Source organism: Nocardia abscessus NBRC 100374 (assembly GCF_000308455.1).
Classification (GTDB): Bacteria; Actinomycetota; Actinomycetes; order Mycobacteriales; family Mycobacteriaceae; genus Nocardia; species Nocardia abscessus.
The window spans coordinates 115,343-173,013 of the sequence record NZ_BAFP01000274.1 but is presented as its reverse complement, the minus strand read 5'-3'; the positions used below and the strand labels follow the sequence as shown (position 1 = coordinate 173,013).

48 protein-coding genes (1 of these 48 cut by a window edge) are annotated in these 57,671 nt (G+C 67.8%); 13 read left to right on the top strand and 35 right to left on the bottom strand.

Translation table 11 applies throughout. The features are described 5' to 3' along the window. Positions 1–90: 90 nt before the first annotated feature. From ON19_RS37505 to ON19_RS37475, 7 genes are all read right to left on the bottom strand, one after another. A complete protein-coding gene (locus ON19_RS37505; RefSeq protein WP_043704230.1) occupies positions 91–1,383 on the bottom strand; it encodes a cytochrome P450 in 1,293 nt (430 codons plus the stop codon). 292 nt (positions 1,384–1,675) lie between these two features. Continuing rightward, positions 1,676–2,905: a cytochrome P450 family protein gene (locus ON19_RS37500; protein WP_043704226.1), complete on the bottom strand. Its 1,230-nt coding sequence runs from the start codon at positions 2,903–2,905 to the stop codon at positions 1,676–1,678. Positions 2,906–2,918: 13 nt separating this feature from the next. Further along, a complete protein-coding gene (locus ON19_RS37495) occupies positions 2,919–4,190 on the bottom strand; it encodes a cytochrome P450 (protein ID WP_043704222.1) in 1,272 nt (423 codons plus the stop codon). Beyond that, the gene (locus ON19_RS37490) at positions 4,187–4,792 is read right to left on the bottom strand and encodes a GTP-binding protein (RefSeq protein ID WP_043704219.1); all 606 of its coding nucleotides are present in this window, start codon (positions 4,790–4,792) and stop codon (positions 4,187–4,189) included. Before ON19_RS37490 ends, ON19_RS37495 begins: the two co-directional genes overlap by 4 nt. Next, on the bottom strand, positions 4,767–5,117 hold the full coding sequence (locus ON19_RS37485) for a DUF742 domain-containing protein (protein WP_039805398.1): 351 nt from the start codon (positions 5,115–5,117) through the stop codon (positions 4,767–4,769). Before ON19_RS37485 ends, ON19_RS37490 begins: the two co-directional genes overlap by 26 nt. A gap of 73 nt (positions 5,118–5,190) precedes the next feature. After that, positions 5,191–5,616 (bottom strand): roadblock/LC7 domain-containing protein, encoded by a 426-nt coding sequence (locus ON19_RS37480; protein ID WP_043704215.1) that lies wholly within the window; start codon positions 5,614–5,616, stop codon positions 5,191–5,193. Then, positions 5,616–6,986, bottom strand: a complete 1,371-nt coding sequence (locus ON19_RS37475; protein WP_043704212.1) for an ATP-binding protein — start codon at positions 6,984–6,986, stop codon at positions 5,616–5,618. Before ON19_RS37475 ends, ON19_RS37480 begins: the two co-directional genes overlap by 1 nt. Before the next feature lie 431 nt (positions 6,987–7,417). Between ON19_RS37475 and ON19_RS37470 the strand changes: the two genes are divergently transcribed. Next, entirely contained in the window at positions 7,418–7,849 is a 432-nt protein-coding gene (locus ON19_RS37470; protein ID WP_043704210.1) for a type II toxin-antitoxin system Rv0910 family toxin, read from the top strand. A 9-nt stretch (positions 7,850–7,858) separates the two neighbouring features. Here ON19_RS37470 and ON19_RS37465 read toward each other — a convergent pair whose 3' ends face one another. Next, complete coding sequence (locus tag ON19_RS37465; RefSeq protein WP_043704207.1) at positions 7,859–8,575, bottom strand: SDR family NAD(P)-dependent oxidoreductase; 717 nt, start codon at positions 8,573–8,575, stop codon at positions 7,859–7,861. An 84-nt stretch (positions 8,576–8,659) separates the two neighbouring features. Here ON19_RS37465 and ON19_RS37460 point away from each other — a divergent pair, with 84 nt between their 5' ends. Continuing rightward, entirely contained in the window at positions 8,660–9,214 is a 555-nt protein-coding gene (locus ON19_RS37460) for a TetR/AcrR family transcriptional regulator (RefSeq protein WP_043704204.1), read from the top strand. A gap of 131 nt (positions 9,215–9,345) precedes the next feature. Here ON19_RS37460 and ON19_RS37455 read toward each other — a convergent pair whose 3' ends face one another. Continuing rightward, on the bottom strand, positions 9,346–10,884 hold the full coding sequence (locus ON19_RS37455) for a DHA2 family efflux MFS transporter permease subunit (protein ID WP_043704202.1): 1,539 nt from the start codon (positions 10,882–10,884) through the stop codon (positions 9,346–9,348). Beyond that, positions 10,881–11,816: a 4-hydroxy-tetrahydrodipicolinate synthase gene (gene dapA, locus ON19_RS37450; RefSeq protein WP_051169756.1), complete on the bottom strand. Its 936-nt coding sequence runs from the start codon at positions 11,814–11,816 to the stop codon at positions 10,881–10,883. The genes ON19_RS37455 and dapA overlap by 4 nt, the downstream gene beginning before the upstream one ends. A 71-nt stretch (positions 11,817–11,887) precedes the next feature. On the opposite strand from dapA, the gene ON19_RS37445 reads away from it, so the two are divergent. Continuing rightward, on the top strand, positions 11,888–12,766 hold the full coding sequence (locus ON19_RS37445; RefSeq protein WP_043704199.1) for a LysR family transcriptional regulator: 879 nt from the start codon (positions 11,888–11,890) through the stop codon (positions 12,764–12,766). A 4-nt stretch (positions 12,767–12,770) separates the two neighbouring features. Here the strand turns inward: ON19_RS37445 and ON19_RS37440 are convergent, their stop codons facing one another. Next, positions 12,771–13,427 (bottom strand): EthD domain-containing protein, encoded by a 657-nt coding sequence (locus ON19_RS37440; protein WP_043704195.1) that lies wholly within the window; start codon positions 13,425–13,427, stop codon positions 12,771–12,773. Positions 13,428–13,540: 113 nt separating this feature from the next. Here ON19_RS37440 and ON19_RS37435 point away from each other — a divergent pair, with 113 nt between their 5' ends. Continuing rightward, complete coding sequence (locus ON19_RS37435; RefSeq protein WP_043704191.1) at positions 13,541–15,013, top strand: MFS transporter; 1,473 nt, start codon at positions 13,541–13,543, stop codon at positions 15,011–15,013. Here ON19_RS37435 and ON19_RS37430 read toward each other — a convergent pair. Then, the gene (locus ON19_RS37430; protein WP_043704189.1) at positions 14,995–17,712 is read right to left on the bottom strand and encodes a hypothetical protein; all 2,718 of its coding nucleotides are present in this window, start codon (positions 17,710–17,712) and stop codon (positions 14,995–14,997) included. The two genes, ON19_RS37435 and ON19_RS37430, sit on opposite strands and share 19 nt — an antisense overlap. Before the next feature lie 445 nt (positions 17,713–18,157). Next, the gene (locus ON19_RS37425; RefSeq protein WP_157230073.1) at positions 18,158–18,316 is read right to left on the bottom strand and encodes a hypothetical protein; all 159 of its coding nucleotides are present in this window, start codon (positions 18,314–18,316) and stop codon (positions 18,158–18,160) included. Between the two features lie 744 nt (positions 18,317–19,060). Here ON19_RS37425 and ON19_RS37420 point away from each other — a divergent pair. Next, positions 19,061–20,134, top strand: coding sequence for a baeRF2 domain-containing protein (locus tag ON19_RS37420; RefSeq protein ID WP_043704183.1), 1,074 nt, complete (start codon positions 19,061–19,063; stop codon positions 20,132–20,134). Here ON19_RS37420 and ON19_RS37415 read toward each other — a convergent pair. The 4 genes from ON19_RS37415 to ON19_RS39610 form a co-directional block, all read right to left on the bottom strand. Beyond that, a complete protein-coding gene (locus tag ON19_RS37415; RefSeq protein ID WP_051169755.1) occupies positions 20,131–20,847 on the bottom strand; it encodes a PAS and ANTAR domain-containing protein in 717 nt (238 codons plus the stop codon). The two genes, ON19_RS37420 and ON19_RS37415, sit on opposite strands and share 4 nt — an antisense overlap. Before the next feature lie 186 nt (positions 20,848–21,033). Next, positions 21,034–22,038, bottom strand: coding sequence for a glycosyltransferase (locus ON19_RS37410; RefSeq protein WP_043704181.1), 1,005 nt, complete (start codon positions 22,036–22,038; stop codon positions 21,034–21,036). Between the two features lie 428 nt (positions 22,039–22,466). Further along, positions 22,467–22,721 carry a S1 RNA-binding domain-containing protein gene (locus ON19_RS37405; protein WP_043704178.1) on the bottom strand — a complete coding sequence of 85 codons (255 nt, stop codon included), beginning with the start codon at positions 22,719–22,721 and terminating at the stop codon, positions 22,467–22,469. A 232-nt stretch (positions 22,722–22,953) separates the two neighbouring features. Continuing rightward, positions 22,954–25,431, bottom strand: coding sequence for a 2Fe-2S iron-sulfur cluster-binding protein (locus tag ON19_RS39610; RefSeq protein WP_051169754.1), 2,478 nt, complete (start codon positions 25,429–25,431; stop codon positions 22,954–22,956). Positions 25,432–25,577: 146 nt separating this feature from the next. On the opposite strand from ON19_RS39610, the gene ON19_RS37395 reads away from it, so the two are divergent. After that, a complete protein-coding gene (locus ON19_RS37395) occupies positions 25,578–26,144 on the top strand; it encodes a TetR/AcrR family transcriptional regulator (protein WP_227954888.1) in 567 nt (188 codons plus the stop codon). 122 nt (positions 26,145–26,266) lie between these two features. Here the strand turns inward: ON19_RS37395 and ON19_RS37390 are convergent, their stop codons facing one another. The 4 genes from ON19_RS37390 to ON19_RS37375 all read right to left on the bottom strand — a co-directional run bounded on the left by ON19_RS37390 (position 26,267) and on the right by ON19_RS37375 (position 34,615). After that, positions 26,267–27,874, bottom strand: coding sequence for a carboxylesterase/lipase family protein (locus tag ON19_RS37390; protein WP_051169753.1), 1,608 nt, complete (start codon positions 27,872–27,874; stop codon positions 26,267–26,269). Positions 27,875–28,382: 508 nt separating this feature from the next. Then, entirely contained in the window at positions 28,383–32,678 is a 4,296-nt protein-coding gene (locus tag ON19_RS37385) for a type I polyketide synthase (protein ID WP_043704175.1), read from the bottom strand. After that, on the bottom strand, positions 32,675–32,941 hold the full coding sequence (locus tag ON19_RS37380) for an acyl carrier protein (protein WP_043704173.1): 267 nt from the start codon (positions 32,939–32,941) through the stop codon (positions 32,675–32,677). Before ON19_RS37380 ends, ON19_RS37385 begins: the two co-directional genes overlap by 4 nt. Before the next feature lie 30 nt (positions 32,942–32,971). Beyond that, positions 32,972–34,615 (bottom strand): fatty acyl-AMP ligase, encoded by a 1,644-nt coding sequence (locus tag ON19_RS37375; protein WP_227954889.1) that lies wholly within the window; start codon positions 34,613–34,615, stop codon positions 32,972–32,974. A 317-nt stretch (positions 34,616–34,932) separates the two neighbouring features. Here ON19_RS37375 and ON19_RS37370 point away from each other — a divergent pair, with 317 nt between their 5' ends. Continuing rightward, on the top strand, positions 34,933–35,430 hold the full coding sequence (locus ON19_RS37370) for a MarR family winged helix-turn-helix transcriptional regulator (RefSeq protein WP_043704167.1): 498 nt from the start codon (positions 34,933–34,935) through the stop codon (positions 35,428–35,430). After that, positions 35,423–37,027: an MDR family MFS transporter gene (locus ON19_RS37365; protein ID WP_043704165.1), complete on the top strand. Its 1,605-nt coding sequence runs from the start codon at positions 35,423–35,425 to the stop codon at positions 37,025–37,027. The genes ON19_RS37370 and ON19_RS37365 overlap by 8 nt, the downstream gene beginning before the upstream one ends. 72 nt (positions 37,028–37,099) lie before the next feature. Here the strand turns inward: ON19_RS37365 and ON19_RS37360 are convergent, their stop codons facing one another. From ON19_RS37360 to ON19_RS37315, 10 genes are all read right to left on the bottom strand, one after another. Further along, positions 37,100–37,450, bottom strand: coding sequence for a hypothetical protein (locus ON19_RS37360; protein ID WP_043704163.1), 351 nt, complete (start codon positions 37,448–37,450; stop codon positions 37,100–37,102). Between the two features lie 89 nt (positions 37,451–37,539). Continuing rightward, positions 37,540–37,947 (bottom strand): PIN domain-containing protein, encoded by a 408-nt coding sequence (locus ON19_RS37355; RefSeq protein WP_043704159.1) that lies wholly within the window; start codon positions 37,945–37,947, stop codon positions 37,540–37,542. 4 nt (positions 37,948–37,951) lie between these two features. Next, on the bottom strand, positions 37,952–39,628 hold the full coding sequence (locus tag ON19_RS37350) for a S8 family peptidase (RefSeq protein ID WP_051169752.1): 1,677 nt from the start codon (positions 39,626–39,628) through the stop codon (positions 37,952–37,954). A gap of 275 nt (positions 39,629–39,903) precedes the next feature. Continuing rightward, on the bottom strand, positions 39,904–40,845 hold the full coding sequence (locus ON19_RS37345) for a GlxA family transcriptional regulator (RefSeq protein ID WP_043704155.1): 942 nt from the start codon (positions 40,843–40,845) through the stop codon (positions 39,904–39,906). A 9-nt stretch (positions 40,846–40,854) separates the two neighbouring features. Further along, on the bottom strand, positions 40,855–42,651 hold the full coding sequence (locus tag ON19_RS37340) for an NAD(P)/FAD-dependent oxidoreductase (protein ID WP_051169751.1): 1,797 nt from the start codon (positions 42,649–42,651) through the stop codon (positions 40,855–40,857). Positions 42,652–42,678: 27 nt separating this feature from the next. After that, the gene (locus ON19_RS37335) at positions 42,679–43,482 is read right to left on the bottom strand and encodes a TauD/TfdA dioxygenase family protein (RefSeq protein WP_043704150.1); all 804 of its coding nucleotides are present in this window, start codon (positions 43,480–43,482) and stop codon (positions 42,679–42,681) included. 8 nt (positions 43,483–43,490) lie between these two features. Then, positions 43,491–44,525: an L-tyrosine/L-tryptophan isonitrile synthase family protein gene (locus tag ON19_RS37330; RefSeq protein WP_051169750.1), complete on the bottom strand. Its 1,035-nt coding sequence runs from the start codon at positions 44,523–44,525 to the stop codon at positions 43,491–43,493. 389 nt (positions 44,526–44,914) lie between these two features. Then, complete coding sequence (locus ON19_RS37325; protein ID WP_043704146.1) at positions 44,915–46,060, bottom strand: acyltransferase family protein; 1,146 nt, start codon at positions 46,058–46,060, stop codon at positions 44,915–44,917. Positions 46,061–46,066: 6 nt separating this feature from the next. Next, positions 46,067–47,245: an acyl-CoA dehydrogenase family protein gene (locus tag ON19_RS37320; protein ID WP_043704142.1), complete on the bottom strand. Its 1,179-nt coding sequence runs from the start codon at positions 47,243–47,245 to the stop codon at positions 46,067–46,069. A gap of 11 nt (positions 47,246–47,256) precedes the next feature. Continuing rightward, a complete protein-coding gene (locus ON19_RS37315; RefSeq protein WP_051169749.1) occupies positions 47,257–48,072 on the bottom strand; it encodes an SDR family oxidoreductase in 816 nt (271 codons plus the stop codon). A 311-nt stretch (positions 48,073–48,383) separates the two neighbouring features. Here ON19_RS37315 and ON19_RS37310 point away from each other — a divergent pair, with 311 nt between their 5' ends. Then, positions 48,384–49,652 (top strand): cation:proton antiporter, encoded by a 1,269-nt coding sequence (locus ON19_RS37310; protein ID WP_083899973.1) that lies wholly within the window; start codon positions 48,384–48,386, stop codon positions 49,650–49,652. Beyond that, on the top strand, positions 49,649–50,365 hold the full coding sequence (locus ON19_RS37305) for an HAD family hydrolase (RefSeq protein ID WP_051169747.1): 717 nt from the start codon (positions 49,649–49,651) through the stop codon (positions 50,363–50,365). Before ON19_RS37310 ends, ON19_RS37305 begins: the two co-directional genes overlap by 4 nt. 12 nt (positions 50,366–50,377) lie before the next feature. Here ON19_RS37305 and ON19_RS37300 read toward each other — a convergent pair whose 3' ends face one another. Next, positions 50,378–51,328, bottom strand: coding sequence for a GlxA family transcriptional regulator (locus ON19_RS37300; protein ID WP_043704138.1), 951 nt, complete (start codon positions 51,326–51,328; stop codon positions 50,378–50,380). A 106-nt stretch (positions 51,329–51,434) separates the two neighbouring features. On the opposite strand from ON19_RS37300, the gene ON19_RS37295 reads away from it, so the two are divergent. Next, positions 51,435–52,694 (top strand): KasA/KasB family beta-ketoacyl-ACP synthase, encoded by a 1,260-nt coding sequence (locus ON19_RS37295; protein WP_043704134.1) that lies wholly within the window; start codon positions 51,435–51,437, stop codon positions 52,692–52,694. Positions 52,695–52,725: 31 nt separating this feature from the next. Here the strand turns inward: ON19_RS37295 and ON19_RS37290 are convergent, their stop codons facing one another. From ON19_RS37290 to ON19_RS37280, 3 genes are all read right to left on the bottom strand, one after another. Continuing rightward, the gene (locus ON19_RS37290; protein ID WP_043704130.1) at positions 52,726–53,133 is read right to left on the bottom strand and encodes an ArsR/SmtB family transcription factor; all 408 of its coding nucleotides are present in this window, start codon (positions 53,131–53,133) and stop codon (positions 52,726–52,728) included. Beyond that, complete coding sequence (locus tag ON19_RS37285; RefSeq protein ID WP_043704126.1) at positions 53,133–53,789, bottom strand: SRPBCC family protein; 657 nt, start codon at positions 53,787–53,789, stop codon at positions 53,133–53,135. Before ON19_RS37285 ends, ON19_RS37290 begins: the two co-directional genes overlap by 1 nt. A gap of 116 nt (positions 53,790–53,905) precedes the next feature. Then, the gene (locus ON19_RS37280; RefSeq protein ID WP_043704123.1) at positions 53,906–54,448 is read right to left on the bottom strand and encodes a TetR/AcrR family transcriptional regulator; all 543 of its coding nucleotides are present in this window, start codon (positions 54,446–54,448) and stop codon (positions 53,906–53,908) included. A 166-nt stretch (positions 54,449–54,614) separates the two neighbouring features. On the opposite strand from ON19_RS37280, the gene ON19_RS37275 reads away from it, so the two are divergent. Together ON19_RS37275 and ON19_RS37270 are read left to right on the top strand one after the other, a co-directional pair. Further along, entirely contained in the window at positions 54,615–55,937 is a 1,323-nt protein-coding gene (locus tag ON19_RS37275; RefSeq protein WP_169334259.1) for a lipase family protein, read from the top strand. A gap of 759 nt (positions 55,938–56,696) precedes the next feature. Next, positions 56,697–57,671 carry the 5' portion of an alkane 1-monooxygenase gene (locus tag ON19_RS37270; protein WP_086006793.1) on the top strand. The gene runs 249 nt beyond the window's last position, so only the first 975 of its 1,224 coding nucleotides appear in the window; the start codon lies at positions 56,697–56,699; its stop codon lies beyond the right edge, outside the window.

The following is a 57,671-nucleotide window of genomic DNA, read 5'->3' as shown; positions in this document are numbered from 1 at the left end:
GCACACCCTCATCAGCTGTGTGCACGACGACCTCTGAGCGGCAACCTCCTTCTGGAACGGAATACGACAAGCTTCAGCTCGCCGGACGGGCTAGGACGCCGGGCTCTGCTCCGGCTGGTCGGAGAAGACGAGCATCGGCGGCGATTCCGGGAAGACGACCGGCAGGGCGGCCAGCGAGCGATGGAACGGACCCGGCCGCCAGGTCAGCTGCTCGGCGGGGACGGCCAGCCGCATCTCGGGCAACGCGTCGAGCAGCTGATCAATGGCATCCTGGGCGATCAGATAGGCCACCGACCGGGCCGGACAGGTGTGCGGCCCGACACTCCACGCGAGATGAGCCCGGTTGTCGGTGTATTGCCCCGTGTTGATCGCCGGGTCGTTGTTGCATCCGGCCATGCTGATGACCACCGGCTGGTGCGCGGGTAGCCAGACGCCGTCGATCAGGATCGGCTGGCGCGGGAACGTGACGCAGTAATTCGACAGCGGCGGATCGGTGAACAACACCTCGTCCAGCGCGTCCCGTGTCGAGAGGCTGCCGCCGAGAATGCCGCCCGCGAACCGCTGGTCGGTGAGCATCAGCCGCAGCGTGTTGATGATCAGGTTCTGCTGCGGTTCGATGCCCGCGCCGTACAGCATCAGCACCTGCTGCACCATCTCCGCGTCATCGAAATCGACGGGGTGGCGCAAGATGCGGGTGACGATGTCGTCGCCGGGCTGCGACCGCTTGAGCGCTACCAGGTCCGCCATCGCGTCGTTGAACATCGCGTTGCCCTGCTCGGCCTCCACGCCTTCGAACATCGCCGCGAGTCCCATCGCCGCCCGCTGCCCGATGTCCGACGGGCACCCGAGCATGGCATTGATCACCGCGAACGACAGCGGGAACGCGTATTGCGCGATCAGGTCGGCCGAGCCATCCCCGCAGAAGCTGTTGATCAGCGGAACGGCGATCCGCTCCACTGTGGTGCGCAGTGCGAACTGGTCGATCTCCTCGATGCCCGCGACCGTGGCCTGCCGGTATCTGGCATGCTCCAGGCCGGAATTGCGGATCGCGGCGGGACGCCACTCGAGCAGGGGCAGCACCGGGCAGTCACTGGGCACGGTCCGCTGCCACGTCCGCGAATCGGCCGGGAAGTGGTCGGGATCGTTCAGGATGCGCAGCGCGGTGTGATATCCGATCACGAGCGTCGCGGGCACGCCGGGGGACAGTTCCACCGGAACGAGCGAACCGTACCGTCTGCGCATTTCCCGATAGGCACTGTGCGGGTCCGCCGCGAAATCCTCCGAGTACAGCGCGACCCGTGGGCCGTCCGCGCCGACCGGTGAACCGTGCCGGACCGGGCAGCCGCTGGAGGTGGACGCGGACGAGGACTGTGGGTGGGTCAAAACGTGACTCCAAAGTCGGAACGTTCGACGAGCAGGGTGGGCACATACGACACCCGTGCCCCGGTGCTCGGGATACGAATTGCCGTGTGGGCGTGGCGATTTCGACTTTACGCCGAATTCCGCCGGGGCAGAGCATATCTCGTGCGCCAGATCGACGCGATCGGGACGGGTCCGCGTACACCCCCATGCGGCGAAACACCTCTGCCCGCGTATCCGCAACGGATACGCGGGCGGCCGGGTCCGGATACGGGACTGCCGAGCCCCGATGCCGGGCAGGTGTGATCGAGATGTCCTACTCCGCCGCCTCCAGTAGGACCGGCAGCTCGGAGTGGCCGTTGGAGATGAAGCTGAGCACCGTGCCCAGCTCGGACGGGTCGACCGCGAGGCGCATATCGGGGAAGCGACGGAAGATGGCCGGAAGGGCGATCTCGGCTTCCATCCGGGCCAGCGGCGCGCCCAGGCAGTGATGCGCCCCGTACCCGAAAGCCAGGTGGTCCTTGACCGACCGGCGCACGTCGAACTCGTCCGCGGTCACACCGTGCACCTTCGGATCGCGGTTGGCGGCCACATAGGAGGCCAGGATCGCCTCGCCTTTGGGGATGCGGACGCCGGCGATGTCGATGTCCTCGACCGCGTAGCGCAGCGGCAGGTGCGCGACCGGCGCCTCGAAGCGCAGCGACTCCTCCACCACGTCCGACCAGGCGAGCCGGCCCTCCACCACGTCGGCACGCTGGTCCGCGCGGGTGAGCAACGCGAAGATGGCCTGATCGAGCAGGTTCACCGTCGTCTCGTGCCCGGCGTTGATGACCAGCATCAGGGTGTCGACGAGTTCCTTCTCGGTCAGCTGCGAGCCGTCCTCCTCGTCCCGGCTGGCGATCAGCACGCTCGTGATGTCGTCGCCGGGGGTCTCCCGCCGGTACGCCACGAGTTCGCTGATGAGCCGGTACATCTCGAGATAGTTGGCCTGGGCCTCCTCCGGCCCGAACGAGGTGTCGAAAAAGCCGTCGACACATTTCCGCACACCGGGGCCCAAGTCCTCGGGCACACCCATCAGCTCGGTGATGACCTGGATCGGCACCGGATAGGCGTAACCCTCGCGCAGATCGACGGCCGTACCGCGCGGGGTCGCCGCGAGCTGGTCGAGCAGGCCGGCGGTGATCGCTTCGATGCGCGGTCGAAGCGCCACGGTGCGGCGATGCGTGAACGCGGGCGCGACCAGCTTGCGCAGCCGCCGATGTTCGGAACCGTAGGCGGTGAACATATTGTCGACCGCCACCCAGGGGTGCAGCGGCCACTCCTGGGTGATCTCGCCGTTCATGAACGCCGCCCAGTGCTGCCGGGGATCCTTCGACACGCGCGGATCGGCCAACAGGCTCTTGAGCACGACGGCATCGGTGATCGACCACGCGGGCACCCCGCCGGGCAGCTCCACCAGGGCCACCGGCCCACGCTCGCGCAGCCGCGCGGCCTCGCCTTGGATATCGGAACCGGTCAGATCCAAGACTATCGGCTCTTGCGACATCGGACGCTTCTCCTTACACCACGTTCAACGGAGGGGACTTGGGGAAGACGACCGGCAAGGCCGCCAACGCCCGGTGGAATGGGCCGGGCCGCCAGACCACTTCATCCACCGGCACGGCCAATTGCATCTCGGGGAGAGCGTCGAGCAGCTGATCGATGGCTTCTTGAACGACCACGGACGCCACGGATTTCGCCGGGCAGGCGTGCGGTCCGACGGCCCACGCCAGATGCGAGCGGTTACCTGCGCGGTCACCGCCGCGGATCGCCGGGTCGTTGTTGCAGGCAGCGAGGCTGACCAGCACCGGCTGGTGCGCGGGCAACCAGGTGTTGTCGATCAGGATGGGCTGGCGCGGGTAGGTGATGCAGAAGTTCGCCATCGGCGGGTCGTTGAACAACACCTCGTCCAGCGCGTCGCGCGTCGACAGGCTGCCGCCGAGGACCTCACCGCCGAAACGGTCGTCGGTGAGCATCAGCAGCAGCGTGTTGGTGATCAGGTTCTGCTGCGGCTCGATTCCCGCGCCGTAGAGGCTGATCAGGTTCGAGAGCATCTCCTCGTCGTTCAGGTTGGCCGAGTGATGGGCCAACCGGGACGTGACGTCTTCGCCCGGCTCCGAGCGACGCTGCTGGATCAGCTCCATCAGGGCCGCGGAGAGCATCTCCATGCCCCTGGCCGCCTCGACGGTGTCGAAGAGCATGGCCATGCCGGTCGCGACCCGCTGCCCCAGTTCGGTGGAACAGCCGACGATCCGGTTGAGCACCTCGAAGACGAGCGGGAACGCGTACTGCGTCACCAGATCGGCGGAGCCTTCCGCGCAGAAGGAGTTGATCAGCGGAATGGCGATGCGCTCGACCATCGAGTGCACCTCGTGCAGGTCGATGGCATCGATGCTGGCGGTATAGGCGCCCCGGTAACGGGCATGCGCGGCGCCGCTGTTGCGCAGCGCGTTCGGGTACCACTCCATCATCGGGCGGATGGGCGAGTCCTCGGGAATGTTCTTCTGCCAGGTGCGGGGATCGGCCGGAAAGTGCTCCGGATCGTTGAGGATCCGCACGGCCTCCTGGTAACCGATCACCAGCGTGGCGGGAACTCCGGGCGACAGTTCGATCGGGACCAGTGAACCGTGGCGCCTGCGCATGTCCCGATAGGTCCCGTGCGGGTCGGCCGCGAATTCCTCCGCGTACAGCGGAATCCTCGGACCGTCGGTATCGATCGGCGATCCGTGTGCGACCGGGCAGGCGCCGCTGGATAGGTTCGTGGGGTAGGTCGAGAACTGTGGCGTGGTCAAATGCGAGACTCCAAACGGTGGAACAAGAATTCGACTAGCGTGATCAGCGAACGCAGGCAGGTGCCCCGGTCGCGCGCGTCCAGCAACGTCAACGGTGTGCCGGGTTCCAGATCGAGGGCATCGCGCACCTCTTCGAGCGGGTAGGGCCGCGCGCCTTCGAACTGGTTGACCGCCACCGAATACGGGACGCCGCGTTCCTCGAGCACCGACAGGACCTCGTCGGACTTCTCGATGCGGCGGGTGTCGACCAGCACGAGCGCGCCGAGCGCACCCCGGGCCAACTCCTCCCACAAGGGGACGAAACGCTGTTGGCCCGGCGTGCCGAACAGGTAGAGCGCCAATTTGGGACTGAGCGTGATGCGGCCGAAGTCCATCGCGACCGTGGTGTGCGACTTGCCCGGCAGCCCGGCCATGTCGTCGACGCCGACGCTGGCTTCGGTGATGGTCTCCTCGGTGCGCAGCGGCTTGATCTCCGAGACACTGCTCACGAAAGTGGTCTTGCCGACACCGAAGTTGCCGGCCACCAGCAGTTTCACCGAGCGGGTCACGGTCTCCGGCACGTAGTCGACAGCGCGATCAGACGGCGAGAGCACGGAGCCCATTGAGTACCTCCTCCAGCAGAGCGATCTCCGGCAGGGACTCGGCCGGGGTGGGGGTGACCAGGTGCCCACCGTCCATGAGATCGGACGCGACGATCTTCACGACGGACGGCGGCAGATCGAGGTACGCCGCGATCTCCGCGATCGACAGCGCACCTCGGCGGCTGCACAGGGCCATGACCCGGCGCGCGTCGGGCGACGCGCCGGGAAGTGGATCTTTGGCGGTCAGGACCAAAGTGACCAGGTCCAGCTCGCGAGTGGGACGCGTACGCCCTCCGGTGCGCACATAAGCCCGGACCAGGTCCGGGTCGCGCCGCGGTTTGCTCATGACGGGACCTCGCCCCAGCTCGGCCCCGTAATGCCCAGCGGCGCAGTACCTTTGACTCGCTCGCCGCGCTCGATCATGGCATTTCGCTGCCGTCTACGCGCCTGCGCGGCTGGCTGCCCAGCTCGCGTCCGACCCGGCCGGCCAGCTCGTTCATCCGGTGCGCGACCAAGCCCACATCGATCTCGTTGGTGGTCGCGACGCCGAGTAACGCGCCCTCCCCCGCCGCGGTGATGAGGATCATTCCCTGGTCGTACTCGGTGATGTTCTGCCGCACTCCGTTGGCGGAGTCGCCACAGAATTCGCCGAGCGCCTTGCCGAGCGAGCGCAGGCCGGAGGCCGCGGCGGCGAAGCGTTCCGCTTCGTCGCGGGCGATCCCCGTGGAGTGCGCGATCCGCAGGCCGTCGTCGGACAGCAACACCGCGAACCGCACACCCGTGATGCTGAGATCTTCGAGTAGCCAGCCCAGTTTGTTGCTGCTGTCGGTCACGGGTGTGGCCATCAGGATGTCATCCCTTCCGTGTCATCAGATGCGGCGGCGCGGCCGCTCTTGGAGCCGGTATGCCAAGCTGCGGCGATCTCGGGGCGAGCGAGGCCCGGTTCGGTGCGCGGCCCGACCGGCGCGAGCGCGACCGTTCGGCGTCGCCGCTTGGGTAACCCGCCGCTGGTGATCTCGCTCAGCGTCAGCGGCTGCTCGTCCTCGCCGGGCTGCTCGCTCGGCGCGTCCTGCGCGGGAACCGTGACCGGCTCCGGTTTTGCCTCGGTCACGGGCGCGACCTCCTGGACGTTCTGCGGGGTGACCAGCAGCGACTCCGGGATGTAGACCATCGCGCGCATGCCGCCGTAGACGTTCGGGCCGTCGATGTAGACGGTGAAGCCGTAGCGTCGGGCCAGCGCGGCGATACCCGGGAAGCCGACCTTGGGCGACGGGCCGAGCTGGTGGATGTCGACGGGCCGCTCGTGCGCGAGCACCTGGCGGGCCTCCTCCATCTGCTCGGCGTTCATCCGCACGCCCGCGTCATCGATGATGACGGTGACGCCGTGATGGCCCTCCTGGAAGTTGACATCCACATAGGAGGTCGGCGGGGAGTACCGCAACGCGTTGTCCAGCAGGGTCGCCAGCGTGTGCACGAGCGGTTCCACCGCGCGGCTGATCACGACGCGGTCGAGCTGGTTGGGCCGCACCCGCAGGTATTCGCGGACACGGCCGATGGCGCCGCCGACCACGTCGGTCAGCGTCTGCGCGGGCCAGCGGCGGCCGGGCAGACCACCGCAGACGATCACGTAGGACTGCGCCTGACGGATCATCTGCTGCACGGTGTGGTCGATGCGGGTGAGGGTTTCGTACACCTGGTCGTCGCGATGCTCGCGCAGCGCGGAGCTCACCACCTGGCTCACGTCCGCGCCGAGACTGACCACGGAGGTGCCGAACGAGCGGACCGCGGCGCTGGTCGCCTGGCGCGAGGCGGAGGACACCTCGTTGCGCGCGGCCTCCTCGGCGGCCTTGATCGCCTGCTGCGCTTCGTTGTTGGTCAGGTCCCTGGTCTCCGAGCGGATCAGGCTCAGATCGTCGGCGTATCGCTCGGAGATCCAGCGCAGGATCTGCGCGAGCCGTGAATTCTCCATGCCCGCCTGGACTTCGACCGGGGGCACCTGCGACTCGAACCGGCGGATCGACTCGGCCACCGCGGGTAACGTGGTGGCGGCGAACCGCTCGAGCGTGTCCTCTGTCGCGCGCTGTTCCCTGGTCACAGCCTCGAGCTTGGCCCGCTGAGCCCTGGCATACTGTACTGCGTACAACGCCCCCGCTACGGCGATCACCAAAGCGGCGGCGAGGATCCATGAAAGCACCACGGCGATATCTTGATTCATCAGTTCTTTCGTCGTTGACTGGTCTCGAGGAGTCGGCCCACTGCCATCCTGCTTCGCTCGCCTTCCCTCGCCTGCCGACCATGAACGGACCGGTCGGTGGGGTCCGCGTCGGAGTACCGGAACCCGCGTCGACGTCGGCACTCACCGAGAGTGCCTATCGCACAGTGCCCGCAGGACAGGCGATTACACGTCAATCGCCGACCGCTCGGATCGTGTCCGAACGGTAACCAGAACCCGACCATTCGCACATTAGCAGCATTCCAACGAAGTCTCTGCCGATCCCACCGACACTTTCGTTTTCCCGGAGCTGGGACGATAGGTGCCGGAGATCGCGACATAGCTGCGCAATGATATTGGGTTTCCCCGCAATCCGCCGGGGCCCGGCTGCCCTCACCACCGGGCGGACCGTCGGTACCGGATACCATGCGCCCATGGCAAAGCTGAAGGTCTCGGTCGATGTCCCGATTTCGCCCGAGGAGGCCTGGGCGCACACCTCCAACCTGGCCGAACTCGACAAATGGCTGACCATGCACGAGGCATGGCGCGGTGCGGTGCCCGCCGAACTGACCGTCGGCACTCAGCTGGTCGGCATCGCCTCGGTGAAGGGCCTGCGCAACCGGGTCACCTGGACGGTGCGGGCCGCCGAACCGCCGCGCTGCCTGCGACTGACCGGCGCGGGCAAGGGTGGCACCAAACTGGGCTTGCAGCTGCTCGTCGCCCCGAAGGGCTCGGGTTCGGAAGTCACCGTCGACATCGAACTCGGCGGCGCGCCTTTGTTCGGCCCGATCGGCTCCGGGGTAGCCCGTGCGGTCAAAGGGGATATCGAACGCTCCCTCGACCGCTTCGTCGCTCTGTACGGCTGATTTCGGCGCTCACCCGCCGAGGGCGTCGAAGATCTCTTCGGCCCGGTCGCGGGTGCGATACATGTTCCACGCGGCCTCGGCCAGGTCGTCCGGATCGAGCGTGTGGCCTTCCGCGCTGCCGAAGCGCGCCGGGTCGGCGGTGACCATGGCGTGGATGTCGCCGCGTTCCACGAGGCCGCCGATGGTCAGGGTGCCCGCGTAGAGGTTGCGCTCGCCCAGCGCCGCGTTGAGCGTGAGCGCGTAATTGCGCAGCGCGGCAGCCGCGAGGGCGAGGTGGCCGAGCATGGGCATCGGCCGGACGCTGGACAGGCCACCCGCGAAAAGCAATGCGCCGTCCCCGCGATCGAGCATGCCCGGTAGCACCTCACCGACCACGTCGACCGCGGGCCACACCCACTCGAACGCGGATTGCGCCGTGGCGGAATCGATGTCGGTGATCGGCACCGGCTGCTGTGTCGGACCCGGCCCGTAGTAGACCATTCCGATCGGCCCCGCCCTGCGGATGTCGCCGAGTACCGCGCCGAGCCGCGACCGATCGGTCACATCGGCGACGTGGGCGGTGGCGTCGATGCCGCGCGCCGTCAGGTCCGCCAGGTACGTGGGGTGCCGCGCGTCGCTGCGCGAGATCAGCGCGACGCGGAACCCTTCCCGCCCGAATCGCCGGGCCATCGACATTCCGAGACCGGGGCCGACGCCGACGATCAGGGCCGTTCCACGGTGTGACATGGATTCTCCTTAATTTGAGGCCCCCCTCGATTTCTCACCGTAGCACGAATTCGAGGCGCCCCTCAGGTTTTGTAGAATGCCCGGGTGACCAAACCCCTGCGCCGGGACGCCGCCCGTAACCGGGAGAAGTTGTTGCGGTCGGCGGCCGAAGTGTTCACCGAGCAGGGCCTCGAGGGTTCTCTGGAGGAGATCGCGCGCCGCGCGGGCGTCAGCATCGGGACGCTGTACAACCATTTCCCGACCCGCGACATGCTCATCGACGCCCTCCTGCCGCCGCGGCTGGCGGCGGTGGACGAGATCGCCGCCCGCGCGGCGGCCGAGCCGGATGCCTGGGCGGCTTTCACCGGATTCGTCGAAGACCTGCTCGGCAGGCTCACCGCCGATCGCGGGCTGCTCGAAGCGTTCACCGGAGACCATCCGGCGGCGGCGCAGCTGGCGCAGGCCTGCCATCGCGGCATGTCGCAGCTGTCCGCGGTGCTCGCGCGCGTCCGGGAAGCCGGCGCGCTGCGCGCCGACGCGACCGACGAAGACGTCGTCAACTTGGTGTGGGCGCTGTCGCTGCTCGGGGAGACCACCGGCTCGCCGTCGTGGCGCCGTGGTCTGGAAATCGTGTTCGACGGCCTTCGAAACCGGAGATGAACAGCCACCACTGGCCGCATCCCCGGGCGGCATGAGATTCCCGGCGGATCAGGGCGATCCGAAGACGACCGACCCGCCTGTCGGCACAGTCCCGAGATCACCTGCCGGACAGGTGATCTCGGGACACGCGGCTACGCGTGCACCACGGTCGCCGCGTCGACCGCTTCCGGGTTCTTCGGCTTGGTGCGCGGGAGGAAGAACGCCGGGACCAAGGTCAGCACGATCAGTACCAGCGCCACCACATAGGTCTGACTGAACGCGTCCGCGGCCTGCTGCAGACCGGTTTCGACGGCCCCCGGCGGAAGCTGGCTCGCGATGGCGGGATCGAAGTTCGCCGCGATCGCTGGACGGGCCAGCGGCTCGTTGTTCAGCAGGTTGGTCAGCACCACCGACATCGTCGCCGTGCCGATCGAGCCCGCGGTCTGGTTGACGATGTTCATCAGCGTCGACCCGCGAGCCACCTGCTGGTGGGTCAGGGTCTGGATCGCGGCGGTCATGATCGGCATCATCGTGCAGCCCATGCCGAGGCCCATCACCACCAGGGCGCCGATCATCGGGAGGTACGAGCCGTCCGCGTCGAGCTGGACGAAATAGGCCGTCCCGATCGAGATCAGCGCGATACCGATGAGCACGATCTTGCCCGGGCCGATCTTGTCCACGAAACGACCCGCGATCGGCATGCTCAGCATCGCGCCGATGCCCTGCGGCGCGATCAGCAGACCGGCTGCCAGCGCCGACTCACCCCGCACCTGTTGCAGATAGGTCGGCAGCAGCAGACCCGCTCCGAAGAACGCGATAGCGAACAGCACCATCGTGAGCACCGCGAAGGTGAGCGCGCGGTTGCGGAACAGGTGCAGGTCGATCAGCGGGTGCTCGGTGCGCAGCGCGTGGAACACGAACGCCACCATCAGCAGTGCGCCGACGGCCGCCGGGATCAGCACCTTCGCCGCGAGCACCGTCTCCTCCTCCGGAATGGAGGAGACGCCGAACAGGAACAGCGCCAGGCCGGGCGAGGCCAGCAGCATGCCGATGAAGTCGAACGACTCCGACGGCTCCGGCTTGTCGCCGGGCAGCACGATGACCGCGAGCGCCAGGGCGATCACGCCGATCGGCAGATTGATCAGGAAGATCCAGTGCCAGCTGAAGTTCTCGATCAGCCAGCCGCCCAGGATCGGGCCGCCGATCGGACCGAGCAGCATCGGCACGCCGAGCACCGCCATCACCCGGCCCACCCGCTGCGGACCGGCGGCGTGGGTCATGATCGTCATGCCCAGCGGCATCAGCATGCCGCCGCCGAGGCCCTGGATCACGCGGAACGCGATCAGCGACTCGATGTTCCACGCCGTGCTGCACAGCAGCGAGCCGAGGACGAAGAAGGTGAGGGCCATGATGTACAGCCGCTTGGTGCCGAAGCGGTCGGCCGCCCACCCGGTCAGCGGGATCACGGTGGCCAGCGCGAGGGTGTAGCCGGTCATCGTCCACGCCGCGATGGCGTAGCTGGTGTCGAATTCGCGCTGGAAGGTCGGGATCGCGACGCTGACGACGGTGATGTCGAGAATCGACATGATCGCGCCGAGCACGACCACGCCCGCGACCTTGAAGACGGCCGCGTCCAGTTTGTCGGCCGTCGGGTCGGGCCCAGCCGCCTGGGTATCCGGAGGTTGTGTCACCGCTTAAGGGTGGCACCTTCGTGGCCGTTGCACCAGTGATCGGCGATTCCTGGTGCCGGGAATTCCGCGAGCACGGCCAGCGCGGCCAGGGTCGCGGCCTCACTCGCAGGTAACAGCGGCAACCGCACCGCGGCACTCGGTATGCGGCCCTGCGCGGCGAGCACCGCTTTGATCACCGTGGGATTGGGTTCGGCGAACAGTGCCCCCGACAGCGCCGCGAGCCGGTGACCGAGTGACCGCGCCGCGCCGACCGGACCGTCGCGCCACGCGGTGACCAGCGCGGCGAACGACGAGGTGTGCACGGCGGCCGAGGCCGCGATCGCACCGGACGCGCCGAGGGCCAGCAGCGGCGCGGCGAACCGGTCGTCACCGGCCAGCACGGCGAAATCGGCGGGCCGCGCGCCCATCAGGGCGATGGTGGCGTCGTCGACGGCGCCGGCCGCGTGCTTCAGACCGATGACGTTGGGCAGGTCGGCGAGCGCGAGCAGGGTGTCGAGGCCCAGGGAAAGTCCTGTGCGATAAGGGATGTGGTACACGATCAGCGGCACCGGGGCGGCTGCGGCGAGTTCGCGGAAATGCGCGAGCACACCCGCCTCGGAGGGGCGCGTGTAGTACGGGACCACGGTGAGCGCCGCGGTGCTGTGCGGGTCGAGATCGGCGAGGGCCGCCGCGGAAGCCGCCGTGTCGTTCGACCCCACGCCCACGATCAAGGGTGCGTCGCGTTCCCGGCAGACGCCCGCGCAGACGGCTACCACCTGGGCCCGCTCCGCATCCGTCAGCGTCGCGGGTTCCCCGGTGGTGCCCAATGCGACGATGCCGGTCGCGCCGTCATCGAGCACTTCGTGGGCGAGCCGCTCCAGCGCGTCGGCGGCGATCGTGCCGTCGGCCGTGAACGGTGTGATCAGGGGAACGAAGAGACCTGCGAGCGTCATGACGACCAGCCTGACCGCTCGCAATCATCAGATCCAGTTCACATTTCTGTCGGAGACCATAAGGTGAACTTATGCTCGACGTCCGCAAACTGCGGCTGCTGCGGGAACTGTCGTATCGGGAAACCATCGCGGCCGTCGCGGAGGCCCTCGCGTACACGCCCTCGGCGGTGTCGCAGCAACTCGCTGCCCTGGAGCGGGAGGCGGGTGTGCCGCTGCTGACCCGCACCGGCCGCCGGGTGTCCCTCACCCCCGCCGCGCTGGCACTGGTCCAGCACACCGAGCGCATACTCGCGGTGCTCGAGCAGGCCACCGCCGAGCTGGCCACCACCCGCGCCGAATTGACCGGAACGCTGCGCATCGGAGCTTTCCCGACCGCGGTGCGAACCATCCTCTCCCCCGCGCTGGTCGCGCTGAGCAGCGCGCATCCCCGGCTGGAACTGCGCGTGACCGAACTCGATCCCGCGCTGGCGCCCGACGCGCTGCGCGCCGAGGTGCTCGATGTCGCGCTGATCCAGGAGTACGACTACGTGCCGGTCCCCGTAGATCCCGCGCTGCACAGCGAGCCGCTGTTCGAGGAGATCGTCTATCTCGCCGCGCGCGCCGCCGAGCCGCTCGCGGCACACCGCGAAAGCCGTTGGATCGCAAGCACTCCCGGCACGCTGTGCCACACGATGACGGTGCGCGCCTGCGAGGCGGCCGGATTCACGCCCAGGATCCGCCACCACGCCGACGACTTCGGCACGGTCCTCGCGCTCGTCGCCGCGGATCAGGGCGTCGCCTTGGTTCCCGAATTCGGCACGCGGGAATGCCCTGCCGGCGTCACGCTCGCCCCTCTGCCGATGCGTCGGCGGACTCACCTCGCCTATCGGCGCGGCACCGGAGACCATCCCGTGGTGCGCGCCGCTCGATCCGCCCTGCGTGAATCGGCGGAGCGGGCACCAGGCGGCTGAATCCTCAGCGCAGCCGGTATCTGCTGGTGGGCACCACGTCCAGATCCCGGTCGCCACCGAAGGTGGCGACGCTGGTCATCAGCCGGCCGACGCGGCGCGCCAGTTCCGCGCCGTCGCCACCGCTGCCGTAGAAGGCGTGCGGGTCGGTGAGCGCCTCGATCGGGAACAGCTCCTCGACGATGCCCGCGATGTCCGGCGCACCGGCCGTGGCGGGCCCGGTCACCAGATTCTGCACATAGCCGAACGTCGCCTGGGTCTCGATGGCGATCGCGGTGTGGTGGGTGCGCCAGCGGTCCAGCCACTCGGCGTGGGACAGATCGTCCGGCTTACGCAGGAAAGCGATGTTCGACAGGCCCGGCGCGCGCTCGAGCGCGGCGGTGACCGGCGGCGGAATCGGAGTCGCCTCCTCGACGTGCCAGCCGGCCACCCGCTCGGCCACGCCGCTCAACGCTCGCTCGGCCGCGTCCGGCCGCGGCGTCCCGTCCCACCAGATGCTGACGACGGCCCGCACCGGCTCGGCGAACGTCGTGATGCGCAACATCGCCGTCTCCACCGCCGCGTCCGAGATGTTCGCCTGCACCGCGGCGGCCCCTGGCAGTCGCTGCGCGAGATCCGCCGTGAGCAGGTCACGCACGCCCCACAGCGCATAGATCGTCTTCATCGACAGGCCACTTTCTAGAACACGTTTCACTCCCGGTCCGAGCCTAGCCCACCGGCGCGGTTGGCCGCGGCGGCCCGGGGTATCCGACCGTCAGTCTTTCGAAGGGGTGATCCGTGCGGACCATATCGACCGACATCCCGGCCAGGCTGGACCGGCTGCCCTGGTCGCGATGGCACTGGATGATCGTGATCGGACTCGGATCCGTCTGGATCCTCGACGGACTGGAAGTCACCGTCGTCGGCAGCGTGGCCGCCCGGCTGTCGGAACCGGGCAGCGGCCTGAGCATCACGGCGGCACAGGTTTCCGGCGTCGCCGCGGCCATGTACGTCGCGGGCGCCGGTGCCGGTGCGCTCTTCTTCGGTTGGCTGACCGACAGATTCGGCCGCAAGAAACTCTTCTTGATCACCCTCGCCGTGTACCTCTTCGCGACCGCGATGACCGCGCTGTCGTTCTCCATGTGGTGGTTCGTCTTCTTCCGGTTCCTCACCGGGTTCGGCATCGGGGGCGAGTACGCGGCGATCAATTCCGCCATCGACGAGCTGATTCCGAAGCAGTACCGCGGCCGCATCGACATCGTCATCAACGGCACCTACTGGCTCGGCGCCGTCGGCGGTGCGCTGCTGTCCATCGTCGCGCTCAACACCGATCTGTTCGCGCCGAACGTGGGCTGGCGCTTGACCTTCGCGCTCGGCGCCGTGTTCGGCCTGGTCATCCTGCTGGTGCGCAAGAACGTCCCGGAGAGTCCGCGCTGGCAGTTCATCCATGGTCACGAGGACGACGCGGAGCGCACCGTCACCGCGATCGAAGCGAGCGTCCGGGCCGAGAAGGGCACCTCGCTCGCGGACGTCTCCGATCAGCGGATCCAGATCCGGCAGCGCCGGACCATCTCCTTCCGCGAGATCGCGGCGGTGATGGTGCGGCGCTATCCACGCCGCGGCGTGCTCGGGTTGTCACTGTTCATCGGACAGGCATTCCTCTACAACGCCATCACGTTCAACTACGCGCTCATCCTGTCCAAATCCTTCGGCATCGCCGACGACCGGGTCGGCTATTACTTCGCGGTCCTCTGTTTCGGCAACTTCCTCGGTCCGCTCCTGCTCGGCAAGCTGTTCGACACGATCGGGCGCAAGCCGATGATCGCGGGCAGCTACCTGGGTTCGGCCGTGCTGTTGCTGGGCACCGCATGGCTTTTCGCGGGCGGCCACCTGACCGCGACGACCCTCACCGCCTGCTGGACCGCCGTGCTGTTCGTCGCGTCGTGCGGCGCCAGCGCGGCCTACTTGACCGTCAGCGAGATCTTTCCGATGGAGACCCGCGCCATGGCCATCGCCTTCTTCTACGCGATCGGGACCGTCGCGGGCGGCGTCGCGGGACCACTGGTGTTCGCCGAGCTGTCCTCCGAGGGCGATCCCGGGAAGACCGCCCTGGCGTTCACCATCGGCGCGCTCGCCATGTTCGCGGCCGGGCTGGTGGAACTGGCCTACGGCGTGCGGGCCGAAGGACGATCGCTGGAGGAGCTGGCCGAGCCGCTCAGCGCGACGCATGCGGCCGGTCCCGTCGATGCCGGTCAGCGGCCCAGCGGGTAGGGACGGCACTGCGCCGTGTCGGCGGCGGTAGCTCGGCCGCAGCCGTAGACCATCACAGGTTCGGCGTTGGTCGAGGGATCCCAGATCTGCTCCACACTGAGCATGCCCACCCATTTGTCGTGCGCCACCCGGCCCGCGTGGGCGCCCTGACTGACCGAGAAGTCCAGCACGCCACTGCTGGACTCGATCACCGGATGCCGGGGCAGGTCACGCAGTGCCGCCCACACCGCGGCGGCGCTGATCGGGATCGGTTCGGTCCAGACGCCGGAGACGGCCGGGGCCAGCGCCTGCACGGCGCGCACGAACAATCCGACCGCGTCGTAGGTCAACGCGACCCGCTCCCCCAGCGGATGCAACTGGACCCGCTCACCCATCGGTTTGTCCGCTTCGGCGCAGGCATTCCAGCTCGGGATATCCGGATCGACGGTGGTGGCGAGATGGTAGAACTCGACCCGGCTGCGGAATCCCTGCCCTTTGTTGCGGCAGGTCACCAGGCTCGCCTTGGCCACGTAGACCAGCGGACGCGCGCTGTTGGCCGCCCGGCGCCGGTCCACGCTGGCCATGAACCGGTTGACCGAATCGTCCGCGATCAACATCACCCGCTGGTCGCCGCACGCTTTGTTGAGGCTCTGCAGGAAGTCGGGGAACTCCGAGTCCCGGCCGGCGAAGAACAGCACCTCGTCGCAGGCGTCGGTGCCGCCCTGCCCGGTGAAGGCCTCGCGCAGGTCCCAGGAGCCCTCCCAGATCTCCCGCCCGTCGCCGGCGAGGACGTGCAGGTCCGCGGCCATGTTCTTGGTGTAGAGGTCGGTCGGGTCGGGCCGGTGGTAGATCCGTACGCCGCGCCCGGCCATTCCGGGGAGGGAGTTCAGGTACTGCTTGATCATGTCGGCGATCGCGTAGTTCGGCGGGGCGATCTGGAAGTACAGCGGGGAGGACCGCACCATCTCGTCGGCCGACAGGCTGGGCGCCACCATCGGTATGCCGAGCCCGGTCAACGCGTTGATCATGCTCAGCGTCGCGGTCCGGCTCTGATCGAGTCCGATCGCCCCGACGATGCTCGGATCGGCGCGGATGAGCGGCGTCAACAGTTCGATGACCTCCGGACCCTGCAGGTTGGCCGGACCGGTGTTGGCGAGCAGCAGCCGGATCAGCGGGACCGTGTCGGGGGTGACGGCGTCGGACAACGCGACCGATTCGAGCGCGTTGTACTGCGCCAGCGCCAAACCCTCGATGTCCTCGCTCTGCGCGGGGTAATCACCCGGAACGCCGGTGAGCTGGCCGAAATAGACCAGCGTGAACAGCGGCCGCGCCGGTTGCTCGCGGGCCAGCTGTTCGGCCAGCAGATTCTGCTTGTACACCCGACGCTGCACCTCCACCAGGCGGCGACTGCCCGGCTCGTCGCTCGCGAAGAGGAAGCCGTTGCCACCGGTAGCGGGATCGTCCGGATCATAGGCACTGAAACCGACGCAGTTTCCGTCCGGACCGGGGACAACCCGCACCCACTGGACACCCGCTCCGGTGGCGCATGGGGGGTCACCCGCACCCCGCGGTCGCCATACCACGAACCCGGTTGCGGTCACCGCCAACGCGATCACCAGAAGCACCGCACCTGCCGACACCGCCCGCCGGGCCCACCACGGCGGCGCGGGTACCGGAATCACACGGAACGGGTCCGGCTCGTCGTCGTGCGGACCGGTCGCGGGTATCGAGAACCACAGCTGCCAGGCTCGGGGCCGTTGGCGCTGCCGCCCGACGGGCAACTCGTCCTTCCAGACCTCGTACAGCCTCCGCACCCGGTACACCGGCCGCGCGGTGACGTCGGCCGGCGGCGTGTGGGTGCCGGTCACCAGCAGCAGCGGATCGTCCTTGCCGGTCTCGTTGCGGACGTCGTTGACCAGATCCAGCAGCCGGGGACCGGCGTCACCGGCGAGCGCGCGCAGGATCACGACCGGATAGGTGGTGCGCCGTGCCGCGCTGATGCGCCACCACCGGCGCCGGTAGGCCACCCGCAGATCTTCCAGGAAGGCGTGCACCAGAAGCTTGGCCAGATGCTCGGCGTGCTCGTGGCGGCGGGCGCCCTCGGTGAGACGGTGTGCGAATCCGACGAACTGGCTGGACTGTTCCGGCGCCAGATACTGCTGGCGCATGAACCACCGGAACTCCCGGCCCACGCCCGGAATCCGGCCACCGGTGCGCGCCCGGAACACCGCCGGGGGCAGCACGATACGCAACAGGCCCAACAGTATTCGCTGGATGGGGCCCACTGTGGCCTGGGCTTCGCCGAGCAACTCCTCGCCCCATCGGCCGAAGTCCTTGCGCAACAGCGACGCCAGTTCGTCGAGCTCGTTGTCCGAGCTGAGCTTGCGCGCCATCAACCATTCCGCCAACCGGTAGCGCCGGAAAGGCAAGGGGCGCAGGCGCCCGAAGCGGTCGGCGGCCAATCCTTTGCACAGGTTGTAGAGCAGTTGGCGCAATGCGGTCAGGCCCGGCGTGTTGTCCTCGACCAGAGAGCTGTCCTCGGGCAAGGGGTCGAGAGCGTCCACGTCCACGGACACGTGCACCGCGCCGCGGAGCGCCGCGCCGAACATGTCCAAGCAGACTTCGACATTGGTCGGGTCACCGCACAGACCCACCATCGGGAGCATCCGCTCCCCTCGCCGCGGCCGCGGTACCAGCCAGCGCAGCAGATCTTCGAGCACATCGACTCCCCGAAAGGAGACAGCTCTGGTGCCGGACATGACGCCCCCGTGTCCTCCGCCGAATATGACCACCCATTGAAGCAGACTCCGAACTCGCGGGCACCACGGCTGACGGGCGGGTGCCGATTACCGGTTCCGGCGCGGACAAGCGGGCACACCGTACGATCCGACACGCCGGAGAAGCCCCGAAATTCGCGGGGCGGCACGACAGTTCGGTCGCGTCGCATTTCGACGCGGAACGCGGATCGAACGCCGGTTTCCGAACGGCGGATTCACGCGCGGCATCGAAACACAGATGCCCGCGGAGGAAATTTCGACGAGGCGCCAGGGAACAGCAGGGGCGCGAATTACGCGCGGCGAAACGAAGCCGAACGTCGATCATCCGCCGACGTTCGGCGCCCACCTTCCGCACGTCGTAGTGGTCGGGGGAACCGCGGGGGGCCGGTCAGTTGTGGCGCGGATTCGCGGTCGGTGTGGGCTGCCGGGTGATCCGGCGGTGGGCCATGACTTCGGCCCACCAGCCACTCAGCGGGCTGGGGTCGGGCCAGATGATCCGATCTCGTTCTTCGTCGTCCACGACGGGCGCTTCGGGCTTCTCGCTCACGATGACATTCCTCTGCGCTGGTGCACGTAGGTCGTGCACATGCTTGCGGAGAGCCCTCGTGTTCGAGCGGCGCCGGTAGTTCACGACAGAGCGCTTCGAATCGGCTGAACATCGAGCAGCGCGGGTTCCTCGCCCCTTTTATCGGCCGACCGCGCTGTCGGTCCGATACATCCAACGTTTACCACAGCTCACGTGTAACAAACCGCTCTTTTCGGTTCACGATCTGATCACCAAGCGGTCGCTTGGTCAGAATTGCGGCCGCTGAGCTGTGGAAATAGCGGCTCCCCCGACTTTATTGCATGAAACCGAAAAAGGACGACTTCGGCCCCCGGCGGCTCGCAGCGGCGGTGTCGGTTCCGCCGAAGCACCGGCATCGGCCGTCCCACCGCCGAAGTGACCGCAATCGGCATTCCCCGGAAGCGGTCGCCACCCGGTGCGGCCCGATCCGATCGGTAGCCCACCGATGACCGCACGAAAACCTCTCGCGCACAATCGGTACGGCGTTGCGGTTGCGGGCCGGGACACACAGCGCGAAGATCGGCGGCGGCTCGATTCGCCGGTTGTGCGCGGGCTGATTCGGCGCGAGACACCCGGGTACCCGCTCACCATGGTTCGCCGAACCGAAGCTGTCGGCACACGCGAGGAAGTCACCCGGGCGTCGAGGCCCACCGCCGGGTCGTCGCCCGATGTTCGCCGAGGCCCGTCGGCGCGGGCGGCCACGGCCGGGGAAACCAGGTGATACCGATGGCCGACCTCCAGCGGATCATTCGAAAGCACGGCCCCTTCGCATCGGTCTGTTTCGACAGTTCGCACGACACCGAAGACGCGGCAGGCCGATCCGAGCTGCGTTGGCGCTCGATCGACGCCGAACTGGACCGCAGCGGGGCCAGACCACGTATCCGGCGGCTGCTGGCCCAGGCGATCGAACTGCACCCACCGCCGCGCGGGCGGTGCGGCAGGATGCTCATCGCCGACGAGACCGAGGTGCTCGCCGACGAACGCCTGCCGAGACCGCCGGACATCGAAACCGTCCGGGTCTCCCCGCTGCCGTATCTGCTGCCGCTGATCGAGCTGCAAGGCGAGCAGATACCGCACGTCATCGCGCTCGTGGACCGCGTGGGCTCGGAACTGTACTCGCTCGACAAACGCAACGAGGACGAGGAATTCCTCCGGACCGCTGGCCCTCCGATGCCCGATATCCAGCGCGACGACTGGTCTCATCGCACGATCCGGCAGCGGACCGTGGACAGCACGCGACGGAACATCCGGGAATTCGCGCAGGAACTCGACCGGCTCGCCGACACCGTGCACGCGCAAGTCGTCGTGCTCGCCGGAGAAGCCCGGGCTCGATCGGAACTGCGTGCGGAGTTCGACGCGAAGGGCCGGGATGTCGTCGAGGCCGAATCCGGCACACTGACGCCGGGTTCGGATCCGAAGGCGCTCGACGCGGAGGTGCGCGAGATCCTGCACCGCGTGGTGGGGCAGCGACGGCGACGGGTGCTCGATCGCTTCGCCGCCGAGATCGAGCGTCCGGACGGGCCTGCGGTGGCCGGGCTGGCCGCGACCACGACGGCATTGCGCGCCGCCACCGTGGAGCGGCTACTGCTCGACCGCGCCGTACTGGGCGACCGCTTGATCCTGGCCGGGACCGCTCCGAGCCCACTGCTCGGGCCTGCTGCCGGCGGCACGACCGGTGAGATGCGCCGCGCCGACGAAGCGCTGCCGGTGGCCGCCTTGGCGATCGGGGCCCAGGTCACCCTGGTCGACGCGGTCGCAGCCCTGCGTGACGGTGTCGGCGCTCTGCTGCGGCGCCGCTAGGCCGAACCCGAGCCGCGGCAGCGACCCTCACGACGCGGGACGCGCTCGTGCAGCGTCAGCAGCATGTGGTCGAAAGCGGTCTGCACCGCAGGCGGAGCCGGGGGCAAGCGGTCGATTTCGGCGATGAGCTGCGCGGCCAGGTCGCGCAGTTTGACGTTGGTCTCCTGCGACCGCCACTGCAGGACGTGGAATGCCTGGTCGGCGTTGATCCGGTAGATCCGCATCAGCACGCCTTTGGCCTGCTCGATCACCGCGCGCGCCTCGAAGAGTTTGGGCAGCGTGCCGTCGAGCAGGTCCCGGCGTTCCTCGGCGATGGTGGCCGTCAGGTCGATGTAGTAGCCCGCGGTGCCGACGACGGTGCCGCTCTTGTCGATCATCGTGTCGCCCAGCACGATGACGTGGTGCGCGCCCCCCGCCGTGTCGATGATGCGGTGACGGCTGCAGAACGGTTCGGCGTTGCGGACCGACTTCTCGATCGCCTCGGCGACATGCTCCCGGTCCTCGGGGTGTTTGTGCGCGAGCAGCAATTCCGTCGTAGGCGTCACCGTGTCGGGCGCGTAGCCGTGCATCGCGGCGACCTCGTCCGACCACTCCCACCGCCGATCGGTGAACCAGAAACGGAAGCTTCCCGTGGTCTGCGGCGTCCCGGCGCCCACCACCCGGGCTACCGCCCCCTCGGCCGTATCCACGATTCGGTCGCCCGATTCGTCCATCGCGTCAGTATGCTCCTACCTGCGGTTTTTCACCGCGGAACCAGCGGATCGAAGCAACTCCCGGACCGCTGTCCCCACCGGCGACCACACCATCTCCCTACCGCCGCAGCGAGTTCCCGAACCGCCCGAGCACGCTCGACGTCAGCGGAAAGCCCTCATGAACCACGCCCGTGACGACAGCGATTCTCACCACGCCGGCTGAAGGTCCTCGGCGTCGATCTCGCTGACGGCCACCGCGGCGCGGGCCGCCGCCCCTTGGGTATGCCACCAGCGCCACCGATCCGGATCCAGCTCACCCGCCCGCGCGAGCAGCCCGGGCCAGTCGTCGAGGTCCGGCCAGCGGTCCAGAGTGAGCGCCATGCCCGCGGCGGCCAGTGCGCGCCCGGTCGCCCGCTGCTCGCCGAACGGGCGGGCCGCCGGGATCAGGACGGCCGGTTTGCCCGCGGCGGCGATGTCGGCGACCGCGCCCTGGCCGGCGTGCGAGACGATCACGTCGGCTTCGCACAACTGCGGCCACGGGTCGTCCACCCAGTCACCCGAACCGAGACTGCGCCAGCGGTATCGGCTGTGGCGCGCAGCGCAGGCACGGACCATCGCCGCGGTGGACGGCACGCCGCCCGTTCCCCCGAGCACCAGGACCACCGGGCGCTGATCCGCTCGGTCGGTCGGGACGGGCGCGCGCCCGGCGAAGCGGGTGATGCCGCCGACATAGTGCGTCTTGTCCGCGTACGGGTGCAGCCACCACGGGTCGTACAGTCCCCGTGGCCACGCGGCGATCAACCGATCGGCGACCCGGTGGACCATTCGGTGCGCCGGATCCGCCCGGGTACCGGGCAGCACCATCGCGACGACGGGCACGCCGTGCAGCCGGGCCAGCAGCGCGATCTCCGCCGACCCGTCGACCACCATGGCGTCCGGACGCGCGCGGGCGATCCAGGCGGCGACCGCAGCCATCCGCTCGGCGAGGCCGCGATCGTGGCGCGGCGCCCAGTGCAACGTCCCGCCCGCGGTGGGATCCTCGACGATCGGCGCTCGATCGTCGGCGGGCAAGCTCACCGTGTCGTCGAAACCCCCGTGGTCGGCCAACGACAACGACGACAGTGCGACGACGGGTCGAGCGATGTGCGCGCGAACGCATTGCGCTCGGAGCAGATGCCCACAGCCGTGGTGGTGGATGTAGTAGCCGATCATGCGGCCCCCTGATGAGCTACGAGCGAGTTACACGGCTCGCCGTGGTCCGGCTCGCGAGTGGTGCACCGGTCCCGGTATCCCGCCGCGACAGCGCTCAGTCCGCCGAGTTCGCGAGCGACCTTTCGGATACCGATAGGTCTGATAACCATGGCATCGGGCCTTTCAGGACTGAGGGGGCGACGTGGCGGTGCTACCCGCATCGCCAGCTGGCAAACATTCAGCAATCTCACGAAGCGGCCCGGCGCGAAGCGGTCAACTGACCAGTTGAGGCGCCCGCTATGGCCCGCAGACTTGCCTGGGACCCGCCTTCATCCTGGGCCCGCACCAGCCACCCATCCGGCCGCAACCAGACGTGGGGCGCGCGAGGACGGATAGGCTGACGATGTGCCGGGGCAGGTGGAGTCTGCCCCGGCACACCCGCACCGGCGTTATTCAGCGTGCGCCAAGGCCACTCGCTGCTTCTCGTTGTCGATATCGAGGATGCGCACCGTCAGCGTGGCGCCGATCCGCGGCTCGGTGGACCACTCGGTCTTGTGCAGCAATCCGTGCACGCCGGGAGCGACCTCCAGGAACGCGCCGAACGGCACGATCTCTACGACGGTCGCCTCGAGCACTCCGCCCTGAGCGTGTGCGGAGACGAAGTCCGGCCATCCGCTCGTCTGTGGCGTTTCCGCATGGGACATGTAATCACCTCCTTCCGATGTCCCTGTAGTACTCGGGATTTCGTGAAGAAGGCGGGCGGGCCCCTGGCCCGCCGGATGATCACCGCGCGGCCGGGTAACCGTTCTGTGTACGGCGCGTCGCCGACCCGGCAGTCATGCCGACGACCTTAGCCCAGCGCATCGAGCACAGCAATACCCGCTCCGCGCCGAACGCCGAAAAGAACCGCAGTGAAACGCTTTTCATGCCGGGCACCTATTCGCCGAAGCGCAGCGTCACCTCGGCCGAAACAGGAGTCGCGCGACATGCCAGCACCTGACCTCGGGCGATCTCCTGCTCGGTGAGGGCCGAGAGCGGGTCGGGGTCCATGGTGACCAGCCCGGATTCGACTGTCGCCAGGCAGGTTCCACACGAGCCGCCGAGACAGGAGTAGGGCAGGTCCGCCCGATGACGTAGCGCCGCCTCCAGGATGGCCGGGCCCCGCGCCATTTCGAACAGCAGGTCTTCGCCGTGCCCGGTGAGGGTCACACGGCTGGTCGGAGCGTTGGCCACCGGCGCGGACAGCACGGGAGCATCCGTCTCGAACAGCTCGAGCATGATCCGGGACTTCTCCACGCCACGCCGCCCCAGAGCCGAGACCACCGCTGCGACCAGCTCTTTCTGACCGCACAGGAACCATTGGTCGGCGTCCTGCTCGGCGATCTCGGCCGCCGCCACGCGTCCGTGGCGGTAGGCCACGCCCGCGCCGTCCCGGGGCATCGCCGGCGGTCGCTGCCGGGACAGGTGGTGGATGACGCGCAGCCTGCCCGCGAAACGGTCCGCGAGCGCTGCGAGTTGATCGGCCAGCATGACGTGTTCGCTGTCCCGGCTGCCGTAATGCAGGGTGAACGTGCTGTCCGGCTCGGTTTCGAGAGTGGTGGCGATGATCGATGCGATCGGCGTGATGCCGCTGCCCGCCGCCACCGCGGCGTAGGTGCGCGCACGTTCGGGATCCAGCTCCGGCGTGAACCTGCCCGCGGGCTCGGACACATGCAAGGCCGTCCCGACGGTCAGACGGTCGAGGGCGTAGCCGGAGAACGCTCCGCCCGACCGTCGCTTGACCCCGATCCGCACCCTGCCGGAACCCGCGGCGTCACACAGCGAATAGCTACGCCGGATCTGCTGTCCCGCATGTGTCCCCCGCACGACGAGATGCTGGCCTGCCGCGAAGGCATACCGACCGGCGAGCTGCGCGGGAACGTCGAATTCGACCAGGACGCTGTCGGCGCCGGCGGGGACGATCGATCGCACCGCCAGCCGGTGGAAACCCCGCGCGGGTCCCTGGGGAATCGGGTCGAACTCCTCCGTGCCGACCGACTCGGCCGCCAACTGTCCGAGCTCACGCAGTTTTTCCACCCCGGCCGCCGCCGAACCCCTTGCCGCGCGGACCACGAGGGCTGGATTCAGCACGGCCCCCGGACTGTCCAGGAGCCCGGCGATGCGTGCGATCTGCCGCGCCACCACCGCATCCTGTGCACCGACGGCCATGGCCAGCCTCGCCAGCACACCGAGCGCCCGCATCCGGACCCGCCCTCCGGCATCCACGTGGGGCATGGCCGAGTCGAACAGTTTCGTGATCATCCACGCGTCGTCGATCGCGCGGGCGGCGGCGCGGAAGAAGCGAGGGGCCAGATCGTCGTCCCCCTGCGCGAGCACGCGGCGCAACGCCACGGCCTGCAGCGCGGAGACGGTCATGCCCTGGCCGAATGCCGGGCTGAAACTGCAGACCGCGTCACCGAGGACCAGCAACCCCAGCGGAAACCGGGACAGCCGCTCGTAGCGTCGGCGCTGGTTGGCCGGATACCGGTAGGTGCTGATCCCGGTGAGCGGTTCGGCGTCGAGCAGCGCCTCGCGCACGTCCGGCGGCGCCACCGAAGCGGCGAACCGCCAGAAGCCCTCGGAATCGGTCGGCGGGTGGTCTTTTCCGTAGCCGATCAAGGTGAGGATGTGCGTTCCGCCCTCCACCGCGAACAGCGCCAGACCTCGCGCGGGATTCTGATTCGCGATCACGATCTCCCTGTCGCCGCTCAGAGCGCCCACCGGAAGCCGCACATAACGGCTCGCGTACATCATGTCGATCCGCACCCCCTCCTCGGCCGGGCGTTCGTAGCCCAGAGCGGCGAGCCAGTCGCCAACCGGACCGTGCCGCCCCAGGCAGCTCACCACCAGATCGGCGCGGACCTCGCGCGCCACCGTGGCGTCCTCCGGCATGATCCGCACCCCGGTGACCCGCGTTCGGTCCGCGTCGACGAGCAGTCCCACGGCGGCACGGCGGTCGGCCAGTTCGACGTTCGGCAGCGTGCGGACCCGGTTGCGCACGCGCCATTCCAGGAACGGGCGACTGGCCTGCAGAAGCGAGTAGCCACCGTCGGATCGCCGGAGCGTGTGCCCGGCGACGGTCATCCGCATCTGCGTCAACGACCGGCACTCCATGGCGCCGTCGGCCAGCAACTCGTCCGTGATGCCGGGGAACAGCTCCTCCATGACTTGCTTGCCACGCGCGAGCAGTGCGTGCACGTGCCTGCCCTGCGGCACCCCGCGCCGGTCACCCGGCGTGGACAGATCGTCTCGCTCGATTACGGTGACCTGCTCGAAGCTGTCGCTGAGGATCCGCGCCGCGAGGAGTCCTCCCATGCTCGCGCCCAGCACCACCGCGTGCCCGCGGCGGGTGATCGCTCGCTCGGTAATCGTCATCGCTGCCCTCCGGCGTCGTCGTCCACGGACTCCGCAGTCCCGGTCGGACATGCTCGGCCGAGTCGCGACGAGAACTGAGATATTTGGCTACGTTAGTCTCAGCTATCGAACATCCGCAACGACGGATGCCGCCCAGGGAGGTAGAAATGGCCATGACTTCCTCCACCCGGTCGTCGGAAACGCTGCTCGACGCGGCGGTCGCACTGATCGCAGCGAGCGGACTCGACAACCTGACGCTGAGCGCGGTGGCCGAGCGCGCGGGCGTCTCGCGCGCCACCGCCTACCGCGAGTTCGGCGACAAGGACGGCCTGATCTCCGCCGTGGGCCGCAGCGAGATCGGGCGAATGGCAGCAGCCGCCTACCAGGAGATAGACGTCTTCGCACCCGCCGCGGAGATGGCCCGCGCCTGCACCCTCTTCGCACTGCGTTACCTGCGAAAACACGCTGCATTCAGCTACATTCGCCGCCATGAGCCTGCCCGGCTCCTCGACGTCGCCATCACCCACGGCGACTCGGAACTCAACCTGGTCGAGACCGTCGCGGCCATCGCGGCGCCCGTGATCGCGGCTCGCGACGACTCGACACTCAGGTTGTCGCCGGCCCAGGCGGCCGAAGTCGTCGTTCGCACCGTGCTCTCGCATGCGCTCATCGAGCGCAGCGAGCTCACCGACGAGCAGATAGCCGACACAGTAGCGCGGGCGATCACCCGGTAGCGCGACGGCCGCCGCCTGCACGCAGCCAGAGACTGAGACGAACTGAGCAGACAGTTCCACTTTCTCCAGGCCTCGTCCGCCCGCTCGACAACGATCCTCCGCGGCGCCGGTTCATCGCGGGTTCAACGCGCGAGTTCGGACCAGAACGCACAGTCGTGCCGGGTGGCGAAGTCGTCGGTCATGTAGCTTCCGGTCGCCCGCATGACCAGCGCGGGCCCGTCGGAGCTGTGCCCGGTCGGCTCCGGCCAGGCCCACCATTCGGGGGAACCCGGAGCGTTCGGGTCACCGGTATGGGCGAAGGTGGTCCACCATCGTTGCATTTGCGCGGCGAAAGCGGCGGACGCACCGGTCCAGGGAATCGGCACGCCCATGAATCTGGTGAACAGATACAACAGCTCGGCGGAGTGAAAGGCGCCGGGCAGAACAGGATTGGCGTCACCGAGTGGCGCCTGATCGAATTCGTACTGCCACAGCGGATGCCCGGCATCGCGCGCCGTTCGGCTGGTGGCCAGCGTGGGACAGGCGAGCCCACTGTCGGTGATCACCGCGATCTGGGCAGCCGCCGGGGAGGGGTATCGGTCGAGCGGATATCGGGCCAGGACTCGATCGGCGTGGACGCCGAAAGATTGGCGCACGTAACGTTCGTAGCTTTCCGCGTCCGGGACGTGGCCGAGGGCATAGTCGGTTTCGGCGACCATCAGCGCACCTTCCCCGCTGGTGGTCCCGACGATGATCGGCGTCTTCCGTGCGTCCCCCACCAGGCCCTCGTCCAGTGTCCGCGTGATGACGACGCCGTCGATGCTGGGCGTCCAGATCGGAGTTCGCCCGTCGGATTGGACGCTCGACGCGTCCAGGAGCGTCGCTACGGGCAGTGCGCGCAGGCAGGCCAGCCGGGTCGCGGCATCGCCGCATCCGACGCTGTCGGCGTAGCGCTGCGAGCGCGCGAAAGCGGCGTCACGATCGCCGGGGGCCAGGGGCGCTTGTGCGCAGGGACCGCTCTGGATGATCGCCTTGGCGAACAGAGCGTCGGAGCCGGGTGCGGCGAAGTGTGTGCAGACACTCACGCCGCCGGCCGACTCGCCGAAGATCGTGACATTGCCCGGATCGCCACCGAAGGCGTGCGCGTTGTCGCGCACCCACCGCAGCGCGGCTTGCTGGTCCTGGATGCCGACCGTTCCGGTGGCGCCGCCGGATTCGGCCGACAGTTCCGGGAGCGACATGAAGCCGAACGGTCCGAGGCGGTAGTTGGGGATGGCCACGACGACGTCGCCGTCGGCGGCCATCCGGGTGGGCCCGTCGTATTCGGTGTTGGAGCCGCTGAGATACCCGCCGCCGTGGAAGAACACCATGACGGGCAGCGGGCGGTCGCGGGCACGGTCCGGCGCGTACACGTCGATGGTCAGGCAATCCTCGCTGGTGGGTCCGAGCGGCGGTAGGCCGGGCAGATATCCGTTCTGCGGACACTGCGGTCCGTGGTCGCGCGCAGGGCGCACGCCGGGCCACGGCGGTACGGGGCGCGGCGGCGCGAACCGCGCTTCGCCCCCGGTGGGTGCGGCGAACGGGATGCCGAAGTATTCGACGACTCCGTCGGCGGCGCGGCCGGAGATCTCGCCGCCGGTCACGAACACCGCAGGCGGCGCCGCCCCGACCACGGGCGCCGGAGTACCCGCGAACCACAAACCGGTGGCGACCGTCAGAGCGGTCGCGGTTCGCACGAGCGAGCGAATCATGGCTGTCCACTACCTCCGATGCGGTCGCTACGGTCGACGGCGCGAAGGCTTACGGCCTCGTCCGCCGCGGTAGCCGACAGCGATCGGCACGGGCGTGGGCCACTATCGAGTAAGAGGCCGAAAGTCGCACATGAAACGAGCCCGATCACCGCTCGAACCCTCACCCGGCGAATCACCCGCGGCCTGTACGAAAGATCCGGTCGAACACGCTCCTACGCAGGGCTCCGACCCACCGACGGCCTGCCGCAACCCGCCCTCATCGGCGACCGGCCCAGCGGCACCGCGAGCGGCCCGAACTGGAGCAATGGCGTCCGGACCGATGCTACAGCGATCCCGGCACCTCCCGGCCCAAGGCGCTCGGCACACCGCCTCCGCCCGCGCACACCAGTAACCCGGGGGCGGGCCGACGGGAGCTACGCCGGAGCCGGTCGTACCACGCCGTCGACGGGCCGCACCGGCTGCGCACTCACATCGAACGCGCGGGCGGCCGCTGCCGACCGGCCGCGGCTCAGCTGTCCGCGAGTTGTGCGAGTTCCTCGGCGAGGATCTTCACGGTGTCGCGGATCTGATCTTCGGTGTGGCAGGCGGTGACGAAGAAACGCAGGCGCGCAAGGTCTTCCGGCACTGCGGGATACAGGATCGGGTTGACGTTGATGCCGCGGCGCAGCAGCGCGTTCGACAGCTTCAACGTCTTCAGCGAGTCGCCCACGATGCACGGGATGATCGGCGTGTCGTGGCTGTCGCCGGTGTCGATGCCCGCGTCCCTGGCCAACTGCAGGAACAGCCGGGAGTTGTGGCGAAGGCGTTCCAGCGGGTCACCGTCGGCCCGCAACTGCCGGATCGCCGCGGCCGAGGCGGCCGCGTTCATCGGCGTCATGCCGACGCTGTAGACGAATCCGGGAGTCGTGTATTTCAGGAATCGGATCAGCTCCGCGCTGCCCGCGACATAGCCACCGCAACCGGCGAGCGCCTTCGAGGTCGTGCCCGACCACAACTCGACGTCGCCGCGATCGACGTCGAAGTATTCGCCGATGCCACCGCCGCCCGCGCCGAGCACGCCGACGCTGTGCGCCTCATCGATCATCAACAGCGCCTTGTGCTTCTTCTTCACCGCGATGATGGCGGGCAGATCGGGGATGTCGCCGTCCTGGCTGTAGACACCTTCGATCAGGATCAGCACGCGCCGGTACTGATGGCGGATCTCGGTGAGCAGTTCGTCGAGGGCGGCGTGGTCGTTGTGCGGGAACGGACGGCGGGTCGCGCCGGACAGTTTGCAGCCCTGCATGATGCTGTCGTGCGCGAGGCTGTCGTGGATCACGAGATCCTCCGGCCCGACCAGGTGCCCGATGATGGTGACGTTCGTGGAGTGGCCGCCGACCAGTGCGATGGCGTCCTCGGTGCGGAGCAGGGCCGCGAGTTCGGCCTCGAGTTCGCGATGCACCGGCTTCTCGCCGGAGAGGATCCGGCTGGCCGAGCACGAGCTGCCGTAGCGCGCCACCGCGTCCTGCACGGCGGCGATGACGGCCGGGTGACCGGACAGCCCCAGGTAGTTGTAGCTGGAGAAGTTGACCACGGAGGCGCCGTCGATGACCGAGGTGTCCTGCGTGATGCCGTCGTTGACCAAGAAGTAGGGATTGGACAACCCGAGCGTCTCGACGCCGGAGAGCCGATCGCCGATCGCCTTCACCTCCGCGAAATCGGAGATGCGGTACTCCGGCTCGACGACCACCTGGCGGGGTTCGCAGGACTCGATCACCGGGTGGCGGTCGGCCGCGTCGGGGACTTGCCCACCCAGTTGGGTCGTGACGTACGCAATCACGCCGCCGAGCGTCGTCGTGGGCGTGAACCGGGCCGGGTCGACGGTCAGTCCGGGCAGCTTGCGAATGAGCGCGGCGATCAGATCGGTCAGCATGAGCGAATCGAAACCCAGGTCGTCGCCCAAGGTTTGGGCATCGCGCAACCGATCGACCGGGAATCCGCTCACCCTTGCGAATTCCGCCCGAACCACACCGGCCACCACCGACGGGGCCATCGGCTCGTGCGCAACGGCCGACTGCCCCGCCACACGCCGCGCAGCGAGATCCTGCGCTACCACCGGCACGGCGCCCGCGGGCTGCGGTGCGGCGGACGAGGCGCCGACGAGACCGGCCAGCACGGCGTTCTGCTCGCGGAAAAGGGCGATCACGTGGTCCATGGAGGTTTCCTCGGTTGGTACGGAAGGTGTTCGGGCCGTGCACGGTTCGACCCAGAACCGGTGCTCGGTGGAGAACTCGTACCCGGGCAGCCTGCGGCGCACACGCTGGGCCGGTTCGTAGAGCCGGTCCCAGTCGGGGTCGAGCCCGTCGCGGTACAGCGCGGCGACGGTGCCGGCGAGTTCGCCGCCCGTCGCGCCGGGCCCCGGGCTGGGTGCCAGGCAACGCGCGGCCATATCCGGGCGGGCCCGGCCGACGAGCGCGGTCAGCACACGGCGCGGCCCGATCTCGACGACGTGGCTGGGCTCGGTGCCGAGGGCGATCCGGATGGCGTCGCCGAAGCGCACGGTGGCGCGGACATGTTCGGTCCAGTACTCCGCGTCCATCGCCTCGTTTTCGTCGAGCAGCCGCCCGTGCACGGTCGAGTAGAGCGGAACAGCCGGCGCCCGGTAGGTGCATTCGCGGGCAACGGCCCGGAACTGTTCGAGCACGGGCTCCATCAGTGGGCTGTGGAACGCGTGCGAAACGTTCAGCGCCTTGGCTCGTATTCCGCGCTCCGCGAGCGCGTCCCGGATCCAGCCGATCGCCGGCGCCGCGCCGGACAGCACGACCTCGCTCGGGCCGTTGACGGCGGCGAGCGCGACCTCCGGCCGGTCGGCGAGCAGCCCGGCGACGTCGGCCGGGTCCGCCCGCACGGCGAGCATCGCTCCGCCGTCGGGCAGCTGCTGCATCAGCCGTCCGCGTGCGACGACGAGCCGGCACGCGTCGTCCAGATCGAACACCCCCGCCACCGCCGCGGCCGCGAGTTCGCCGATGCTGTGCCCGATCAACCAGGTAGGGCGGACGCCCGCGTCGGCGAGCGATTTGGCCAGCGCGTACTCCATCGCGAAGATCGATGGCTGCGCGAGTTCGGTGCGGTCGATCGCGGTGTGCTCGTCGAGCATCAGCGCGCGCACCGAGCGACCGAGATGGGAGGTTATGGCCTGGTCGACCACAGTCAGCGCATCGCGGAACAACGGACTGCTCGCGTCCAGCGCGCGCGCCATTCCCGCGAATTGCGAGCCCTGTCCGGTGAACATCCAGCCGACGCTGATCGGTGCGGCGACACCGGTTTCCGCGCCGTCGCGCAGCTGCGCGATCGCCGCGTCACGATCGGCCGCGACGACGGCGAGCCGGGCGCGACCGGACGACTTGACCCGGTTGCTCGTCCAGCACAGTTGCGCGAATCGATTCTGCGGGGTCGCAGCGAGGGCATCGGCAAGGCGATGTGCGTTGCGCCGCAACCCCTCCGCGTCGTTCGCCGACAGCGTGAGCACGCCGCCGCCGGATGCCGCGGACGTCTCGGCGACGGGAGCGCTGCCCAGCACGACGTGGGCGTTGGTGCCGCCGATGCCGAAGCTGCTGACTGCCCCGTAGCCGGGGCCGTCCAGCGGCATCGGTTCGGTGAGCAGGCGCAAACCCTGCTGGGACATCCGCAGCCGCGGGTTCTCCTGCTCGGCGAACCTCGACGGAGGGACGACACCGTGCCGCAAGCTCAGGGCCACCTTCATCAGGCCCGCCACTCCCGCGGCGCCCTCGGTGTGACCGAGGTTGCCCTTGATCGACCCGATCGCGCAGGGCCTCCGCCGGTCGCGCGCGTGCAGCTGTCCCAGCGCGTTGACCTCGATCATGTCGCCGAGCACGGTCCCGGTGCCGTGGGCCTCGAGAAAGTCCACTTCCGCCGGCCGTACCCCGGCGCGCTCGCACGCCTCGCCGATCACCTGCTGCTGCGCCCACCGGTTCGGCGCCGTGATGCCGTTGCTGCGCCCATCCGAATTGACCGCGCTGCCCTTGATCACCGCGTAGATCGGCAGACCCGCCGCCTGCGCGTCGGCGAGGCGCCGTAGTACGAGCACCGCGACGCCCTCGCCGCGCACTATCCCGTCGGCGTTGCCGCTGAACGGCTTGCACCGGGCATCCGGCGCGGAGAGACCGGCCTGGGTGTAGAAGACGCCGACCGCGGGCGTGAGCACGAGGTTGACACCACCGGCGATCGCCTGATCGCATTCCCCGGAAGCCAGTGCGCCGCAAGCAAGATGGATCGCGACCAGCGAGGACGAGCAGGCCGTGTCGACCGCGACACTCGGTCCTTTCAGGTCGAACTGGTAGGACAGCCGGTTGGCGGTCATGAAGTATCCGTTGCCGGAGCCGTGCTGCGGGGTGATCGCGGCATAGTCGCTCATCTGCAAGTTGGCCCATTCGTTGGCCATCACGCCGACGTAGACCCCGGTACGCGACCCGGCTTCGGCACGCGGGTCCAGCGTCGCGTCTTCGAAGGCCCGCCAGGTGGTTTGCAGCAGCAACCGCTGTTGCGGATCCATCGTTTCGGCTTCACTCGGGGCGATGCCGAAGAAGTCGGCGTCGAACGCGTCCGCGTCGTCGAGGAAGCCTCCGCTGTGGGTGTTGATCGTGCCGGGCGCACCGGCCGGGTCGTGGAAGTCGGCGGCGTTCCAGCGGCTCGCCGGAACTTCGGAGATCACGTCTCGTCCATCGATCAGCAGCCGCCACAGCGCGGCCGGATCGGGTGCTTGCGGGAATCGGCAGTCGAGGCCGACGATGGCGATATCGGTCATGCGGCGAGGGTGAATTCGGCGGCGAGGTACGCGGCGATGTCGGCGATGGTGGGGTAGTCGAAGACCAGCACCGGGTCGACCTCGAGCGACCAGCGGTCCTCGATCTCGCCGCACAGGTTCACCGCGGAGACGGAGTCCAAGCCCAGCTCGGCGAGCGGGACGACCGGATCCACGTGGTGGGGTGCGCGTTCGGTGTAGTCTGCCACGCGCTCGATGAGCCAATCCTGGATCGTGCTCGGGCGAATGGCGGTGGTGCTGAACATGTTTCGGCTCCTCGGCTGGGGGTGGATCGGTCAGGCGGTCAGGGTCCGGCTCAGCACCGGTTCGAGATCCTCGTGCAGGACACCCGCGACGCGATCCTGGATGAACGCCTGCCGCATCGAGCTGCGCTGGACCTTGCCGCTGGTGGTGCGGTGTACCGATCGGGGCGCGACGAGAACGACATTCGGCGCGGGCACATCGAACCGGCGGGCGATCGCGATCTTGATCGCCGAGGTCAGTTCGGCGAATGTCGTGTCGCCTAGCCGCGCCGTCTTGACACCCTGCAGCACGACAAGCCGTTCGCGGCCGCCCGCGTCGACGGATACGGCGACGCCGGCGCTGTCGGCGAACGCCGGATGCAGTTCGCGGACCAGCTCCTCGATGTCCTGGGGGTAGACGTTGCGGCCGTTGATGATCAACAGATCCTTGTGGCGGCCCGCGATGAACAGCTCGTTCTCATGCAGCAGCCCGAGATCACCGGTGCGCAGAAAAGGCCCCTCGGTACCGAGGTGGGCGTCGAAGGTTTCGCGGGTCTCGTCAGCGCGGTTCCAATAGCCCGCGGCGACGCTCTCGCCGCGGATCCAGATCTCGCCGACAGTGTTCTCCGGCAGCTGTCGGCGCCGATGCGGGTCGACGATGCGGATGTCGAGGCCACGGGCCGCGGGCCCGCAGCCGACGAGCCGCGTATCGCGTCCGACGTCCAGGTAGACGGGCGCCGAAGGTACCGTTCGCGCGCTGGCGAGCAACGTCACCTCGGCGAGGCCGTAGGCCGGCCGAAACGTCGTCGGCCGCCAGCCGGCGGACGCGAACCGTTCGATCACCGCTGCCATGGTTGGCTCGCGGACCGGTTCTGCGCCGCTGATAGCGATCTCGAGGCTGCTGAGATCGAGAGCGGCCAGCTGCTCGTCGGTCACCCGGCGAGCGATCAGGTCGTAGGCGAAATTCGGTGCCGCGGTGTAGGTCGCGCGGTACTTGTCGATGGCTTGCAGCCAGCGCACCGGACGCTTGAGGAACGTCGTCGGCGCCATGAACACCAAGTTGGCACCGGCGTACACCGATCCGAGCAGCAAACCGATCAGGCCCATGTCGTGGAAGTGCGGGAGCCAACTGACACCGGTCCCAGCGGCGTTCAATCCGCCCGCGGTGATGGCGGCCTCGTTGTGCACGAGATTGCCGTGCGTCACGACCACACCCTTCGGAGTGCCGGTCGACCCTGACGTGTACTGCAGGAACGCGATCGTCGCCGCGTCGATGTCGGGCATCCGCCACGCGTCGGGATCCCCGAGCGGCTCGTCGGTCGCGATCACGGCCGCGGACGTGGCTGCTTGGACGAGCGGCTGAAAGTGCGCGGTCGTGAGCACCAATCGGGCGCCGCAATCCGCGATCACACCCGCTACTCGTCGGGCACTGCCTGCGTCGTGCGGCACGGGCGCGGGGACGGCCACGACTCCTGCGTACAGACAGCCGAGAAACGCCCGCAAGAACGCCATACCGTCGAGATAGAGAAGCACGACCGGCTCCGCCGACTCCGGACGGCCCGCGAGCCAGGCGGCGAACGCTCTGGCGTCACGGTCGAGCTCACGGTAGGTGAGGATCTCTTCACCGAGCTCGCGGCCGGTCTCACGAAGGTAGGTGTACGACCTGGTATTCCCATATTCGGCAACTTGCTGCCTCATGTGGTGAACGAAAGTCGGCTGCATCTCGTGGTTCCTTCGCGGCAATCGGGATTGGTGTCAGCTATTACTGTCCGCCGTTCACAACCGCATAACCAGGGGCCTCAGGGAGCATCCAGCAAACCCAGGGGTGGGCACCGGCCCACCCTGGGGTGGGTGGGCGCCCGCCTTTGCGCAGTTCGATAGCCGCAAATCTGTTGCGCCCTCCACACACCTCCGCCCATCGACCAGGGGACAGACGTCAGACCTACTAGTTGCTTAGCACAAGCAATTACTTTATAGTTGCATAGCGCAAGCAACTTATTTCGTCTGGAGCGGACATGGCAGTCTCACCCGATACGGCTCAGAGCCTGATCAAAGAGCTCTATCTGATGGGCCGGGCGATCCGCACCGTGCTCGCACACCCCGAGGAAGGGCAATTGCTTCCGGGTGGCATCGGGGTGCTGGGCACGCTCGAGTCCAAGGGCTCGTGCAGGCAAGTGGACCTGGCCGTGGACCTGTGCATCAGCCCGAGCGCCCTCAGCAGGCACGTCACCGAACTCGTCGCCGCGGGCTACATCAGCAGGCACGCCGATCCCACCGACGGCCGGGCCACCCTCATCCGGGTGACCGACGAAGGCCGCGATCTGCTGCACCGCGTGCGGGGGTCGCGGGCGCGGGGGTTGCAGAACGTCCTAGCGGACTGGAGCGAAGACGACGCCGAGCAGGCCTGCGTCGCCGTGCAAAAGCTTCGCGACGCACTGACCACGCACGCGCAGAGCATCGCGGTCGGCGCGCACCAGCCGGTTTCGAAAGAGAGTCAGGAAGTAGATGTCTAGTTCAGTGGAGTCGGTGACGCGACGCGACCCGTACGCGATGACCCACCGCGAAGTCCTGGAAGCGATGACGGGGCTGCTCGCGGCGTTGTTCACGGCGCTGCTGAGCACCACGATCGTCGCCACCGCGCTGCCTACCATCATCGGCGACCTCCAGGGCTCGCAGACCGCCTATACCTGGGTCATCACCTCGGCGCTGCTGGCCAACGCGGCGTCCACGCCGATCTGGGGCAAATTCGCCGACCTGTTCAACAAGAAGGCGCTGGTCCAGTCGGCCATCGTCATCTTCGTGGCCGGTTCGATCATCGCCGGATTCGCCCACAACGTCCCGCTGCTGCTGGTCGCGCGCGTCGTCCAGGGCATCGGCATGGGCGGGTTGACCGCGCTCGTCGTGGCGATCATCGGCTCCATCGTCGCCCCGCGTGAACGAGGGCGCTACTCCGGCTACATGGGCGCCGTGATGGCGGTCTCGATGTCCGGCGGACCGATCCTCGGCGGTGTCATCGTCGACAGCCCGCTGGGCTGGCGCTGGTGCTTCTTCGTGTGCGTGCCGCTGGCCGTGATCGCGTCGGCGCTGGTGCAGCGGACGCTGCGGCTTCCCACCGATCGCAAGGACGGGGTGTCGATCGACTGGCTCGGTGCGGCACTGCTCACCAGCGGTGTGTCGGTGCTGCTCATCTGGGTGTCGTTCGCCGGAAAAGCCGGCTACTACCACTGGATCTCGCCCGAATCGGCGATCTATGTCGGTTCCGGCGTACTGCTGCTGATCGCGACGGTGTGGGTCGAGTCCCGCGCCGAGTCGCCGATCATCCCGCTGCCGATCGTCACCGAACGCACTACGGGCCTGGCGATCATCGCCTCCATCGCGGTCGGTATCGGCATGTTCGGCGCGACCACTTTCCTGGGCCAGTACTTCCAGACCGCGCGCGGCTACTCCCCGACCGCGGCCGGCGTGCTGACCATCCCACTCGTGGCAGGCATGCTGATCGCCTCGGTCGGCTCCGGCCAGCTGATCACCCGGCGCGGCAAGTGGAAGGGTTTCGTGGTCACCGGAGCCGCGCTGCTGGTGGCCGGATTCGGGCTGCTCTCGACGATCGACCACGCGACGAGCCTGTGGCTGGTCGGCGCGTACATCACCGTCGTCGGGCTCGGCGTCGGAATGATGATGCAGAACCTCGTTCTGGCCGTGCAGAACACGGTGAGCGTGCACAACATCGGCGCCGCGTCGAGCAGTGTCGCCTTCTTCCGCACCTTCGGCGGCGCCATCGGAGTCTCGGTGCTGGGGTCGGTCTTGGCCGGCCGGGTCAGCGAGTTGTCCGCGAAGGGGTTCTCCGAACTCGGCATCCGGACCGAGTCCTCCGGCGGCAGCAATCTGGACCTGGACGCTCTGCCCGCGCCGATCGCGACCATCGTGCGCGCCTCCTACGGTGACGCGACCGGGCGGATCTTCTTGATCGCGGCGGCCGCGACGGTTGTCGCACTCGTCGCGGCGGCGCTGGTGCCGAACCGGCCGCTGCGCCGCACGATCGACCTCGATCCGGCCGTCGATCCTGTGCGGCAGAACGCGCACACCGTCAAGGAACCGGCTCTGCTCGACTGAGCTACCGTTCCACGCGCAGAGCCCCGACGCTGTCGGGGCTCTGCGGCGCCCGTCGTCGGCACGACGGCGAAATCAGTACGGCGGGCGCTCGGCGGTGCGCAGATCAACGGTCGTCGCCGAGGTCAGGGCGACGGCCAGGCAGCGCAACTCGCCGGGAATCAACACCGATCGGATCGCACCCTGGAAACACTCCAGCACCGCGCCGTCGGACCACCGCACGTCGTAGCGGTACCAGCACCGGCCTCCGCCCCCGGCGCGCTGGATGTCGCGTTCGACCCGGACGGCCAGTTCGGTGAGCGCGGCCCGGACCTGACTCGGCGCGCCGGTGCTGGCGATCTTCCACCACGGCCGATTGAAGTAACCTGGCTCGGAGATCTCGACCAGGTAGAGCAACGGCATCCCCACGACGTCGGAGGCGGTCATACCGCTCAGACTGCCCCAAAACGGACTGGACGGATGGTTGAAACGCCGGGTGTCATCAAGGCGATACCGACTTCCCGGCGCTGACCGAGTCACGATCCGAGGCAGTCCAGAAGCCGGCTCGGACCGACCACCTCCGCCCCGAGCGCCGCCACGCGGTCACGGAGCCCCCGGTCCGCCGTCACCACCGTGATCGAGCGGCGGCCGTCCTGCGCGCGAGCCGCGGCCACCACATCGACGATCGCGTCATCGCCCGAACCGTCCGCCAACACCACGATCACGCCGCCGGGTTCCGGATCCGCCGCGTCGACCGCGGCCTTCGCCGCTCCCTCCAGCACCACGACCACCTCGGCGGGCTCGGCCAGCTGGTCCCGCAGCCGCGGCATCCGCGCGAGCAGGCGCCGGGCAGCGCCGGAGCGATCACGCCACCACCCGTCGGGCCGCGAACCGACGACATTCGCGGCGTCCACCACGATCAGCGCGACGCCGTCCGCTGCCACTGTCTCACTCTCCTCCCACGGTGAGCACCGCACCGGTAGCGGCGTCGGCCGCCGGGGGCCGAGCCGCCCGCACCGCGGCGAGCGCGTTCAGCCTGCCGTACCCGTACTTGTCGCTGCGCCCGTCCGCGCCATAGCCGCCGCCCTGCGGGTCGATCTTGTCGCAGGCGCCCTTCAGCAGGTCCTTCACCGCGTTCCAGGCCAGATCCGGATTGACCGACAGCATCAGCGCCACCACCCCGGCGGCGCCAGGGCACGCGCTGGAGGTGCCGCCGAAGTCGTTGGTGTAGTCGCCCGCCGCGTCCCCGGATGCCGTCTTACCGGGGTTGTAGCCGTCCTTTCCGTGCCGGTCCACGGTCCAGACCCCGGGTGTCAGGGCATCAGGGTGGTCGAAGGGGCGGTGCCCGAAATCGCTGCTGGGGAACGCGCACCACACCGCCTTGCCGAAATCGCTGTAGACACTGCGTGTGCCGGTGTCGTTACAGGCCGCGACCGCGATCACCTTCCCGAAACTCGCGTAGCCGTCGTTGTCGACGGATTCGTTGCCGTTGCCCGCCGCGAACAGCACCACGCAGCCCTTGCCGTCGCGTCCGGCGGTGACGGCGTGCTCGATCGCCAACCGGGTGCTCGCCGGCAGCGCCGCCACCCGGTCGTGCACCGGATCGTTCGGCTGGAACCACTTGCCGTCGGCCGGCCCCCAGCTGCACGAGATCACGTCGGCGCCGTGATCGGCGGCCCACGCGAAAGCGTCCGCCTCGGCCTGCGAGCCGAGCCCGGAGGCGAGCCGGATCGGCATCAGCGCGGCCTCCGGCGCCACCCCGGATGCTCCGGCCGTGCCGTTGGCGCAGGCCACGCCCGCGCACGCGGTGCCGTGGTTGTCACCGTTGTCGGGGCCGGTGCCGAAGGTGTCCTTGGGCCGCGGATCGCTGGTCTTCGCTGTGACATCCCGTGGCGCGACGATCTTCGCGGCGCCGGCGAACTCGGGGTGGTCGATGTCGACGCCGTCATCGATGACGGCGATCGTCACCCCGGCGCCGCGGGTGACCGCGTGCGCGGCTTCCACTCCCGCATGCGCGTCGATCGTGACACCACCGATGGTGGTCTTCTTCAGATGCCACTGCTGAGGGAAGATCGCCTTCCTGGCCCGGCGCCGGATCAGTTCCGGATGGCAGTACTCGACGTCATCGCGGCTCAGCAGGGAATTGGCGATGTCGAAGACCTCCTGGCCGGTGCCCTCGGGAGCCGCTGTGAAGTAGGCGTTGGTCGCATACGAAACCGACTGCTTCACAGTCAGGTTCGCCGCGTCCAGGACGGCGCGGCAATGCTGGTCGTCGACGCGGTCGACGAACTTCACGAAGATGTTCTCCGTGTAGAGCACCGGTTCCCCGGTGCCCGGGTCCACCAGGACATGTCCGGCGAACCGCACTTCCGGCGCGGCATCGAGCACCGGCTTGCGTTCCTCCACCGACCTCGAGCCCGCGGGCAGCCGATAGACCTCGACCCCGGCCTCGGGGTATGCCTGCACCAGTGTCGCGTCCTCGAGTTCACCACTCAGCGGTGTGCGCACCGATCCCGACTGGCGCCGGATCCCGCGACCACTGTGCGTGCGCACCACGATCAGATCGGGACTCTGCTCGAGCTCGAAGCCGGGATCATCCTTCGTACCGAAATTCGCGGTGGGCATAGTGATCTCCTTCGTCGTGGGGACCCGAGCACCAACTATGACCCGCACTCCGGCCAACACGAAATCCCGAGTAGCGCGGGTGCTCGCGCCCAGCGCCGCGCACCCGCTCGGGTCGTCCTGCCTACCGCACACCGGCGGCGAAGAGGCTCGGTTCGAGTGGGCCCACGAGTAACCGGCCGACCGGGGATTCTCGCCGCGAATCCGGAGTCTGGATCCACGGCGAGTCCCGGCCGCCGGCTGCGAACGACCGGCGCGCGGACGGGCCGAGCGAACGGTCAGCGGAAGGCCCGCCGGTACGCCTGAGGCGTCACTCCCACGGTTTTGCGAAAGACCTTCCGGAACGCGGCCACCGAAGCGAACCCCGTTCGATCGGTGATGCACTCCATCGTGAGGATGGTCGTCTCGAGCAGCTCCTGCGCCTTGCGCACCCGGGCGGTCTGAAGCCACTCGTTCGGCGTCATCCGGACCTGCTCTTGAAAACGCCGGATCAGCGTGCGCTTGCTGACTCCGGCCCGCTCCGCGAGATCCAGCACAGTGATCTTCTCACCGAGCATCGTGTCCGCCCACTCCAATGTGGGATTGATGGACTTGCTGTCCGCCTCCGAGCGCGGGCGTTCCGCGATGAACTGTGCCTGCCCCCCGTCGCGGGTCAGCGGCATCACCGAGAGCCGGGCGGTAGCCGCCGCCACCGCGGTCCCGTAATCCCGCCGAACCATGTGGAGGCACAGATCCAGCCCAGCCGCGGCACCGGCCGAAGTCAGGATGCACCCGCTGTCCACATACAGCACCGTGGGATCCACTCGCACCCGGGGATAGCTCCGCGACAACTCGGCGGCGGCCATCCAATGTGTCGTCGCTCGTCTCCCGTCGAGCAGTCCGACCGAGGCGAGAGTGAACGCGCCCAGGCAAATCGATGCCACCCTCGCCCCACGCTCGTGGGCGCGAACCAACGCCCTTCGCAAGCGATCCGACGGCCGGGACCGGTAACTCATCGATCCCGGCACGATGATCGTTCCGGCCTCCTCCTCGAGATAATCGAGGTCGCGCAGACACGAGATCCCGAAGAACTTCGACGGAACGTCGGAGCGCACGCCGCAAACCTCCACCTCGTACGCCGGAGTGCCGTCCTCCTGCACGGCCCGGCCGAAGATCTCGATGGGAACCGAGAGGTCGAACGGAATCACGTCGTCGACCGCCAGTACAGCCAATGACCTCATGTCGCCGACCTAGTCGACCTGCTGATCCGCTTCCGGCCCGACGACCACCAACCCGGCGCGAATCAAGCGCTTCAAGGCCCGTCCCTGCAACACCGACAGCTGTGGCGCCAGCTCCGACCAGCGCGCGGCACCGCGGTTCAGCGTTTCCCACAGTTCTTCGCCCCCGTCCCGCTCCAGGCACCGCACCTCGATGCCCGGGTCGGCCGCGGAGTAGATCCGGTGGCAGGGCACCGGATCGGCGAGCGGCGACGGCGCGGCGTAACTGTTGGCGATGGGATCTCGCCAGTACATGGCCAGCCCTTCGCGTGCTGCCTGCGGAATCTCGAACGGCGGCGACATGCCTTTGAAGCCCGGGATGTCCGCTGCCAGACCCGCGCGAATCCGTGCGTCAGGAGACAGCGCCACCATGTCGCCCGGTCCCAAGTCCACCGCGTCGGCCGCGGTGAAGGCTCGGAGGTAGGGCCCTTCGGTGGCGAGGTCACGCGGATCGCGAGTCCCCTTCGTCATGATGTTCAGCAGGTCGGGCACCAGCGCGGTGTTCAACAGCGCCTGGAACGTCCCCTCGGTGGCGTTGTCGACCCCGACTCGCCGGCCCTGGGCGCTCCAGTACGGGCTCTCGGGATGCGAACGCGAGATCTCGTGGTACCACTGGTCGATACTGAGGGCCCACGTCTCCGCCATGCCGCGCCACTCGACGTCGTAATCACGCCAGAGGTCCTCCTTGGACTGCTCGTCCAGCTCCTGGTCGAAGGTCTTCCGAAGGACCAGCGCGGCCGCCCAGGCTTGCGTGACGGCGAACGACATCCCCGAGGAGAACAGCGGATCCACGAAGTAGGACGCGTCCCCGACCGCCATCCAGCGATCCGAGTACGAACCGAAACACTCGCTGACGCGGGAGTAGTTGGTGGCCGTCAGCATCTCGGCACGAACCGGCTCGGCATCCGCGACCAGATCCCGCAGCACCGGAATCGATTTGATCGTCTTCAGGAAGATGTCCGGATCACGCAGATCCACCCGGGCGATCGACTCCGGGTTGGTCACGATGCCGATCGACCACACGTTCTCCCGGACGCCGTCGACCAGGCGAGGCGTCGGGATGTACCACACCCAGCCGTGTTCGAAGGCCACCGCGTAGATCGGCGACAGGTCGTCGGCGCGAAAGACGTTCCAGTCACCGTCCGCCCGCTGCGCTGGCACGCAGTTGCGGTAGTGCGACCAGACGGCCACATTGCGGTAGTCCGACAGCCATTGCTTGTCCCGCTGTGAACCACGGGCCGCGACCTGATTCGCCCGGCCGGACGCGTCGACGAAATAGCCTGCCCTGATCTCGGTTCCGTCTTCCAGCACGATCGTGGCGTCCGATTCGCCGGGAAGGAACCGTACGATCCGAACACCTTGGAAGACGTGTGCGCCAGAGGCTTCGGCGTGGTCCAGCAATACGGTGTCGAATTCGGCGCGATTCACGTGCACCGACCAGCGGTACACGCCGTCGATCAGGTAGTCCGAGTGCTCGAAGAAGCCCACGAACGGCCGATCCGTGTCCCACTGATAGATTCCGCCGAACTTCTGGATCCAGCACTCGCTCGCGAGCACCTTTTCCAGAGCGCCACTGGCTTGCAGAACCGGCACCAATGGGTGCGCTCCGGATTCGCCGATGTGTTCGCGCGGGAACACCTCGCGGTCGAAGACCGCCACCCGCAGATCGGTCTCGCGGCAGAGTATGGCGGCGAGGGTGGACCCTGCGGGACCACCGCCCATGATCACGACGTCGTACTCGCTCGCTGGTCGTGAGTTCGATGTAGCCATTGATAGTCCTCTCTAATGGCCGATAGCTCAGATGATCTGGATGCGCTGCAGATGCCGGGATACCGACCCGGTGAACGCATTTCTGCCGTGCAGCAGCGCGTGGTTCTCGGCCACGACGATGTCGCCGGTCTGCCATTCGTGGGCGTAGCAGTAGCGCGCGTCGTGCAGCCGCTCACGCAAGTCCTCCATGACGCGCACGCCGTCCTCGGCCGAAATGCCGTCGACGGTCAAGAACAGCGGATTGGCGTATCGCGCGGGGTCCAACGGCTCGGCGTATCTGATCGTCGTCTCGCCGGTGGCCGGATGGGTACCGAGCAACGGCCATTCGGCGAGGCCGCCATAATGCGCGAGCTTGTCCGTCCGGTACGTGATGGTGGCGCGGGCCCACAGCTCTTTCAGGTCTTCGGGCGCTTCCCGATAGACCTGGACGCTGTCACAGAACACGGTCTCGCCACCGGCGCCCTCCCCTTGCACACATTGGAAGAGGAAGAATCGCGGCACCTGCTCGGCGAACGCGCCGTCCCAGTGGAATGGGACATCGCCTCGGTCGAACAAGTAGTTCTCGGGCGTGTCCCGCACCACCAGATCGAGAATCGAGCCGAAGTTCCACTGCAGGATCTCTCCCGCGGCGCGACAGTAGTTCTCCAGTTCCGCCTTGCCGAGCAGGCCGAATTCGCGGAGTACGACCACTTTCGCGCCGAGCGCGAGTGCGAGCAGTTCTTCGATCGGCACGTCCGCGAGCGTCTGTCCCTGCGCCGGGGACGTCACCTGGCGGCCGAACGGGCGCAGCCGCTCTCCCTCCAGCAGTGCTTCGTTCAAACTTCTGGTCATGAGCTTCCTTACGCTCGCTGTGATTCGGTCTCCGGCGCCGCACCGAGGACGAAATGACTGGGACGGCTGTTGCGCCAGACCAGGCGAGCACCCAGTTCCTCGGCCTGCATCCGCTTGACCAGCGTGTAGTTCGTTCCGTCGTCGAGCACCACGCCGTGCCACGGGGTCAGCCAGCTGTCCTGCGTGCGCAGGAGGTGAAATCCGATCTTCTCGGAGTGATTCGCCTGCGGATGGATCGACAGCCGCACCGCTTCGGGGAAGGTCTCCCCCATCAGCCGGCTCCACGCCTGACTGCGCTGTACCACTTCGTACGCCGTCTCCTTCGACCGGTTCCGCCGCTGCGTGGCGGACAGCTCGGGCATCAGCACCGCGTTGTCCTCGACCATGAAGCGATGGATTCCGTTGAACATCCGCCGGGCGGCGGGCTCGGTCCGGACCGCCTCGCGCAGCACGTCGATCCCGTCGGAGAATTCCTTCAGCAGGCGCTGCCTGCGTTCGTCCCAACCCATTTCCGGCATGGCGTCACGCAATCCGTAGAGGCCGATGGAACCGCCTCCGGTCGAGCGGATCACGCGACGGAGCTCGTCGCCGTAGTGGTCGACGTGTATGTCCGGAATTCCCAGCGTGTCACTGAACACATGGCCGTCGGAACAGATGGTCACGATGGCGCCCGGCCGGTACACGGCCGAGATCTGGTCGCAGAAACCTTGCAGGGACTCGATTGCCAGGACCTCCGCCATGTCGGGCAGATGGCCCAGCGTCTTGCGGCGGTTCCGCGACTTCGCCGGAAAGGCGGGGATGATGAAGTGGACCGGCAATCCGAGCTGGATGTAGCGGATCACCTTGGTCAGGTGCGGTGCGAAGCACTCCGCACAGGGGGCGAGGTCGCACACCGCCCCCGGCTCGGCACTTCGCCTGCGCGCGAAGACCATACCGAGTATTCGGGTGGCGACCGACCCGACGTCATGGTCGGGTCCGGCGTGGGCGTCTCGGCGCCCGAGTTCGCTGACGCGCTCGGACCCATTGTCGACAGTCGTACTCATTACTACCTTCCTGACACCCGACAAAACGAGCGCACACAAGCGGACCGCACGGCGAAATTCCGCTATGAACGCGGATCGAGCCGTCGGTGAGCTGCTGCGATCAGAAACGTCAGAGTAAGAACGAAAGTAGGAACCGGATTCCAGCGGAAACCCAGGATCGGCGAGCCCCGATGCTCAGAGCCAAATCCGAGTCACGCAGTTCATTGATCGAACACCCCCCACGTCTATAACCGGTTCCGTGGTTAGAACTCTTCCAGGATACCGCCGCCGAGACAGGGAGGCAACCAAATAGACTCACGACCGAAACACGAAATAGATTCGGAGGCCCATGGCAACGCCACGAGCCTCCGAACAAGTATCGAGTTGTTGTCGAGCGTCGCCCGGACCGGCTAATTCACCACCTGTTCCACGACAACCGGTCGTCGTTTCGGCCGAGCGAAACGGCGCATCGCGGGAGATTCCACGAAGGTGAACAACAACCATGCGGCGAAGATATTGAGACAGAACAGGAGCACGATCAGCAGCACCGCGACCGGCGCGCTGAACGTGGCGGCCCCCATCGCGCGACGGACGTAGAACACCGTCACGCCTTGACAGATGTAGAAGGCGAACGAGATCTCGCCTAGCCAGACGGCGAGCCGGCTGGACAGGAACCTGGAGCTCCCGTCCAGGTCGGACTTCGCCGCCGAGCCGATCAGCAACGCGAGCGGAACGGCCGTCGCCAGCACGAAGCCGATGTAGAACGGCGTGTACATGGCCACCAGATATCCCACGCCGACCCCGCCCACCGCTGCCCAGAGGGGGATCCGTATCCATCGCCCTTCCATCACGATGCGCGCCACGAACACGCCGAGAAAGAATTCGAACAGACGCGACGGCGGGAATAGATATCCGAACCACAATTGCAGCACGGGTATGGGCGTGAGTTCCGATTTCTCGGAGCTCGGCACGACGAATACCGTCAGCAGGACGATCAGGCACATGCCGGCCACCATGGCCGCGGCGCCGTACCACAGATATTTCACGTCGATGCGCAGCACCGCCGGTATCAGGAAGGGGAACAGAACATAGAACAGGAGCTCACAGGACAATGTCCACGACGGCGTATTGACCCCCGCGTTGATATAGTTCTGCGGGAACCAGGCATGGATCAAGAAGATATTGGGCAGCCATGCCTTCCACGACGTGATCGCCGCTGCGAAGAGCACCATCGACGCTACCCATAGCGTCAGGTGGTTGGGGAATATCTTGACCATACGTCGCCGGATGAACTGCAGTTTGCTCGATCCCGGCTTCCACGACCAGGTCAGCACGAAGCCGCTCAAGATGAAGAAGAACGACACCCCAAGGAACCCGGCTTTCCCGACCACCACCGCCGCGTTGTACGCGATATCCGGATCGGAGAACAGGTTGACCGGCTTGTAGGGCGGTATCGGTGAGTTCGGCAGCATCACATGGAAGATGAATACCGAGAACGCCGCGAAGAACCGCAGTCCGGTCAAGGACGGCAGCCGTTTGCGATTGTCGACTTCCATCACCGATCAGCCCAACCCTACGATGAACGGGAACTCCGGTCTGCCGCCGAGCACGAAGGCGCCGGTCGACTGGATCACCTGGTCGTGCGCGATGATGTGCCGGACCATCGTGTTCGTATCGCGCAGCCAGATATCGAGCGGATTCGGCCGGTAGATCGACTCGGTGCCCACCAGCTCGCACAGGCGAGAGAGGATTCGTTGCGCGGCGCGGAAGGCATTGGTCCTGGCCAGCGCGGTCGCGATCCGCAGATCCGTGGGCAGGTCCACGAAACGGTTGCCGTCCAACGCGTTCCACAGCTCCGCGATGGTGTTGACGACAGCGCCGCGCGCGACGATGTACTCCATCTCGCACTCACCGAGCAGATATTGGGCGCGGTAGTTGTCCGCCCACTTCTGCCCCGTCGCGGCCACTACTTTTCCGTCCGCGACATCGCGCACGTAGTCCAACGCCGCACGGGCCGTCCCCAGCGGCACTCCCGGCATGATCCGGGCCAGTGCCTCCGGCTCGGCCAGTTTCCCGCTGCAGCTCTTCGGTTCCCCGAACGCGAAGGAATGGCGCTCGGGGACGAACAGGTCCTCGACGGCGTAGTCATTGCTTCCGCTGCCGCGCAGGCCCGTGGTGTCCCAGGTGTCGAACACCGCGACCTGATCGCGGCGCATGTAGAACAGCCGAACGACCGGCTTACCGTCCGGGGTCTGCTCCACCTTGCCCTCCGATGTCACGAACGCGCCACCGATGACCAGGTCCGCGTGCGTGATCGCGCTTCCGAACTTCCATCGTCCCGTCAGCCGGTAACCATCGATGACCCGCTCGGCGCGGGCGGCCGGGAAGATCAGTCCCGCGGTGATCAGGTCCTGCGTCGGCATCAGCTCCGCGATGGCCTGTTCGTCGAGATAGCCGGCATAGATGCCGGTGGCGGCGCCGATCATGGCACACCAGCCGGTCGCGGTGTCGCCGTAGGACAGCGCCTCGACGATTTCCAGTTGCTCGAGCGAGGTCAAGCCGGGGCCGCCGATCTCAGCGCTGAAACACATACGGTAGACACCGATTTCGCGAAGCCGCTCGACGATGTCCACCGGGAGCCGGCGCTCGGCATCGATCTCACTGCGACGCGCGGCCAAATCGGGGGCCAGCGACCGGACCGCCGTCAGCAAGGAGGTCGCCGAAATTGTTGCTGCAGTCATTTTCCCAATTCCTAAGCCAGAGAAGTTGCGTGCGATTCCGGGCGCTCTCGCATGAGCAGCTCGATCGCCGATGTGGTCTGCTCGGGTCCGAGAGCCGAGTAACCGCCGTCCACCGTCCACTCGGCGCCGGTCACGAAGCTCGCCTTGGACGAGGTGAGAAAGGCGACCACCTCGCCGATCTCGCGGGCGTCGGCCGCCCTGCCCAGCATGTGGAACCGCGAGGCCACCGCATCGGTGCGGGCCCGGTCTCCTTCGGTGACCTCGTCCATCACGCGGGACCAGGTCCAGCCCGGCGAGACACTGTTCACCCGGATCCCGTCGCCGGCGTACTCCAGCGCGAGACTGCGGGTCAGCTGCAGCATCCCCGCCTTGCTGACCGGGTATCGAATCCGCCCCGCCTGAGCGATGCGTCCGCTGGGAGACGCGAAATTGACGATGGAACCCGCCGTGTCCCGTAGCTGGCTGCGCGCCTGCTCGCACAACATCGCCGCGCCGACCACATTGGTGTTCAGCACGTCGAGCCACTGTGCCCGCGCATCCCCGCCGGGCCCGTCGTCGCCGTAGACGCAGGCGATGTTGACCAGAACATCGATTCGTCCGTACCGCTCGACCGCGGCGGCGACGAACGACCTGATCGACGCGTCGCTGCGCACATCGAGGGGCACGAAGACGGCTCGGTCGCCGATCGCGGCGGCCGCCCCCTTCCCCCCGTCCGTATCTATGTCACCCAGTACGACATTCGCGGAATATTCAGCGAAGACACCAGCGACTTCAGCTCCGATGATGGTTGCCGCACCGGTTACGAGTACCGTCTTACCTTCGAACAACGTCGACTCCCCTCGGCTGAGCCCTCCGACCGGCACAAGCCATAGAACGAAGTATTCACAACCAAAAGAGCGACCAGCCAGTCCGATTCGCGACAGAGATGCACCTCTTTGCGCCAGCCCGCACCCCTGGCACGACGGACGTGGCCTGGATCACTCTGCGCTCTCGTCCACCGGGCCGGTGCGCTATCGTCTCGGTGCAGGCAGTCCAAGTTTCGGGGGGTTCCGCACCGCGGTCGATTCGCTACGGAGATACCCCGTGCGAGCATCGAATCCGATCCCGCGATTCGTCGAGGTCGAACGGAGTCGAGGCGATGCCGAGCCATCAAATGATCTTTCTGTTGCTGGACCTCGTCTTGATCGTGGGCGCGGCACGTCTGCTGGGCTGGCTGGCCGAGCGGCTCGGCCAGCCCGCCGTGATCGGCGAGATCGTGGCGGGCATACTCGCGGGTCCGACGATTCTCGGAGCGCAGTTGTCCGAGGCGGTCTTCCCGCTCGACATCCGGTCGTACCTCACGGCATTCGCGAATGTCGGGGTGATGATCTTCATGTTCTCGGCGGGCCTCGAGATGGATCTGCGGTCGATCGCCGGACGCAAGCGGTCGGTCACGGCGATCGCGCTGTCGGCCTACATCGCGCCCTTCGCGCTCGGTTCCGTCGTCGCGCTCTGGGCGCTGGCCCGGCACGACGGTGACAACCGGCTGACCTTCGCGCTCTTCATCGGTTGCGCGCTGGCCGTCACCGCGTTCCCGGTGCTGGCCCGGATCCTGCACGACCGCAAGCTGCTCGGCACTCCGCTCGGCCAATCGGCCATGACCTGCGCCGCGGTGGACGACGTCCTGGCCTGGTGCGGACTGGCGGTGGTCATCGCCATCGCCCGGCCTGGCACGGATCACCACTGGCGGTTGCTGTTGTTCGTTCCGCTGGTCCTGGTGTTGTGGTGGGCGGTGCGTCCAGCCCTCGACCATCTCTCCCGCACCGGGTCGGAGAGGAATTCGGGCAACATGGTCTTCCTCGGCGTCGCCGGCGCTCTGCTGCTGGGCGCCACCACCGAATGGCTGGGACTTCACCTGATCTTCGGCGCGTTCCTGTTCGGTGTCGTCTTCCCCCGGCGGCTGCGCACGGCGGTCGACAGCGGCGCCCAGCTCCTGAGCAGCATCTTCCTGCCCGCGTTCTTCGTGGTGGCCGGCCTCCAGGTCGACCTCGGCGCCCTCGATCGCGCCGCGATCGGCGAATTCGCCGCGATCATGTTCGCCGCGATCGCCGGAAAGCTCGGCGGCACCTACCTGGCGGCCCGCCTCGCCCGGACCGATCGGACCGAGTCCGCGGCCCTCGCGGCGCTGATGAACACCCGAGGGCTGACCGAACTGGTGATCCTGAACATCGGGCTCACGATCGGCGTCATCGAACAGCGGCTGTACTCGCTGCTCGTCATGATGGCGTTGGTCACCACCGCGATGACGGCACCGTTGCTGAAACTCTGTGGCGCCACCCCCGCGGCGCACCGCGGCGACCCGCCACCGGGGAAAGAAGAAGGGCGGCGCACCGATTCCGCCGTCCAGACCGAGGTCGCCGCGTCATGAGACAGCATGCGGAGACCACGGGCTCCGCCCGCGCCGGCGCGTCGCCGGTAGCGCGTCGGGTCGATCGAGCCGGTGTCCCAGCGGCTTTCGTCGACGTCGATGAAACCTTGGTCCGTTGCGTGAGCTTCCTGTCCTTGTTCCTGTTCGACGCGCGACGACGTGGCTACGGCCCCGAAGCCGACACCGTGGTCGAAGAGTTCCGCGCACTTCGTGGGGCGGGGATGAGCCGCAGCGAATCCCATCGGTGGTTCTATCGACGATGGGCCGGCCGCGACGTCGCCGACGTGCGCCGCATCGGACACGACTGGTTCACCTCGTGCGCCGCGGATCCGGCTTTCTTCAACACCGCCGTGCGACGGCGGCTCGACGAACTGTCCCGGGCCGGGACCCACATCGTGCTGGTCTCCGGCTCGTTCACCCCGGCGCTGCGGCCGATCGCCGACGCCGTAGGTGCCACCTCGGTGCTGTGCACGACGATGGAGACGGCGGCCGGAAAATACACCGGGAAAGTCCTCGCGACGATGGTCGGGGCCGACAAGTCCGCGGCCTTGCTGCGGTATGCCGAGCGGAACGCCATCGATCTGTCCACCTGTACGGCGTTCGGCGATCACCATTCCGACATCGCGATGTTCGACCTGGTCGGCCATCCGGTCGTCGTCGGCGACGCCGATCCGCGACTGCGCGACTATCCCGCGCAACGACTCCCCGGCTGAGTCTCGCGCTGGTCAGTTCCCGACCGCGAACAGGCGCCGGTACTGACCGGGGCTGACACCCAGATGACGCTTGAATACCGCGCGGGTGTTGGCCGGGTTCCCGAGACCGACGCGGTAGCCGATCTGATCGATCGACAGTTCGGTCGTCTCGAGCAGTTCGCGCGCCTGATTCAGGCGCGCACTGGTGATCCACACGTGCGTGGAGGTTCCGGTCTCCTCCCGGAACCGCCGGACGAAGCTACGCCGCGAGAGATTCGACCGCCTGGCGAGGTCTTCGAGCGAATGCCGGTGATCGAGGTTCGCGAGGATCCACGCACGTGTCTCGGCGAGCACGCCGGAGGAGGTCTGCGTCGGGAACTGCCGGGTGTACTGGGCCTGGCCGCCCTCGCGAACCGGCGGCGCCACCAGGTCGCGGGCGCGTTCGTTCGCGGCCGCCGCGCCGATGTCCTTGCGCACCACGTGCAGGCAGAGATCGATGCCGCTGGTGACCCCCGCGGAGGTCAGCACGTCTCCGTCGTCCACGAACAGGCGGTCCGGGTGGACCTCGATGTCCGGGTACTGGCTCTGCAGTAACGGGGCGGCCCGCCAGTGCGTTGTCGCGGGCCGGTTGGCCAGCAGTCCCGCGGCGGCGAGAGCGAAAGCACCGGTACAGATCGACAGCATGCGCGCGCCCCGGCCATGAGCGTCGCGAAGCGCTCGGACAACCAGATCCGGCGGCGGTGTTTCGTAGGACGCGTAACCGGGCACCACCACCGTGTGTGCGTGCCGCAAAGCCTCCATCCCCGCCACAGCCACACAGGACAGCCCCGGGACCGACGTCGGTACCTCGGGGGATACCGCGCACACCTCGAGCCGATAGTGCGGATCGGAGCCGAACACATCGATCGGAATCGCCACGTCCAGAACGACTACTTCATCGGGAATGACGACGGCGACCCGGCGCGCTCCCCCATCCGGTTGCATGGCCCGATCGTAGCGGTGAAAGGCACTCGGGCTACTACCCCGGCCTTCCAACGCGCACATAGCCTCGCTTGAGCATCCGAGCCGACAAGCCGAAAGAAGGGGTTTGATGTCCGATTTGACGGACTTCTCCACCAGCAACGGAGGGTTCCGGAGCGTGGTCGTGACGGCGGTCGAAATGTCGACGGCGGTAGGCGCCGACACCGAGGCGACCTGGAAACGACTGCTCGCGGGGGAAACCGGAATCGGCAAGGTGCAAGACCCGGACTTCGAGCGCTTCCAGGTTCCCGTCGACATCGGCGGCCAGTTCGAACTGGATCCGACCGATGAACTCAGCCGCGTCCAGAAGCGCCGCATGTCCTATGTCCAGCAGGTCGCCTATGTCATGGGTAACCGGATCTGGGACACCTTGGGACGGCCGGAAGTGGATCTCGATCGTCTCGGCGTCTGCATCGGCACCGGCCTCGGTGGGGCCGACACGATCATCGAGTCCAACGACCTGATGCAGAACGCGGGCTACCGCAAGGTGTCGCCCTTCGCGGTACCGATGGCCATGCCGAACGGCGCTGCCGCGGTGGTCGGACTGGAACTCGGCGCGCGAGCCAGCGTGATCACGCCCGTCTCCGCCTGTGCGTCGGGATGCGAGGCGCTGGTGCACGCGTGGCGTTCGATCATCCTGGGGGAAGCCGACATCATCGTCGCGGGAGGCGTGGAGGGCCGCATCAATCCGCTCGCGGTGGCCGGATTCTCGATGATGCGCGCGTTGAGCACGCGAATCGATGAACCCGAACGCGCGTCACGTCCGTTCGACCGGGACCGCGACGGATTCGTCTTCGGCGAAGCCGCCGCGCTGTTCGTGCTGGAGTCGGAAGACCACGCACGGGCACGGGGTGCCAAGCCCCTGGCTCGCTTGATGGGCGCGGGCCTCACGGCCGACGGCTACCATATGGTGCTCCCGCATCCGGAGGGCGAGGGAAACATTCGAGCGATGCGCCGGGCGATCGAAACGGCCGGGGTGAGCCCCACCGAGATCGACCACGTCAATGCCCACGCGACGGCCACCCCGTTCGGCGATCTCGCGGAAGCCAAGGGGATCCGGGCGGCGGTGGGCGACCACGCGTCGGTCTACGCGCCGAAATCCGCGTTGGGGCACTCGGTCGGCGCGGTCGGCGCGGTGGAAGCCGCCCTGACTGTGCTCAGCGTCCGCGACGGTGTGGTGCCGCCGACGCTGAACCTCGACAACCAGGACCCGGAGATCGATCTCGACATCGTTCACGGCAGCGCTCGAACCCAGAACATCAACTTCGCGCTGAACAACTCCTACGGTTTCGGTGGCCACAACGCGGCCGTCGTGTTCGGCCGCTGCTGAAAAAGAGAATCGCGGGCCACGCCTCGACGGGTCACGCCTGCCGGGCTTGTCGGCCGGAATCCTCGTCGCCGGTCCGTCCGGACGCGGCGCTGCGGCGCGCCCGTTTCCCACGGGCGATTTCCGTCGCGAGAGCGTCGAGCGGTTGCGCGAACTGGTGTAGCGGGTCGGCCAATCCGGTGAGCCAGGCGCGGGCGGCGTCGACGCCCTCGGGGTCCAGGGCGTACAGCCGTCGAGTGCCCTCGGCGCGGACGCTTACCAGCCCGGCGTCGCGGAGCACCTTGAGGTGCTGGGAGACGCCGGGCTGGGAGATCGGTGCGCGCTGTTGCACGGCGGCGACCACCGCACCCGCGGGCTGCTCGTCGGCCGCCACCAATTCGAGGATGAATCGGCGAACCGGGTCGCCGAGTGCCTCGAAGATCTTCGCCGGGGACCGATCCATCAGCCCTCGGAGCCGTCCTCGGGAACGGTCGTGTAGAAATCGACGGTCCGCAGCGCCGCCGCGTTCGCCTCCGCCGGGTCGTCACCGTCGTCGACGGCGGCATCCGCCCAACCGAGCGCCGCCTTGCGTACGAACGCCACTCCCTCGGGCGTGACCGGAAAGGCCAGTGCCTCCGCCGAGTCCACCGGAGCTCCGCTGGACAGGTGCAGCCCGAGACCCATCAGGGCGAGATCCCAGCCGACGCCCACAGCGCCCGGCCCGTACTGCGACCAGAACTCGGGATCGACCGGAGCCTCGTGCAGCAACTCCAACTCGGTGCCGTCTCCGGCGGGCGTGAGACGAACCGTCAGCCAGGAGATCTGCGGGCCCATCTCCCAGGTCACGGCGAAGCGCTCCGGCGCATCACACTGTTCCACGACACCGTTGGCGTTGCCCTCGGTCTGATAGCGCCCGCCGACCCGCAGATCACCGCTGATGGGCAGGAACCAGCGCGGGATCCGCTCGATATCGGTGAGCGCGTTCCAGAGATCCGCCTGATCGGTCGGGTAGCTGCGCCGGGCGACAGCGATCCTGGTCGGGGTGCCGTCCCGGGAACCGGTGCGGACCTCGCGGGTCACGAGCCCGGCGATGGCGGTGGGATCGGTGAGCAGCGGCATGACATCCTCCTGTAATAAGTTTTGACTTATATTAGACCAGACGCGGCGACCGCGACACCACCGGAGCTTTTCGGCCCCGTCGGGCATGCGGCCGGGACGCTTTCCGGCCGAGCGGATCAGCCGTTCCTGGTCAATCCCGCGATCGCGCGCAGCGCCGAGATCATGCCCGTCACCGGGATGCCGGGATCGATCGACCGGAACAGGCCCAGCCCGACGCCGAGCGCCAGTACGGCGACCGCGGCTTCGGCCCGCGGCTTCTGGGTTTCGGTGTCCTCGGCCGTCTCCAGGGCGGCGCCGACCATGCCGACGATGTCGCCGAGCCGGGTCGCGAGTTCGGCACGGAGGTGGTCGTCGCGCCGCGCATGGACGCTGAACTCCAGTTCCAACTGGGTCCAATCGGGATCGCCGACAACCCGTTCGGCCCATTCCGTCATCCGCTTCAGACGGTCGGTGGCCGTAGGGGCGGCGATGATTTCGGCGACCTCCGCCGCTCGCTCACGGTGAATTTCGTCGAGCACCGCCAGGCACAGGTCGTCCTTGGTGCGGAAGTTCGAATACACCGCCCCTTTGGTGAAACCGGCGGCCTTTGCGACCTTGTCCAGAGTCGTCGCCTGATAGCCGTCCTCCAGAAAAAGCCGTTTGGCGGTCGCCGTCAACACGGTGCGCGTCCGCGCCTGGCTCTGCGCTCGAGTCGGCCGTGAATGCCCTGCTCCCCGAAGCCGCCGACACTCATCGCTATTCCCAGACAATCCATACCCCTTACAGATACTCTCAGTATCCGATTCTAGATGCCATGGGTATCCCAATCGCAGGAAGGATCGCATCGTGAGGAGTCGAATACTCAGATTGGCCACAGCTCTGACGGGAACCCTCATCGTGGCCGGGGGCGCGGCGGTCGCGGCACCCAACGGGTGGGCCGAGCCGGTCGCGGAGGCGGTGGCGGGCGACGAGTTCTACATCCCGCCGGCGGAGCCCGGGGGCGCGCCGGGATCCATCATCCGCGCCGAACCGTCGCGACTGGCGATATCGGTCCCCGGAGTGGCTGGATCCATCCCGGCGACGTCGACGCGCCTCATGTACGTCAGCAGCGATACCCACAGCGCCAGGACAACGGTGGTGGGTACGTATCTGGAGCCGGCAGCGCCGTGGAACGGCCCCGGTGAGCGCCCGCTGATCGCGTACGCGGTCGGCACGAAGGGGCAAGGCGACCAATGCGCGCCTTCGAAACTGCTCGCGCAATTCGTCCAATACCAGCCTCCGTTCGACGTGATCGTCGAATACGACGTACTGGCGCTGTATACGCTGCTGGCGCGCGGCATGGCGGTGATGGTGACCGATTACCACGGCCTGGGCACGCCTGCGGTCCACGACTACCTCAACCGGAAATCTCAGGCCTACGCGCTACTCGACTCCGCGCGTGCGGCGCTGCAATTGCCGGGCACCAGCCTCAACCCCGGCTCACCGGTGATTCTGTACGGGTACTCCCAGGGCGGCATGGCCTCCGCGGGCGCAGCCGAATTGCAACCGGGTTACGCCCCTGAATTGAACGTGCGTGGCGCCTACATCGGCGGGCCGGTGGTGGACGACCAGTACTTCATCGGGTTCAACGATGGCCGAGCCCCCCTCGGACCGGCTTTCGCCTGGATCCTCAACGGCATCGCCGCCAACTATCCCGAAACCCGTCCGGTGCTCGAGGCCGAACTCAACGACACCGGCAAGGCGATCCTGCGCGAGTCCCTGGAGAAGTGCGCCGTACCGCTCGGACTGGCGCAGCAGTTCCCGAACACGTCGCAGTGGACCACCAGCGGGCAACCACTCACCGCGGTGATCGATCAGTCCCCCGTGCTGAAGTCGGCGTTCACCGAGCAACGAGTCGGCACGCTCAACCCGGCGGTGCCCGTCCTCATCTCCTCGAGCCCGAGCGACGAGGGCGCCCCGTACGTGCCCGTCCGCGAGATGGCCGCCGGATGGTGCGGCGCGGGCGTGCCGGTGCAGCTGAACGCGAACGTCGAGCTGCCCAGCGTCATCACCGGATTGCGAGCCACCCACGTGCTGGCGTTCTTCCCCTCGCTGGTCTCGTCGCAGCAGTGGATAACCGAGCGGCTCGCGAACCAGCCCGCACCGACCAACTGCGGGGCACTGCCCTGATTTGCGAAATCACGACCGAGTCGGATACCGTCGGTATCTCGATCGGAGACTCGGCGCAGCGCCTCGCGCTGGAGCGCGACATCGTCGCGTAGTGCCGCGATCTCCATGCACGGTGGTCGGCCGCGGTTCGGTCTTACGACCGAACCGCGGCCGACCTGCCTGCCCGGGTCGTCACAGATCCCTGGCGTGGCAGGCGGGCTACGCCCGAGGACCAGCCTGATGCCCGGCTCCGGAATCGGCGGGTCTGATTCGCAGGAAATTTGCTGTTGCAGTCTTCAGCCGTTCGTCAGCTAGGTCGAATTCGGTACAGAAAGGTTCGAATGTCGGAGTTGGCTCACCCCTGCCCGCCAGAGCCGCTCAGGTGCGCACACCGGTGAAACTCGGAGATCCGGCGCGGATCGCTCCGTGCCCGAGGCGACAACGCCGACTGCCCGAAGGCCGCGGGTCGATTCCGTACCGTTCGAATGCGCACTCCGCGTGTGCAGTTGGCGCCGACATGGCCGCGAAGATAGCGGTTGCCGAATCCGATCACCGGGCTTCGAGCTGGTGGAGCGTCGCGTGCGATAACCCTTGCGGCGATTCCCCAGCCGACCGAGGGCCACTGCGCGAGCACGGGGCGGACAGTGGCCGCTCAGTCGGTGGTTTCCACGGATTTCCGACAACCAGCGAACTTCCAGCTATCCTTGATTGGCGAGCTAGGTGTCTGCGTTATCCGCAGTCAGAACTGTCGGTTGAGTGTTCTCCTGATGGATCGGCGAGATGACTATGACGATCTTCGAGCACACGAGAGCCCGCGATCCCAAGCGCTACCTGTGGGTACTGGGCTTGATCGCCCCGGGTTGCGCATTGCTGCCTTCCCAGCTGGTGGTGTACACCGGGCTGGAAGTGTTCTGGTGGATCGGTCCGATCATCGTGCTGGTGGTGATCCCCCTGCTGGACTGGGCCATCGGCGACGACGGAAGCAACCCTCGCGACGAAGACTACGAGGCGCTGTCCAACGACCGCTATTACCGCTGGTGCACCTACCTTTTCCTGCCGCTTCAATTCATCGGCCTGCTCATCGCGGGCTACCTGTGGGCCAGCCACGAGTTGAGCCTGGCCGACAAACTCGGCTTGGCCGTCACCCTCGGCTTCGTCTCCGGTATCGGCATCAACGCCGCGCACGAACTCGGGCATCGCGCCGAACGCCTCGAACGCTGGCTGGCCAAGATCGCGCTCGCCCAGTCCGGGTACGGGCACTTCTTCGTCGAGCACAATCGTGGCCACCACGTTCGCGTCGCCACGCCCGAGGACCCGGCCAGCGCACGCTTCGGCGAATCGCTGTGGCAATTCCTCCCGCGCACCATGATGGGCGGATTCCGCTCTGCCCTCGCGCTGGAACGCCAGCGCCTCGCCCGCAACGGCAAACGCTGGCTCAGCCCGGCGAACCATCTTCTGCAAGCCTGGGCGATGAGCGCGGCATTGTTCACCGCCTTGATCGCGGCCTTCGGCCCCGTCGTCATTCCCTACCTGGCCCTCCAAGCGCTCATCGGCGCCGGCCTGCTGGAGACGGTCAACTACGTCGAGCACTACGGACTGCTGCGCGCCCGCCGCCCCGACGGCCGCTACGCCCGCTGCTCGCCGCGCGACAGCTGGAACAGCGACCGCCTGGTCACCAACATCTTCCTGTTCCACCTCCAGCGCCACAGCGACCATCACGCCAACCCCGGCCGCCGCTACCAGACCCTCCGCAGC

Bases quoted from the DNA above. Each gene is read 5' to 3' on its own strand.
- ON19_RS37500 (WP_043704226.1), bottom strand. From the start codon at position 2,905: ATGTCGCAAGAGCCGATAGTCTTGGATCTGACCGGTTCCGATATCCAA.
- ON19_RS37490 (WP_043704219.1), bottom strand. From the start codon at position 4,792: ATGGGCTCCGTGCTCTCGCCGTCTGATCGCGCTGTCGACTACGTGCCG.
- ON19_RS37485 (WP_039805398.1), bottom strand. From the start codon at position 5,117: ATGAGCAAACCGCGGCGCGACCCGGACCTGGTCCGGGCTTATGTGCGC.
- ON19_RS37480 (WP_043704215.1), bottom strand. From the start codon at position 5,616: ATGGCCACACCCGTGACCGACAGCAGCAACAAACTGGGCTGGCTACTC.
- ON19_RS37475 (WP_043704212.1), bottom strand. From the start codon at position 6,986: ATGAATCAAGATATCGCCGTGGTGCTTTCATGGATCCTCGCCGCCGCT.
- ON19_RS37470 (WP_043704210.1), top strand. From the start codon at position 7,418: ATGGCAAAGCTGAAGGTCTCGGTCGATGTCCCGATTTCGCCCGAGGAG.
- ON19_RS37465 (WP_043704207.1), bottom strand. From the start codon at position 8,575: ATGTCACACCGTGGAACGGCCCTGATCGTCGGCGTCGGCCCCGGTCTC.
- dapA (WP_051169756.1), bottom strand. From the start codon at position 11,816: ATGACGCTCGCAGGTCTCTTCGTTCCCCTGATCACACCGTTCACGGCC.
- ON19_RS37445 (WP_043704199.1), top strand. From the start codon at position 11,888: ATGCTCGACGTCCGCAAACTGCGGCTGCTGCGGGAACTGTCGTATCGG.
- ON19_RS37440 (WP_043704195.1), bottom strand. From the start codon at position 13,427: ATGAAGACGATCTATGCGCTGTGGGGCGTGCGTGACCTGCTCACGGCG.
- ON19_RS37420 (WP_043704183.1), top strand. From the start codon at position 19,061: ATGGCCGACCTCCAGCGGATCATTCGAAAGCACGGCCCCTTCGCATCG.
- ON19_RS37415 (WP_051169755.1), bottom strand. From the start codon at position 20,847: ATGGACGAATCGGGCGACCGAATCGTGGATACGGCCGAGGGGGCGGTA.
- ON19_RS37410 (WP_043704181.1), bottom strand. From the start codon at position 22,038: ATGATCGGCTACTACATCCACCACCACGGCTGTGGGCATCTGCTCCGA.
- ON19_RS37405 (WP_043704178.1), bottom strand. From the start codon at position 22,721: ATGTCCCATGCGGAAACGCCACAGACGAGCGGATGGCCGGACTTCGTC.
- ON19_RS39610 (WP_051169754.1), bottom strand. From the start codon at position 25,431: ATGACGATTACCGAGCGAGCGATCACCCGCCGCGGGCACGCGGTGGTG.
- ON19_RS37395 (WP_227954888.1), top strand. From the start codon at position 25,578: ATGGCCATGACTTCCTCCACCCGGTCGTCGGAAACGCTGCTCGACGCG.
- ON19_RS37390 (WP_051169753.1), bottom strand. From the start codon at position 27,874: ATGATTCGCTCGCTCGTGCGAACCGCGACCGCTCTGACGGTCGCCACC.
- ON19_RS37385 (WP_043704175.1), bottom strand. From the start codon at position 32,678: ATGACCGATATCGCCATCGTCGGCCTCGACTGCCGATTCCCGCAAGCA.
- ON19_RS37380 (WP_043704173.1), bottom strand. From the start codon at position 32,941: ATGTTCAGCACCACCGCCATTCGCCCGAGCACGATCCAGGATTGGCTC.
- ON19_RS37375 (WP_227954889.1), bottom strand. From the start codon at position 34,615: ATGAGGCAGCAAGTTGCCGAATATGGGAATACCAGGTCGTACACCTAC.
- ON19_RS37370 (WP_043704167.1), top strand. From the start codon at position 34,933: ATGGCAGTCTCACCCGATACGGCTCAGAGCCTGATCAAAGAGCTCTAT.
- ON19_RS37365 (WP_043704165.1), top strand. From the start codon at position 35,423: ATGTCTAGTTCAGTGGAGTCGGTGACGCGACGCGACCCGTACGCGATG.
- ON19_RS37360 (WP_043704163.1), bottom strand. From the start codon at position 37,450: ATGACCGCCTCCGACGTCGTGGGGATGCCGTTGCTCTACCTGGTCGAG.
- ON19_RS37350 (WP_051169752.1), bottom strand. From the start codon at position 39,628: ATGCCCACCGCGAATTTCGGTACGAAGGATGATCCCGGCTTCGAGCTC.
- ON19_RS37345 (WP_043704155.1), bottom strand. From the start codon at position 40,845: ATGAGGTCATTGGCTGTACTGGCGGTCGACGACGTGATTCCGTTCGAC.
- ON19_RS37340 (WP_051169751.1), bottom strand. From the start codon at position 42,651: ATGGCTACATCGAACTCACGACCAGCGAGCGAGTACGACGTCGTGATC.
- ON19_RS37335 (WP_043704150.1), bottom strand. From the start codon at position 43,482: ATGACCAGAAGTTTGAACGAAGCACTGCTGGAGGGAGAGCGGCTGCGC.
- ON19_RS37330 (WP_051169750.1), bottom strand. From the start codon at position 44,525: ATGAGTACGACTGTCGACAATGGGTCCGAGCGCGTCAGCGAACTCGGG.
- ON19_RS37325 (WP_043704146.1), bottom strand. From the start codon at position 46,060: ATGGAAGTCGACAATCGCAAACGGCTGCCGTCCTTGACCGGACTGCGG.
- ON19_RS37320 (WP_043704142.1), bottom strand. From the start codon at position 47,245: ATGACTGCAGCAACAATTTCGGCGACCTCCTTGCTGACGGCGGTCCGG.
- ON19_RS37310 (WP_083899973.1), top strand. From the start codon at position 48,384: ATGCCGAGCCATCAAATGATCTTTCTGTTGCTGGACCTCGTCTTGATC.
- ON19_RS37305 (WP_051169747.1), top strand. From the start codon at position 49,649: ATGAGACAGCATGCGGAGACCACGGGCTCCGCCCGCGCCGGCGCGTCG.
- ON19_RS37300 (WP_043704138.1), bottom strand. From the start codon at position 51,328: ATGCAACCGGATGGGGGAGCGCGCCGGGTCGCCGTCGTCATTCCCGAT.
- ON19_RS37295 (WP_043704134.1), top strand. From the start codon at position 51,435: ATGTCCGATTTGACGGACTTCTCCACCAGCAACGGAGGGTTCCGGAGC.
- ON19_RS37290 (WP_043704130.1), bottom strand. From the start codon at position 53,133: ATGGATCGGTCCCCGGCGAAGATCTTCGAGGCACTCGGCGACCCGGTT.
- ON19_RS37285 (WP_043704126.1), bottom strand. From the start codon at position 53,789: ATGCCGCTGCTCACCGATCCCACCGCCATCGCCGGGCTCGTGACCCGC.